The 57,671-nt window shown below is 40.2% G+C and carries 37 protein-coding genes, 1 other RNA gene and 1 pseudogene (2 of these 39 running past the window's edge); 12 read left to right on the top strand and 27 right to left on the bottom strand.

Annotation, left to right across the window (positions count from 1 at the left end; all coding sequences use genetic code 11):
- The 6 genes from C7972_RS07870 to C7972_RS07895 form a co-directional block, all read right to left on the bottom strand.
- Positions 1 to 1,240: the 5' portion of a discoidin domain-containing protein gene (locus C7972_RS07870; protein ID WP_110355668.1), read on the bottom strand. The gene continues 149 nt to the left of window position 1, outside the view; the window shows 1,240 of its 1,389 coding nt (coding positions 1-1,240); it begins with the start codon at positions 1,238 to 1,240; its stop codon lies off the left edge, out of view.
- Positions 1,241 to 1,252: 12 nt separating this feature from the next.
- Complete coding sequence (locus C7972_RS07875; RefSeq protein ID WP_110355669.1) at positions 1,253 to 2,209, bottom strand: hypothetical protein; 957 nt, start codon at positions 2,207 to 2,209, stop codon at positions 1,253 to 1,255.
- A 16-nt stretch (positions 2,210 to 2,225) separates the two neighbouring features.
- The gene (locus C7972_RS07880; protein ID WP_258364793.1) at positions 2,226 to 2,903 is read right to left on the bottom strand and encodes a basic secretory family protein; all 678 of its coding nucleotides are present in this window, start codon (positions 2,901 to 2,903) and stop codon (positions 2,226 to 2,228) included.
- A gap of 104 nt (positions 2,904 to 3,007) precedes the next feature.
- Positions 3,008 to 4,843 (bottom strand): RagB/SusD family nutrient uptake outer membrane protein, encoded by a 1,836-nt coding sequence (locus C7972_RS07885; RefSeq protein ID WP_110355670.1) that lies wholly within the window; start codon positions 4,841 to 4,843, stop codon positions 3,008 to 3,010.
- An 11-nt stretch (positions 4,844 to 4,854) separates the two neighbouring features.
- Positions 4,855 to 8,220 carry a TonB-dependent receptor gene (locus C7972_RS07890; RefSeq protein ID WP_258364794.1) on the bottom strand — a complete coding sequence of 1,122 codons (3,366 nt, stop codon included), beginning with the start codon at positions 8,218 to 8,220 and terminating at the stop codon, positions 4,855 to 4,857.
- Positions 8,221 to 8,415: 195 nt separating this feature from the next.
- Positions 8,416 to 9,588 carry a FecR family protein gene (locus C7972_RS07895; protein WP_110355671.1) on the bottom strand — a complete coding sequence of 391 codons (1,173 nt, stop codon included), beginning with the start codon at positions 9,586 to 9,588 and terminating at the stop codon, positions 8,416 to 8,418.
- Positions 9,589 to 9,776: 188 nt separating this feature from the next.
- Between C7972_RS07895 and C7972_RS07900 the strand changes: the two genes are divergently transcribed.
- Together C7972_RS07900 and C7972_RS07905 are read left to right on the top strand one after the other, a co-directional pair.
- A complete protein-coding gene (locus C7972_RS07900; RefSeq protein ID WP_110355672.1) occupies positions 9,777 to 10,328 on the top strand; it encodes an RNA polymerase sigma factor in 552 nt (183 codons plus the stop codon).
- A 57-nt stretch (positions 10,329 to 10,385) separates the two neighbouring features.
- Positions 10,386 to 11,423 (top strand): LacI family DNA-binding transcriptional regulator, encoded by a 1,038-nt coding sequence (locus C7972_RS07905; RefSeq protein ID WP_110355673.1) that lies wholly within the window; start codon positions 10,386 to 10,388, stop codon positions 11,421 to 11,423.
- Here C7972_RS07905 and C7972_RS24395 read toward each other — a convergent pair.
- The 12 genes and pseudogenes from C7972_RS24395 to ssrA form a co-directional block, all read right to left on the bottom strand.
- Positions 11,415 to 11,792: pseudogene (locus C7972_RS24395) on the bottom strand (glycoside hydrolase family 92 protein); the annotation flags it as partial. The gene C7972_RS07905 and the pseudogene C7972_RS24395 overlap by 9 nt on opposite strands.
- Positions 11,793 to 11,948: 156 nt before the next feature.
- Positions 11,949 to 14,243, bottom strand: coding sequence for a GH92 family glycosyl hydrolase (locus C7972_RS07915; RefSeq protein ID WP_110355674.1), 2,295 nt, complete (start codon positions 14,241 to 14,243; stop codon positions 11,949 to 11,951).
- A 632-nt stretch (positions 14,244 to 14,875) separates the two neighbouring features.
- Positions 14,876 to 15,532, bottom strand: a complete 657-nt coding sequence (locus tag C7972_RS07920) for a fibronectin type III domain-containing protein (RefSeq protein ID WP_110355675.1) — start codon at positions 15,530 to 15,532, stop codon at positions 14,876 to 14,878.
- A gap of 4 nt (positions 15,533 to 15,536) precedes the next feature.
- Positions 15,537 to 20,348, bottom strand: a complete 4,812-nt coding sequence (locus C7972_RS07925; protein ID WP_181422843.1) for a thrombospondin type 3 repeat-containing protein — start codon at positions 20,346 to 20,348, stop codon at positions 15,537 to 15,539.
- Positions 20,349 to 20,364: 16 nt separating this feature from the next.
- Positions 20,365 to 21,696 carry a DUF5723 family protein gene (locus C7972_RS07930; protein WP_146216283.1) on the bottom strand — a complete coding sequence of 444 codons (1,332 nt, stop codon included), beginning with the start codon at positions 21,694 to 21,696 and terminating at the stop codon, positions 20,365 to 20,367.
- A 536-nt stretch (positions 21,697 to 22,232) separates the two neighbouring features.
- Positions 22,233 to 24,425 carry a choice-of-anchor D domain-containing protein gene (locus C7972_RS07935; protein WP_110355678.1) on the bottom strand — a complete coding sequence of 731 codons (2,193 nt, stop codon included), beginning with the start codon at positions 24,423 to 24,425 and terminating at the stop codon, positions 22,233 to 22,235.
- Positions 24,426 to 24,523: 98 nt separating this feature from the next.
- The gene (locus C7972_RS07940) at positions 24,524 to 25,264 is read right to left on the bottom strand and encodes a LuxR C-terminal-related transcriptional regulator (RefSeq protein ID WP_110355679.1); all 741 of its coding nucleotides are present in this window, start codon (positions 25,262 to 25,264) and stop codon (positions 24,524 to 24,526) included.
- Complete coding sequence (locus tag C7972_RS07945; RefSeq protein WP_110355680.1) at positions 25,261 to 26,052, bottom strand: alpha/beta fold hydrolase; 792 nt, start codon at positions 26,050 to 26,052, stop codon at positions 25,261 to 25,263. Before C7972_RS07945 ends, C7972_RS07940 begins: the two co-directional genes overlap by 4 nt.
- 243 nt (positions 26,053 to 26,295) lie before the next feature.
- Entirely contained in the window at positions 26,296 to 27,183 is an 888-nt protein-coding gene (locus C7972_RS07950; protein WP_110355681.1) for a type IX secretion system membrane protein PorP/SprF, read from the bottom strand.
- A 35-nt stretch (positions 27,184 to 27,218) separates the two neighbouring features.
- The gene (locus C7972_RS07955; RefSeq protein WP_181422844.1) at positions 27,219 to 29,945 is read right to left on the bottom strand and encodes a gliding motility-associated C-terminal domain-containing protein; all 2,727 of its coding nucleotides are present in this window, start codon (positions 29,943 to 29,945) and stop codon (positions 27,219 to 27,221) included.
- A gap of 741 nt (positions 29,946 to 30,686) precedes the next feature.
- The gene (locus tag C7972_RS07960) at positions 30,687 to 31,277 is read right to left on the bottom strand and encodes a Crp/Fnr family transcriptional regulator (RefSeq protein ID WP_110355683.1); all 591 of its coding nucleotides are present in this window, start codon (positions 31,275 to 31,277) and stop codon (positions 30,687 to 30,689) included.
- Positions 31,278 to 31,650: 373 nt separating this feature from the next.
- Positions 31,651 to 32,049: a transfer-messenger RNA gene (ssrA, locus tag C7972_RS07965) on the bottom strand.
- 444 nt (positions 32,050 to 32,493) lie between these two features.
- On the opposite strand from ssrA, the gene C7972_RS07975 reads away from it, so the two are divergent.
- The 3 genes from C7972_RS07975 (at position 32,494) to C7972_RS07985 (ending at position 35,023) form a co-directional block, all read left to right on the top strand.
- Positions 32,494 to 33,699, top strand: a complete 1,206-nt coding sequence (locus tag C7972_RS07975) for an NAD(P)-dependent oxidoreductase (protein WP_110355685.1) — start codon at positions 32,494 to 32,496, stop codon at positions 33,697 to 33,699.
- A gap of 259 nt (positions 33,700 to 33,958) precedes the next feature.
- Entirely contained in the window at positions 33,959 to 34,549 is a 591-nt protein-coding gene (locus tag C7972_RS07980) for a hypothetical protein (protein ID WP_110355686.1), read from the top strand.
- Positions 34,550 to 34,663: 114 nt separating this feature from the next.
- Entirely contained in the window at positions 34,664 to 35,023 is a 360-nt protein-coding gene (locus C7972_RS07985; protein WP_110355687.1) for a DUF1801 domain-containing protein, read from the top strand.
- An 81-nt stretch (positions 35,024 to 35,104) separates the two neighbouring features.
- Here C7972_RS07985 and C7972_RS07990 read toward each other — a convergent pair whose 3' ends face one another.
- Positions 35,105 to 36,712, bottom strand: a complete 1,608-nt coding sequence (locus C7972_RS07990; protein ID WP_110355688.1) for a sulfatase — start codon at positions 36,710 to 36,712, stop codon at positions 35,105 to 35,107.
- A 296-nt stretch (positions 36,713 to 37,008) separates the two neighbouring features.
- Positions 37,009 to 37,827 carry a 3-deoxy-8-phosphooctulonate synthase gene (gene kdsA / locus C7972_RS07995; protein WP_110355689.1) on the bottom strand — a complete coding sequence of 273 codons (819 nt, stop codon included), beginning with the start codon at positions 37,825 to 37,827 and terminating at the stop codon, positions 37,009 to 37,011.
- Between the two features lie 169 nt (positions 37,828 to 37,996).
- Here kdsA and typA point away from each other — a divergent pair, with 169 nt between their 5' ends.
- From typA to C7972_RS08010, 3 genes are all read left to right on the top strand, one after another.
- Complete coding sequence (gene typA / locus C7972_RS08000) at positions 37,997 to 39,796, top strand: translational GTPase TypA (protein WP_110355690.1); 1,800 nt, start codon at positions 37,997 to 37,999, stop codon at positions 39,794 to 39,796.
- A gap of 305 nt (positions 39,797 to 40,101) precedes the next feature.
- Positions 40,102 to 40,890, top strand: coding sequence for an SDR family oxidoreductase (locus C7972_RS08005; protein ID WP_110355691.1), 789 nt, complete (start codon positions 40,102 to 40,104; stop codon positions 40,888 to 40,890).
- A 41-nt stretch (positions 40,891 to 40,931) separates the two neighbouring features.
- Positions 40,932 to 41,840 carry a hypothetical protein gene (locus C7972_RS08010; RefSeq protein WP_110355692.1) on the top strand — a complete coding sequence of 303 codons (909 nt, stop codon included), beginning with the start codon at positions 40,932 to 40,934 and terminating at the stop codon, positions 41,838 to 41,840.
- 121 nt (positions 41,841 to 41,961) lie between these two features.
- On the opposite strand, the gene ppgK is transcribed toward C7972_RS08010, so the two are convergent.
- From ppgK to C7972_RS08025, 3 genes are all read right to left on the bottom strand, one after another.
- Entirely contained in the window at positions 41,962 to 42,714 is a 753-nt protein-coding gene (ppgK, locus tag C7972_RS08015; RefSeq protein ID WP_110355693.1) for a polyphosphate--glucose phosphotransferase, read from the bottom strand.
- Between the two features lie 136 nt (positions 42,715 to 42,850).
- The gene (locus C7972_RS08020) at positions 42,851 to 44,338 is read right to left on the bottom strand and encodes a sulfatase (protein ID WP_110355694.1); all 1,488 of its coding nucleotides are present in this window, start codon (positions 44,336 to 44,338) and stop codon (positions 42,851 to 42,853) included.
- Between the two features lie 55 nt (positions 44,339 to 44,393).
- The gene (locus tag C7972_RS08025; RefSeq protein WP_110355695.1) at positions 44,394 to 45,209 is read right to left on the bottom strand and encodes an NUDIX domain-containing protein; all 816 of its coding nucleotides are present in this window, start codon (positions 45,207 to 45,209) and stop codon (positions 44,394 to 44,396) included.
- 284 nt (positions 45,210 to 45,493) lie between these two features.
- On the opposite strand from C7972_RS08025, the gene C7972_RS08030 reads away from it, so the two are divergent.
- Positions 45,494 to 48,532 carry a ThuA domain-containing protein gene (locus C7972_RS08030; protein ID WP_110355696.1) on the top strand — a complete coding sequence of 1,013 codons (3,039 nt, stop codon included), beginning with the start codon at positions 45,494 to 45,496 and terminating at the stop codon, positions 48,530 to 48,532.
- A 251-nt stretch (positions 48,533 to 48,783) separates the two neighbouring features.
- Here the strand turns inward: C7972_RS08030 and C7972_RS08035 are convergent, their stop codons facing one another.
- The 4 genes from C7972_RS08035 to C7972_RS08050 all read right to left on the bottom strand — a co-directional run bounded on the left by C7972_RS08035 (position 48,784) and on the right by C7972_RS08050 (position 52,169).
- Positions 48,784 to 49,545: a LytTR family DNA-binding domain-containing protein gene (locus C7972_RS08035; protein WP_110355697.1), complete on the bottom strand. Its 762-nt coding sequence runs from the start codon at positions 49,543 to 49,545 to the stop codon at positions 48,784 to 48,786.
- Positions 49,542 to 50,579: a sensor histidine kinase gene (locus C7972_RS08040; RefSeq protein WP_110355698.1), complete on the bottom strand. Its 1,038-nt coding sequence runs from the start codon at positions 50,577 to 50,579 to the stop codon at positions 49,542 to 49,544. Before C7972_RS08040 ends, C7972_RS08035 begins: the two co-directional genes overlap by 4 nt.
- Positions 50,580 to 50,723: 144 nt before the next feature.
- On the bottom strand, positions 50,724 to 51,206 hold the full coding sequence (locus tag C7972_RS08045) for a hypothetical protein (RefSeq protein WP_110355699.1): 483 nt from the start codon (positions 51,204 to 51,206) through the stop codon (positions 50,724 to 50,726).
- A 279-nt stretch (positions 51,207 to 51,485) separates the two neighbouring features.
- Positions 51,486 to 52,169, bottom strand: coding sequence for a cell division ATP-binding protein FtsE (locus C7972_RS08050; RefSeq protein ID WP_110355700.1), 684 nt, complete (start codon positions 52,167 to 52,169; stop codon positions 51,486 to 51,488).
- A gap of 147 nt (positions 52,170 to 52,316) precedes the next feature.
- On the opposite strand from C7972_RS08050, the gene C7972_RS08055 reads away from it, so the two are divergent.
- From C7972_RS08055 to C7972_RS08065, 3 genes are all read left to right on the top strand, one after another.
- Positions 52,317 to 55,340: a tetratricopeptide repeat protein gene (locus C7972_RS08055; RefSeq protein ID WP_110355701.1), complete on the top strand. Its 3,024-nt coding sequence runs from the start codon at positions 52,317 to 52,319 to the stop codon at positions 55,338 to 55,340.
- Positions 55,341 to 55,365: 25 nt separating this feature from the next.
- Complete coding sequence (locus tag C7972_RS08060) at positions 55,366 to 57,117, top strand: TonB-dependent receptor domain-containing protein (RefSeq protein WP_110355702.1); 1,752 nt, start codon at positions 55,366 to 55,368, stop codon at positions 57,115 to 57,117.
- 304 nt (positions 57,118 to 57,421) lie between these two features.
- Positions 57,422 to 57,671, top strand: the 5' portion of a protein-coding gene (locus C7972_RS08065; protein ID WP_110355703.1) for a hypothetical protein. The gene runs 176 nt beyond the window's last position; 250 of the gene's 426 nt are visible here — the first part of the coding sequence; it begins with the start codon at positions 57,422 to 57,424; the stop codon falls past the right edge of the window.

The raw sequence follows: 57,671 nt of genomic DNA on the forward strand, positions 1-57,671 counted from the left end.
AGGATTGATTGGTCCGGCTATCCAGAACGGTCCAGTCGCTACCGTTATTTGATCCTAATAATTGCCATGTTTTAGGGTCTCTTGAAGGGGCATCGTTTGCAGAGGTCAGTGTGTATCTATTGACTATCTGGGCTTCTCCACCAAAAATTTGCTGTAAGAACAAATCGGCCGCATAATTAAATGTTAGGTATTTGGAAGAAGTATCCATGTCTATTAGTTTCTTTGAGCCTTCACCAGCGTCCGGACCTCCCGGGTTTTCATAGTTTACGGTAATTAAGGCTGCGCCCTCCTCGGTAATGTCGACAATTTCCGTTACGGGGTCAAATTCATACGGCATGTCCGGATAGTCCATTTTCGCCTGGATAAGTTCCGTGGCCCATTCTTCTGTCCATCCAAAAGCACTTTCAGCTAAGGGTTGCAGATCAGAACCTACCGAGCCACTATAAAAATGTACAAATTCGCCCATGTTCATTTGGGAGGTATAGGAGCCGTCCAGCTTTGGAAATCGCTCACTGCTAGTTTTAAAAAAACGGCTTAATGCGGCGCTACCACCATGATCCTTGTATACTGGAAGGAACCAATCCTTAAACCAGTTGGAGCCGGGACTGGGGTAGTCCACTATGGTGGAAATGTTTTTTTCGTACACTCTTAGGCTGTCCTCGGTCATTCCTAGATTGGAGTATACATCATATAAATATGATTGGCTCCATTGGTCGCCCCAAAGGTTGGATGCCGGAGAGCCGTAAGTATTATTGGTGGCCGATTCCACAATTTGACTGGCTTCCAAAATGATGGTGTCCGTGTTGTCTGAGGTCATTTCACTGCCATTTAATGGAATGTCTATAATATTTCTACCGCCATGCTCCTCGTTAAAATAGGTAGTGTTGAAAGGTGTTCCCTCTGTATGGAACACTCCATATAAACGTTGGTTTCCTAGTTTTCCGTAGGTGTCATTGGTAAATTCCCAAAGGTTGTTCAGAAAACGGTAAGGCCATTCCAAGGGCCGCTCTACCTTATCGTCATAATATACGGCAACGTAATCGTCATAGTATTGTCTATATAGGGTATCATTACGATTATTCCAGGTCTGTGCCAAAATCCGATCTGGGGCACCGTCTGGGTCATCGTTTATAACGGACACAGGGAGTCCTTCAATATCGGAGAGAACGTCGTCTGTATTGCATGAATAAAGGCAAGCCATAAGGCTGGCCAGATATATGGTTAATAATTTATTTTTCATCTTAATTTCGTTTTAATAATTAATATTATAAAAAGTGGATTTTGCTTCTTTTAATTGGGTGTTCCATTCCTCCGGCCACCCAAAGGCATTTTCGGCCAGGGGTTGTAAATCCGCGGCGGCTGCACCGCTCCAGAAATGAACGAATTCTCCCATGTTCATTCGCCTTGTATAGCGATTTCCTTCGGCATTTTTGGGGAAGTGAAGAGCCAGAAGTTCGTAAAAGCGGTTTAACACCTTATTTCCTCCATATTCAGTGTATATTGGGTAAAACCAATCCTTGAACCATTGAGTACCAGGCCTTGGATAATCATCTACCTGTTCCATTAGATTATTGAAGGTATATTCGGCATATTCTTCCTGTCCTGTGTTCCTATAGACATCATAGATAAAGATTTCTGCCCACTTGCTATCTTTCCAAATGTCCCAAGCAGGATTTTCCTTAATACCGTTTGCCGCTCCTTCTACAATATGTCCAATTTCATGGATCATCATGCTAAGTCCCTCTTCCGGACTGGGTTCCAACCAGGTATAGGGGCCGCAATCTACCACATTTCTGAAATCATGGCTTGCATCCATATAGGGGGAAGGATGTCCTCCAGAATATTTTCCAGTATGTAATATGGCATAGAGCTTAGGGTCTTCCCCAAATTCCCCATATACACTTTTTATGTACTTCCAGACTTTTCCCAAATAGGCCTTGGGCCATTGGATTGACTGGTCAACATCCTTGTCAAAATAAAGTGCCAAATGTTCATCCGAATATACTAGATGGACCAACTGTTTGTGTTCAAACCAGTGTTCCTGCCATTTTTCCGGTGCGGCAAAGGGGTCCCCTTCGCTAGTATCCTCCTCTTCCTGATGGAATGCCTCTTTATCTTTTTTTGATTCACTGGAAGAACATCCTGATATAGGGAGTACAAAAATTGCCAATAAAACAATAAAAAGTATGTGCTGTTTTTTTACTATCATGATATCATTTTGTTATTTAAGACATGGAAGGGTTCACTTCGTACAATTTCCAAAGTTGATCCAGGGTTTTACCGGTATATTTTTTCCATAAACCTGGTGTATATGTCTTTTCCCGGAGGTGATAGTCTAATTTTTTAACAAGTTCTTTGTCAAAATTAGCCGTAGTCCATACCAAAAAGTTTGCGGTAATCCTGTAACTATTGGTATAGTGCTGCCCATCCTTGTATTGGGTTAGATACCAATTGGCACGCTGATTGTCAACGCCATACACATGGCGCACGTAATCTGCTATACCTTCTGTAAGCCATCCAGGTCCGGAACCATTAGGATATGCCTGGATAATGTGCATCCCTTCATGGGTTATCAAATCTATGTCCGTAGGATGTTGATGTATCCATTTGGAACTTATGGTTATAGCACCATTTTGTGCATAGGCCACTCCATTGTAAGAGGTGTCGATCTTTACTTTTAGATCAGTGCGCGCATTTTTATTAAAACGCTTCATCAACTTGGGATAGGTTTTAAAAATAGTCGAGACAAATTTTTTCACAATTGCCTTGTCAATGCTAGGGTCTTCATTGTGGAATTGAATTTCTACTCCATGTCTCTTAAAATTTTGAATCTCTTGTGCAGATACCCCTGTTACGAACATGGCCAAAATATAAAGCTGTATGGCAATGGTATTTATTTTCATTTTTTTTATTATTGGTGAAACTAATTTTGCAATGTTTTTGGTAAATCGGATTTCCCGAACAAACAGGAAACCCGATCAACTTAATAAAAGCAAAAACTAACTAACTACCATCCGGTATTTTGGATCAAATCGGTATTGGTATTGATCTCATCCTGTGGTATGGGCCACAGATAGTGTTTATTGGTAAAGACACGTGTTTCAAAAGGAACCACATTGTAAAACTCCGATTCATCGGTAGTATTAATGTCCAAACCATGAATTTCCCCATTGAGGATATCTTGGGCCACTTTCCATCTTCTGATATCAAAATACCTAACATTTTCAAAGGCAAGCTCAACCTTTCTTTCCTTGTGGATGGCCTCGCGCATGGATGCCTGATCAGCAGGGACATGTAAGCCCATAGTGCCGTATCCGGGGATTCCGGCCCTAGTTCTAATGGCATTCAGATAAATTAAAATGTCGGCATTTCCAGGGTCGTATTCGTTAAGGGCCTCAACGTAGTCTAGGTATATCTCGGCCAATCTGATCATGCTAAAACTTCTGTTGGAATTGGACCAGGTGTCAACCACCATATCCTTTCTCACTATATAGCCTGTGGTAGAATAATCGTTGCCACCAACTTCCTTGCCGGAGTTGCCCCCGTACCAGGTTTCTGTGATGGCATCCCCGTAATTACGTACCATCCATAAGCTATTGTTGTAAGTGATACCAGTATAAAATCGAGGTTCCCGATTGACCCATTGATTAAAGGTTTCCCGTTCTTGAAAGTCATATGGAGCTTTGTAATTGGAAAAACCTGTATCCTGATAACCGGAAGTAGGATCTTCAATAGATCTTCCATTGGCCATGAAATAGGAGTCTACCATTTCTTGGGTTGCACCCAAGGCACCACCTCCTTTTATTTCACTGGCATAACCGTTGTGGTAAGGGGTCATTTCATACTGTCTATAATTGCTCGCTCGGGTTCTAGCGTAAATTATTTCGCTGTTCCAATCTTTCAACATTACATTACGTGTGGATAGATAAGGATCAAAAACCCCATTTTCATTATTTTCGGTATAGAGACTAAATTCGGTTGGCACAAACTCCTCAATAAATGCTTTGGCTGCATCGGCAGCTAGCTTCCATTTATCATTATCTGTAGTTTGATTAATGAGATGAGTGCCTTCGGAGTTCATTAAATCGGCATAATCGGTGTTGCCATTAAACAAAGGGCTGGCCGCTAAAAGCAGCACCTTTTCCTTGATAGCAAGGGCAAACGGACGAGACATCCTTCCGGCATTGGCCCCTCTAAATTCCAGCCCGGACAATGTACTGGCAGCTTTATCAAGTTCGGCAACGATATAGGCAACACTTTCGTCCATGGTGGCTCTTTGAAGTCCGCTTAGATCCGCGTCAGGATCTATTGGTTCTTCGCCCATTAAAATAACGGGTCCCCATGTCCTTATCAGATTATAATAGAAGTAGGCGCGCAAAGTCCTTGCCTCTGCAGTGTATTGGAGAATACGTTGATCAGAACAGTCTTCGCATTGATCTATACTTTGTATAAAGGTAGAAGCTGCACGGATACCGCGGTAAAAGTTAGACCATAACGAACTTACCTCGGAGGTTGTGGCGTCCCATGTTCCTATATTCATATTGTTGCTCCAAACAAAGGACCAGGTGTATTCGGCCTCGTCAGAGGCAGCAGTCCAGGGTCCGGAATTACCATTTGTAACGAAACGCTGATTGGTTTCCTGTGGGATCCTGTTGTAAATATTGGCCAGATATTCCTCTACCGTATTTTCTTTGGAAAAGGTCTCATCAAATGTTAATCGGTCGTCGGGGACCTGGTCCAAAAAGTCATCGTTACATCCACCTAAAACAATTAGCACGCTAATTAAAAGAAAAAGGTTTGTTAACGGAATTCTATCTAAAATTCTTATGTTGTTTATATGCATGGCTATGTTGTTTAAAATTGAACGGACATTCCTAAAGAACCTACAGAAATATTGGGGTAGGCGCCACCATTGCTCGTTAATAGCTCTGGATCCCACAGGTCAAATTTGCTGATCGTAAAAAGATTGGTCCCCCTTAGGTAAAGGCGAATATTTTTCACCTTTACCTTATCGCTGATGGTTCCTGGCAAGGTATATCCAAGTTCAGCTGTTTTTAACCGTAGAAAATCTATATCACGAATCCACCATGAACTAGGTTGGGTATTGTTGTTTTGACCCACTCCCGAAGATCCATAGGATAGACGTGGATACATGGCATTGGTGTCATTATTTTCCACTGTCCATCTATCGGTAGCAACACTAAAAAGGTTTCCACGGCCCCCATCGCCATTAAACGGCATGATACCGGTTCCGGACAACATAATGTCGGCCTGACTCTGTCCTTGGAAGAACAAGCTTAAGTCGAAACCCTTATACTTACTGCTTATGCCAAAACCATAGGTAAAGAATGGTACATCGCCATCACCAATCCGTCTTTGGTCATAAGCGTCTATTTTACCATCGTTGTTGAGGTCTTTATAGCGGATATCCCCAGGCATGATCTGCCCGAATTGGGTTGGGTATTCCCCATCTTCCGGTGTAATGAACCCATCTTCATTGGTGTCATCTGTGAGTGAATATAGCCCTTCTGCCACATATCCCCATCGGGATAGGAGGCCGCTGGACCTACGATCCAACCAAGAATATGGTTGTTCTGGCTGGCCATTCTCTATAATTTTATTTTTGTTGTAAGAGAAGGTGCCCCTGAACCCTAGGTAGAGATCATTAAAAGTTTTATTGTATTCCAAAGTTCCATCAAAACCCTTATTGTCCACTATCCCTAGGTTTCCAGAAGGATCGGAAACCAAACCTATGTAATTGGGGACATCACTTCTAGATAGGAAGGCCCCTTCGGTATGTTCTTTAAATACATCAAAGATTAGTCGTAGGCTGTTGTCAAGAGCAGTGACTTCCAGACCTAGATCCTGTTTTCTGGATTCTGCCCAAGTAACATCCACTCCTTGATAGGTTTCAGCTATACCGCCTACATATCTAATACTTTCGCCAAAGTTATAGCCATCTTGGCCGTTTTCTACCCGGCTCAAATAAGCAAAGCGGCCAGCCCCTGAGTCCGAGCCTACCAAACCATCTGAATACCTTATTTTTAAATAATCGATAGTGTTGCTAAGAGGTTCAAAAAAGTCTTCATTGGAAATGACCCAACCAGCAGCTATTGAAGGGAAAAAACCATATCGATTATTGGGGGAAAAGTTTTCCGACCCATTGTAACCAGCATTGAACTCGGCAAAATACCTATTGTCATAGGAGTAGGTTGCCCGTCCTGCAAAGCCTTGGTTACGATATGGTATGGAGGAGGTAAAGTCGGTCGCAAAACCATCAGTATAATCCGTTCTGTTGAACAACAATAAACCGGTAACGGCATGTTCGTCAAAACTGCGGTTGTAATTCAATGCGGCTTCCAAATAAAACCTCCGTGTATTTCCATTGGTAGGCCTGTTGTCAATTATGGGTCTTTCAAAACCTAAATAATTGCCCGATCCGGTGTAGGTCTCAGTTAGTAAGAGTTCCCCATCCTGTGTATAGGGAAAGTTAGGATCTACATAATAGGTATTCTCTCTTTTGGATCTTTTAATATTGTTTCTGTTATAGGCGTCAAAGGAAAACATACCGGTTATGGACAATCCTTCCGTTAATACGTCCAAATTTTGAGTTAGCCTTAAATTGGAATACAGCTGGTTACGAGTATCGGTCCTAAGTCCCCTTAAAGCGACATCGGCATAGGGATTCCGTAGGTCGCCATTGGAACTACGCCCAGGAACAAAACCACCAGGGTAAAGTACAGGGTATTCCACAGGAGGCACTAACATTGCCTGGGTGAAGATGCTTGAAGCATCCTCGGCGGGATAATTTCCCTCGGAGAGATATCCTTGTAGGCCTAGGAGCATTTTGGTGGAAGGGGTAATGTCTACCGTAAGGTTTGAAGTGAAATTATATCGTTTATATCGGGTATCCGAATCGTAACTTTCCAAACCATCCGTAACAAATAGGCCAGTTTCATCATAATAGCCTATGGATACATAGTATTGGGAATTTTCTACCCCGCCACTAACATTGGAAGAGATTCTACGGTTTTTTCCGAAGTCGTTAAAAACAGTATCGAACCAATCAACATCGGGGTACAATAATGGATTGATGTTGGAGGCGGTCCGTTGTATTGTTTCATCTGAAAATCGGGCCACATTGCCCCTGGTTACCAAGGCTTCGTTGGCCAACTGCATATAGGTGACCCCATCTGCCAAGTTGGGCATTTTGGTAAATTGGGTTACACCTTCGTAGTAGTCTACCGAGACGGAAGGTTTGCCCTGTATGCCTTTTTTTGTTTCGATAAGGATAACCCCATTGGCACCTCTTACCCCATAGATGGCTGTAGCAGAGGCGTCTTTTAATACAGTAAAGGAATCTATGTCCCGTGGGTCGATATTGTCAAGACTCCTTTGTACCCCATCTACCAGTATAAGAGGGGAGGCATTGCCAAAAGTTGAGATTCCACGAATCCAAATATCGGCCCCATCGTATCCTGGCAATCCCGAGCGTTGAACCCCTGTTAAACCAGCTACTCTACCCGCCAGAGACGTACTTAGGTTGGCAACAGGTTGTTCAATTTCTTTGGGCTTAACAGTTGATTGGGCCCCTACTAAACTAATTTTTTTTTGTGTCCCGTACCCAACAACCACAACTCCGTCCAAACTACTGGCGGCTTCCGTTAGCTTCACATTGAGGGTTGTTTTTCCCTCTACAGGTATTTCTAAGGTCGAGTACCCTAGATAACTGAAGACCAAAACCGCATCGTTTGAAACTTCAATACTATAATTACCGTCAAAATCCGTAGCGACACCATTTAGAGTACCTTTTTCCACAATATTGACCCCTGGAATTGGGATACCTGTTTCGGCATCGGTTACAGATCCCGTTACTGTTGGGTTTTGTAGATAGGAAGAAGGGCTCAGTTGATTGGTCCTCGGACCTTTTTTTAAAATAATCTGATTTTTTAAAATGGTATATGCAATATCTGTATGATCAAATAAGAGCGATAACACTTCATGGATATTCTTGTCCTTAATATTTACGGTTATTCTCGGAAAGTTTTCTATAAGGTCATAATCGCCAAGAAACTTATATTCACTCATAGTTTCGATCTTTCCAAGTACCGTCATTATTTCGGCATCTTGGACCGTTAATGTAAAATTGGTTTCCGCACTGGGGTTTGCAGCTGGTATCTGCCAAACGTTGGTGAGTACCAAAAACAAAAATTTGATCATAAGAGGGATGTTTTTGGGTAAAAAGGAATCTGTACGATTCCAATTAATTAGGATTTTCATACTTTAGCTTAATAATTAGTTAATGATTTGAGCGATCATTACTTTCATAATCGGGGAATGTTTGCAGCATTTCCCGATTTTATTTTTGTAGTAATGAGTTGTTTAGTTTTTTAAAGGTTTTTTTCTATTACATTTTTATTTGGTTTTTAGAGGTTCATAAATGGTAATTTCCCTACCCTCCACCTTGTATTCAAACGCTTGACTTTCTTGAAAGGATCGGAATATTTCTTCAATGGTCTCGTTATCAAATTTGGCGAAGAATCGTTTGTCATTCAGTTGTTTATATTCATTGTTGATTTTTACATCGAAATGCCTTTCCAGCACCTTAAGTATATTTTCGAACGGCCTTACCTTGAAGACAAGTCTGTTGTCTATCCAGGCAACAAATTCCTCTACATCTACCTTTTGTACATCGATTTCCGAAGACTTATTGTTAAAAAGCCCCATTTCACCTGGTTTTATGATACGCATTTTCGTGTTTGAAGTTGAAGTTTTATCATTGGAAAGTCCTACGGAACCCTCAATGAGAACTGTATTCACCGTGCTATTTTCTGCATATCCGTTTACATTGAAACGGGTACCCAGCACCTCGACCTTCAAGCCTCTTTGATAAACCTGAAATGGTCTTTCGGAATCTTTTGTCACCTCAAAAAAGGCCTCTCCATCTAGAAAAACCTCTCTTGGGGCGTTAACGGCAAAGGCTATGGGGTAACGAATCTTACTTCCAGAGTTTATAGTTACAAAGGTCCCGTCTTCAAGAATGAGTTTAAACTTTTTCCCCAAGGGCACGGAGATCTCGTTATATATAACAGATTGTTCGTTGAGGTCGACAATCTTATCGTTAAATTTTCTATAGTTAATAACTCCATGGTCCTTTTTGGCAATTACTTGTCCTTTGTCATTGGTGATTACTTCGGATTCGGTTTCAGAAAGTATTTTTACAGTGCCATCTTCCAATTGAATAGTAATGGCATTTTCTGGAATTTCCAAGTTAGTGGAGGAGTTGCCATTGTAGAACACTTTTAATACACTGGATAAACCAATTAGCAGCAAAATGGCGGCAGCTGCTTTTAAGAATACATGGTATTTCCTATTTTTGGGTTTGGCCAGTTTTTCCTGAATGTTGGCAAAACCACCTTCCACATCAAAGGAGGGTAGCTCACGGTTTAGCAGATATTGGTCTTTGGCAAATTCTTCAAATTCCTTCCTGTTGGCATCATTTTTTATTAGCGATTCCAATTCCCTAAGCTCACTTTTAGTAATGCTCCCAGAAAAATATTTCCCAATGAGTTCCCTTAATTTTTCCATTTCTTAACCTTTCTTATTCATAAAACAACATAAATTTAAAAAACCCTTAACCATATAGTATATTTTTTTGCTAAATCGATTAACTTGTTCGCGATTTTATAAGTCAGCGATTATTCAAATATTTAATTAACAATCGATTATAATGATATTTGCCATTATTATTTTTTTTGATATAATCCCATTTATTGATGGCTAAGGTGGAATTGGTGGATAAATTACGGGATGGAGACCATGATGCCTTTAAACAGGTTTTTCAAGAGCATTATGAGGCCCTTTGTTCCTTTTTGCTGACTATGGGACTTTTTGATAGGGCCATTGTGGAGGATATTGCCCAAGGTTGCTTTATTACACTTTGGGAAAAGCGCTCTTCATTACGTGGAGGTTCCAGTCTTAGGGCATTTTTATTTACCATGGGTTATCGCAGATTTCTAAATCGGATAAAAAAGGAAAAACGTCATGTTTCGGCCTTGGAGGAACTGAAGTATGTAAGTATGATTAAAAATATTGCTGAAGATGACGAGTTTCGGTCCAAAAGACATTTCCAACTTTGGAAGTTGATCGATGAACTTCCAGAAAGATGTAAACAAGTTTTATTGCTTCATAAGGTTCAGGGATTATCTTACGTGGAAATTGCAAATGAACTGGGTATTTCAATAAAGACAGTAGAATCCCAGATGCGCATCGCCTATATAAAGATTCGGGCGGGTTTTCAGGGAGATGGTATGGAATCCAAAGAATAGGAAATAACTAGTAACCATTATCCAGTATCACCTAAAAGTGGGCCAAGAATCAACAATATGAAGAAAAAACGTTATTCCATAAAAGATATCGCACAAGAATTAAAGGTATCCAGAACAACCATATCTTTTATTCTTAATGGAAAAGCCAAGGAAAAACGGATTAGTGAGGCACTAACCAAAAGGGTATTGGAATATGTGGAAAAGGTAGGGTACCAACCACATTCCATCGCAAGAAGTTTAAGGACGGGAAAAAGTAGGGTATTGGTTGTCATGGTCGAGGATATCTATTCCAAGCTGGCAAGGATAATTGAAGATGTTGCCTATAAAAAGGGGTATAGGGTGTTGTTCTGTAGTAATGACAACGATGACAAAAAATCCAGAGCTCTTTTAAAGCTATTCAGGGACAGGCAGGTGGATGGATATATTATTGTTCCGTCTCCGGGTGTTGAAAAGGAGATCAGGGCAATGGACCAAGAAGGGGTACCAGTTGTTTTGTTTGATCGATATTTTCCTGCCCTTAAGGTAAGTGCTGTTCTTGCGGCAAATAAACAGGCAACCTATGCGGCAACAAAACATCTAATTACAAATGGGTTTACCAAAATTATCTTCTTAACCATAGATTCTTTGCAGACACAAATGATGGCCCGCAAGAAAGGCTATTGCCTGGCATTGGAGGAACATGGGTTGGAACCGATAATCGTGGAAATTCCGACCAATGTGAAAAATAGTCTTGCGCAAAAGGACATATTAATGCAACTAATGAAAAAAACCAATGATTTTGATGCTATGTTTTTTGGCACCAACTATTTGGCCGTAAGTGCTTTGGAACTTATGAAGGAAGAATTTCCGTCCTATTTAAATTCCAAAGGCTTTTTTACTTTTGATGACAGTATTCTTTTTAAATTGTTTTCTCCTTCAATTTCTGCCATTTCACAACCTTTAAAGAAATTTGGGGAGCTTTTGATGGAGATGATCGTAGATAAAATTGAGTCGCCACAAGTGGATGATGAAACGGATTTTAAGATACATACCTTGGATTGTGATATAGAATACAGGGAAAGTTCAATGCCTTTAAAGGACCGTAGCGGAATTTAGGAAGGTGTAATGGTGAATTCCCACCCGGTTGCCATTAGTTCGGCTTGGATCTGGTAATCGTCCTGCACAACGCTGTAATAAACGGCTTCGGCTATTTCACTGTGAAGTGGGAACCGTGAACGGTATCCGCTTTCAGAGTCGGCAGCGGTCCCAGGATTTAATTTTAGGGGTCCAGTTGTGGGCATGATCAATAAATTACCAGGTCCGAATGCCCAGTTCCGCTAAAATGGGTATTACTAAAACCAACAATTGTCCTGTCCCCGTATTGACAACCGGCACAGTATTTATATACATCCGGACTTTATTGTACACTGCCATAAGGCACGGTGGCCCAGGGTAGGTATGGCCCATTTTGGCCATACCTATCATAGGGTCTACATATTGTACGTAATTGGTTTCAAAAGGAACTGTAACGGTCGTGTTCTTTTAGGAAAATGAACTTAATGTAACTGCGCATATCCCTAAAATTGCATAAGGCCTATTTTTTATGGACTTGATCATTTGACTACAGTTTGTAGAAATTTTTTATTCGTTCGATAAGGAGTAGGGGTAGGCATCTTTGGTAGTTCCGCGCTGTTTATTGGGGGTGCTGTCCATCTCGATATCCAAAATGGCACCTTCCATAACCATGGAATGAAGGAGGTAATTTTTGTTGTATTCCTTGTTATTGAGCTTTATATGTTTGATGTATTTATTGTCCTTACTGTTTTTTGGTGCGTGAATAATAAATTCCTTTCCATTCTGAAGGTAAATGGTGGTCTTTTTAAACAGTGGAGCACCCAATACATATTGGTCGGTGGCAGGTGTTACCGGGTAAAAACCCAATGCCGAGAAAACATACCAGGCCGAGGTTTGTCCGTTATCTTCATCACCGCAATAACCATCCGGGGATGGAAGGTACATCTTGTCCATAGTCTCCCTAACCCATTTTTGCGCTTTCCAGGGTTGGCCGGCATAGTTATAAAGGTATATCATATGTTGAATGGGCTGGTTCCCGTGGGCATATTGGCCCATGTTGGCTATTTGCATTTCGCGAATCTCGTGGATTACTCCACCGTAATAGCTATCATCGAATATTGGGGGAAGGGAGAAAACTTTATCCAGTTGGCCAATAAAGTCGCTTTCGCCGCCCATAAGGTTTATTAAGCCTTGGATGTCATGGAACACGGACCAACTATAATGCCAACTGTTTCCTTCGGTAAAGGCATCGCCCCATTTGAATGGATTAAAGGGTTTCATAAATTCTCCATCTTGGTTCTTCCCCCTCATCAATTTGGTTTCGGGGTCAAATAATTTTTTATAGTTTAAACTACGCTCTTTATAGGTTTTAATTTCCTTTTTAGGTTTTTTTAGGGCTTTAGCCAATTGATATATGGCAAAATCGTCGTAGGCATACTCTAGTGTACGTGCCGCGTTTTCGTTAATTCCCACGTCATAGGGTACGTACCCCAGTTTTTTGTAGTAAGGTGCTCCTGCACGGCCAACTGCCGTCATTGGGCCTTCGTTATTGGCACCATTAATCAAGGCGTCATAAAGGTTTTGGATATTGTAATCGAATTTTCCATCAGATTTAATGTAGGCATCGGCAACCACGGAAGCTGAATTGTTTCCTACCATAATATTCCTTAATCCTGGACTGGCCCATTCCGGTAACCAACCACTTTCATCATATGCATTGGAAAGACCGGCCTGTATTTTGGCGTTCAGTTCGGGATACATTAGGTTCAAGAAAGGAAATAATGCTCTAAAAGTATCCCAGAAGCCTGTATCGGTAAACATATATCCGCTTCTTACCTCTCCATTATATGGGCTATAATGTACAACGTTGCCATGCTTGTCGTATTCATAAAATTTTCGCGGAAACAATAAGGATCTATAGAGACAGGAATAAAAGGTTTTGAATTGTGCGGGTGTACCTCCCTCAACCTTTATACGGCCAAGTTCGTCATTCCAGACCTTCTTGCCTTTTTCCTTCAGTGAGTCAAAATTATGATCGCCAATTTCGTTCAGGTTAAGTGCTGCTTGCTCAAAGCTGATGAAGGAAGAGGCTACCTTTGCATTGATCTGTTCGCCCTTTTGTGTTTTAAAACCAATAATTGCTCCGGTATGATTGGATTTTACTTCCAATGTATTGCTAAGAGTGCCATCGCTGAAAGTTTTTTTCAGTTCAAAAGGTTTGTCGAATTGAATAATAAAGTAATTTTTAAAATTATCAGGAACCCCTCCGCTATTACGGGTGGTGTAGCCAATAACCTTATTTTCTTCCGGAATAATTTTTACAAAAGACCCACGGTCTAGGGCATCGATTACTATTGAAGCCTGATCAGTTTCAGGAAAGGTAAAACGGAACCGGGCCGCCCTTTCGGTTGGGGTTATTTCGGTTGTTACGTCATGGTCTGCCAGATAAACACTATAATAGTATGGCTTGGCAGTTTCCGTCTTGTGTGAAAACCAACTTTGACGCTCCTCTTCCGGGAACCTAATTTTGCCGGTAACCGGCATTATTGAAAACTGTCCATAATCGTTCATCCACGGTGAGGGTTGGTGGGTTTGTTTAAAGCCACGGATCTGGGTAGCATCATAGGTGTAGGCCCAACCGTTGCCCATTTCACCGGTCTGAGGGGTCCAGAAGTTCATGCCCCATGGCATTGCGATTGCAGGATAGACATTTCCATTGGATAAACGGTAATCGGAATCTGTTCCAATTAAGGGATCTGCCCACTCAGCTGGCTCGTCTATATGGTCGATCACCACTTCCTGAGCAATGGATGTGGTAAGGAGTACCGGGATAAGTAATAGGAGAGAGATTGGTTTTTTCATACTTTTTGTAGGGTAATTTGAGTTTAACTTAGTTTATAGGCAGGATGAAATCACCCACCTGGCAGTTGTATGGGTTCAACAATACTATTGCCGACCGATGTGAAAATTCATTTGCAACATTATATGTCTCTGAACGTCTGTAAGCAAAGCTTTTATGAGCACCGTTTTAATTCTGTAGGTGCTATTTAGGTCGTTTTGGGAATACAATAATACAAAATACTAAATCGATTTAGCAAATTTTTTTGAAACAATTGTTTCAATTGGTTGGTGTTGCACCTTACAGTAGGTTGTGGGAAAAGCGCATGAAAAAAAATGGTTATAGGCCAATATTGAAATTGAAAACGGCTTCAATCTGTTTCGGATCTTGGATTGATTCCATTGATACTTTTACCTTGAATGAATAAATTTACAGCGAAATTCCGATGATAAAATTTATGTGGAGTTGTTGAGGACCTTAGGTTGGATCGATCCCGAAAGTTGTTTACCTAATATAAAAAGTTAGAGTTTATTATTTCAAGTGCGTGTACCGTTTATTTCGTGCATAGCCCAAATGCATAGCATTCATGAATATTGGAATAATTAATTAAAATATATATCGCAACCTCTCCAACAAGAAGGACAATACTGGGGCATCAAAACGTTACAGTAACCTTGGAGTCTGAATAATTTCCATTTTCATCAAATGTAACAATATTCAAATAATAGGTTGCACCCGTTTCTACACTGGCATTGAAAGATTGTTCAATGGTATTGTCCAGGAACAGGGCAGGAGGGTTTTCTTGGGAAAAATATACTTGATAATAGTCGATATCATTATCTAGATCAACTCCTTCCCATGAAACATTTACAGTATTATTTTCATTTTCTGGTAACCTAATATCTGCAGGAAAAGGCACATGGTTTGAATCTGCCAGACCTTCCGTGTAAAAACTGAAATCTTCACTTTTTTCGGAATGTCCAAAATCATCCGTAACGGTTACGTTCCATGTATAAAGGGTACCCGGTTCCAATTCAATGGAAATAAAGGAATCAGTAGTGGTAAGTAAATTAGATTCCCCAGTTACTCCATCCGTATAGTTAATGTTGTAGCTTGTAATTTGGTCAACATCATTCCAATCAAATTCTACGGCAATCTTATTGGATTCCAACTTTGTTCCAAAACATTGTTTATTGTTTTCGGGGAGCAGTAAGCTAACCTTGCCTATACTGTTACTTGGTTCAAACTTGCCCTCACAAGCAAGAAATACCGATGTAAGGGCCATAAGATAAAATATATTCGACTTCTTCATAGCGCTACTCTTTGATAATTTTAAACTCTATAATTTCTATTCCCGAAACAACTTTAAAAAGATAGATTCCTTTGGGTAAATCTGGCAGCTGTACCGTAATATCTCCGTTTTCGATTTCTTCATGTATTGTCTTGACCAAACTACCTGATAGGGTGAAAACATTTATTTGGGCCTTGCCATCCCTTTCAAAACCACTAAAATTAAGAATGTCCTTTACAGGATTGGGAAATATCGATACGTTTCCAATAATAATAACGTCTTCAAAAATACCCTGACAATCAGATCCACCTGTAATGGAAACTAGGTTTTGACCTTTATTAATGGGTATTTCCAGAATTTTATTTGAAGTATTTTCAAATTGAAAACGATAAATATTGTCATTTACCAGGGCTTCATAATTCTTGCTTCCCTGAACAATAAAGCTTGCTTTTAAATTGGTGGCATCTATGGCATTCGCATCTACGCTAAGTCTTTCATAAGTGGAGACTACAATACCAAAACATTGCTCATAATCTGGAAGTTCAGGAACAGTCAGGCAAACTTGATAACTTCCCCTCGCTAGATTATTTTGCTCAAAGGCATTATCATAATTAGCGGATCCAACAACATTTCCATTCAAGCTCACTGTAAATGTGTAATCCTCATTATCAATAGTGACTACAAAACTCCCGTTTTCTTCACCCTCACAAGTTTCACTTTGGACAATTACTTGAAGGGCTTCCTGATCAAAGGAAGTAATTTCATAAAGGCAGCCATTTTCTGCTGGGGTTCCCGATACGTACGGGCAGTCATCATCAATATCCGGAACCCCATCATTATCATCGTCACTATCTGCATTGTCGCCAATTCCGTCATTATCATTATCTGAAGATTCACTGCTATCCCTAGGGAATACATCTTGGTCGTTATCAATGCCATCGCCGTCTATGTCAGGGTCGCACACATCCCCGAGACTATCATTATCCAAATTTGCCTGATCCGAATTGGAAGTGTTGGGGCAGTTGTCCACATCATTGGGAATACCATCGTTGTCGTAATCGTTGTTCCCTTCACAGGCATCTCCAATTCCGTTGGCATCAGCATCTTCCTGATTTGGGTTTGCTACAGTAACACAGTTATCCGAGTTGTCACCTACACCATCTTGATCCGTGTCTGACCATTCCGAGGCATCCATAGGGAATGCATCATTTGTATTCGGGTAGCCATCACCATCAATATCCTCATCGCAAACATCGCCAAAAGCATCTCCATCCAAATTTGCCTGATCCGAATTGGAAGTGTTGGGGCAGTTGTCCACATCATTGGGAATACCATCGTTGTCGTAATCGTTGTTCCCTTCACAGACATCGCCAATTCCGTTGGCGTCAGCATCCTCTTGATTTGGGTTTGCCACAGTAACACAGTTGTCCGAGTTGTCACCTACACCATCTTGGTCCGTGTCTGACCATTCTGCGTGATCCATTGGGAATGCATCATTTGTATTCAGGTATCCATCACCATCAATATCCTCATCGCAAACATCGCCGAAAGCATCTCCATCTAAATTTGCCTGGTCCGTATTGGAAGTGTTGGGACAATTGTCTATAGAATCTATTACGCCATCGTTGTCGATATCCGTTCCATCATCATCTATTATATTAACTCTAATGCGGACAACACCATTGATATCTGAATCTTTTAGGAAAACACCAGTTTCATTTTCCGAAATATCCACGTAATAATACTCTGCGTCTTCAATGGTATTGTCATTATTTATTCCAAGGGTAAGTAAAGGAAAACCACTAAAATCATAGGTAAGGTTTACAACCTCATTTACTGCGTAATAATCAGATCCATCAGTAGGTGGGTCACCCCCAATTGCAGTGCCGTTTCCTGAAACAATTTGAAAGTCGTATCCTTCAAAATTTTGGTCCGTAGCACTTGGATCGCTAATATCAAAGAGAACCGTTAATTCTTGCGAACTGTTCTCTTGAAAATTGTATTCGGTAGGGGTAATCATTTGGCCCCCTTCCAAAAGAGGTGTTATTTCAAAGGGAGGGGGTGGTTGGTTGTCATCATTGTCATTTATAAAACCTGTGGCTTGATCATTGTCTATTACTAATCCCAATCCCTGATTGGTAGTAGTGATCGCGGTGATAAAGTTTTCTTGATTTTCAGGATCGGTATCATTTATCACTTCAACCTCAAAGGTTATGGATTCCTGGGCTGGTTGGATATAAAGGGTTTTGTCGACATTATTTTTGATGCCGTCAATAAAATCAGTCCCAAGCACGGCTGCATCTGTACCTATACCAGGCAAAAAATCTACTTCAAATTCAATATCGAAAGGCGTATCGTTCACAGCAGGATTCCCATTCCCGTCACTTAATAAAATGGAAAAACCGATATCCGCGCCTCCCTCCAATCCAATTTGGGTAGAGGATAAGGAAATGTGGTTGTCATTATCCAATATGGAAATTCCTGCAAATGGTGCTCCTGTGTTGGGGTCTAAATTATACCCTTCACCTTCGGTAATTTCTAGGTCTATAAACTCTCCGTCCTCAAATAAATTATCGTCTATCGGTTCCACTGTCATTATAGAAGAGCCCTGACCATTAGCTATGAAGAAGGAATCTATTGAAGATCCATCAATTGTAAAATCCACACCTTCAATAGCATCCCCATTGTTCAGAAGTGAAATTGCCATATCCCGTCCACTTTCGTTAATTACACCGTTACCATTGTCATCAAAAATGGATATGGTAAAATTACCGTTGGATCCATTTTCGGCAATATTTGGTCCGGCAGTAATATTTATCCTATAATCGTCTTCCAGAATGGTATAGGAGTAGATAAGGGAACCTTGGTCAAGGGAAGCGCCATCCGAGGCATTCACCAATTCTCTAGAATTGGAAAATGCTTCCAAAAAAACCACTTCATTACCCTCAAATTCACTATCACTTGAGATGTTGAGGCCAGGTACAAGAATTGAAGAAAAGGTGTCATAGATCCCGGCCGGTATTTGTACTTCCAAACTTGCACCACCGTCAAGATCATAGTCCGTTGCCGGATCTGCTATATTGTTACCTGCAAAGGAGCTGGTAAATAAAATTATACTGGTGGGCGTTGTTACTGTTCCTTCCAGTAACAGACGTGGAGTAGGGGTACCCGAGTCTTCCCAGTTAACCTCGTTGGGCAATATAAACGAAACAAGAACAGGGGGGTAAGTTGAACAATCTTCACTATATACAGTTTGGGAATCCTTGGACCAACCCGATGGTGATGTTCCTACTGTTGCTGCATCAACTTGTATACATGATAGTGTTGGGTAGTGCCCAGCAGTATTCAATTCTGTAATGGCAGCGTTATTTCCATTTTTTAAATTCAGTTCGTTTAAAGGAACTCCACCTAAACCTGAATTATAGGCCAGCCGAATTATTTCGATATTGGGGGAAGTAGAAAAATCCAAGGTTTCAATTCCAGTATTTTCCCCTTCGAATGTAATGAGACTATTGGGTAAACCATTATTTATTGTGGTTAAATCCAAGGAGGAAAGGTTTGGATTGTTGCGAACACTAAGTGTTTCTATGTTCGAAAATTTGCTAATGTTCAACTCGGTTAGGGCATTGTCAACAACTGAGAGCCGTTCCACAGTACTTAATCCGTTACCAGAAGTAGTAATTTCCGTTAAGGATGGGTTGTTTTCAATTTCAATATTTAGTAATTCCGCATTATTGTTGCCCAAATTAAATTCAGTGATAGCCGTATTTGTTAGTACAAGATTTTGTAATTCGGTCATCCCAGCTATGTGCTCACCCACGATCAGATCGTTTAAAGCTGAACAATTTTCTATAGTTAAATTTGTAATACCCGACTGCCATATTTCTAATTTCTCAAGACTAGGTCTATTGCTTAGGTTATAATTGAACTGTGTTGCAGGGTCGTTATCGTTGAAAATACTGGCATATATGGTCAAATCCCTTAAATTGGAATTTGCGGGAGGTAGCACCAGGTTTGTCAGGTCTAAACAATTCCTAATATCCAATATTTCCAAACTGTTGACCGTAGAAAAATCAAGGCTGGTCAATACTGTGTTGTCAATCCTTAGGTTTGCCATATTGCTATTGGTAAAAGTAGCAAACGTAGTGAGCGAGGGGGCGTTTTCGATTGTTAAATCAGAAATTATCGAATTACTGAAATCTACATAGCTTAAAAGGGGTTTGTTTATTAGGTCAAGTGCCTCTAAGTTCGAATTTAGGACCACTACAGTTGTGAGGTTATCGTTACTGCTTAATTCGATATCCGAAGTAAGGGTGTTAGTATCACCAAGTACAAAACTACTCAGCTTTGAATTTGCAGAAACATCTATTGAGGTCAATAGAGAACCGTATATGCTCAAAGACGATAATTCCAGATTTTGTGAAACATCAAGAGAGGTCAATTGTGTGGGGCCTACCCTTATCCTTTCCAAAGCATCCGCACCATTCACTACCAGAGAGGAAAGATTTGGAATATTGGTGTCAATTTCTTTCAGTAGTTTGTTTTGACTAAAATCCAGTTGCACGAGGTTTAAACTTCCCCCATTAATATGTACTTCCTCCAAAAAAATGAAATTTTCAATACCCGATAAGGTTTGTATATCCAAATTATTTAAATTAAATACCGTATTGGTGACCTTGGAAGCATCATCGAAACTAATGGCATTGTCTGGAAATGGGTTACTGTCAATGCCCTCTGCTATCAAATACGACTCAAAGGATGGATCTATTGGAAATGTCTGTGAAATAACAAATAAACTGTTAAGGCCTATAAGTAAAGTAAGTAGTTTTCTTTTCATAATCATTCTTTTTTTATCACCTCCTATGACTAATTGGTATCTTAAATCCAACATAAACATTGACCATTTGTGGACTATCCGAAATTAGGTTTGATAATAAACTTCCCGAGCCCACAATAAGAGGGCCCAGTTTTAATCCTGCACCAATGGCCGTTTTACCCAATGGGCTATAACTTATGGGCAGATATGCACTAATTATTCTGGTCTCGAATCGCGGGGTAAACGTAATTAAGTTAAGTCGATTGTTATTGTAGGGTGCATTCTTCTTTACCACCGTTTGTGTTATATCCAAATTGGCGTAAACCAGGGGTAAGAGCTTATAATCTATATTGAGTCTTAAGGAGGTTGGTAAAGCAATTCTAACATCTCCCAAGGTACTTGTACTGGAGAAATTGTTGTCTAACGCATCAACAAAGTCATCCTCTACCTCATCCGCATCTACCGTTCCATTGATGTCGTATTTGGTAAACTCAACATCTTTATAGGTGATAGCTCCCAAATCCTGTAATGACATACCTATTTTAACCCTATACTTATTTATGGCCCTTTGATTATCACGTGTATTTGAGGCCATGGATGAAGGTGTTCTATATTCATACACCACGCCTAGATCCATTCCATAACCGGGCGAATAATTTTTAATATAGTCTTTCGGATCTTGATCTTCGTCATAACTCATGAGATATGAAAAGTCCCCATTAAAATTTATTTGATTGTCCGCTGCGGTATAACTTCCGGATAAATTATTGGACGATCCTTGGGCTATCCCACCGCCCAATAGATACTTTAAGGTTATTCCTCCTTTTAAATAGTGATTGTAAAAGTCGTCAAATATAACCCTGCCATATGCAAGACCTATTTCTCCCCAACCATGGGTAGTGCCATCCAGGTTATCCTGGTCAACGCTATAATCCTCAGTAGGGAAACCATCCAAAATACTTTCCAGGAATTCACCGTTAATGTTGTTGTAATTGTTTACCAATCTAGCCCTGGTCAGTATACCTACACTGTGTTTTTCGCTAAGGTTAAACATAAAGGAAGGCCCCATAACCTCTAAATTGGCAAGAACCTCGTTGTGGGAACTGGCAAAGGTGTTCAAATCCGTAAAATCTGCCCCATCTGCCAATTGGGTTACATTATCAAATGAAAAACCTACATAGTCATTGGCCACGACTGTACTAAACGAGATGAAATTAACATCAATTTGCACCCTGGAATCAGCGATGTTGGCGGGATTGGAGGTAACTCCATGGATTCCATTAAAGTTGTCCGTAATATACCCGGTGTAAGATTGACAAACTAAAGAGGAAGAAAAAAGAATGGAAAACAGGAAGTAAATATTCTTCATTTGGTATGGTTTAGTAACAGCTGTTTTTGGTTTGGTTTTTTGTTCCATAAACAAGAATGACTAAATCCAGATGAACCGAATGTACAATCCTTGGGCTATCGGAAGGATGTAAATTCCACATTGGTAATTGGGTAAAAATTTTGGGGGGAGAATAAATTATAGGAAAGTTAAAGTTTATCAGTAGACCTTAGCATTCCCTTGACAAATATAATGTCTTAAAAAGTATTGGGAAATACCTACTAGTGGGTATTTTTACGCCAATACTGGATAAAGGGAGAATAGGATTGTACAGTTTATTTATTAACCGTATTTCTTACTCGGTAATCCCGATTTGAATGCTCCGACACTTGCCTGCCTTTGTCGTTTGGGCAGGGCTGTGACGGGGAGGTTTGCCCACACACTTTCTATTAATTGAAAAGGAACTGGGAAGCCGTTAATCGAAATAAAGATGTTATTTTGACCAATCATTGGAATATAAAAAAAATAATTATTACATAAAGCGCTCCTATGCTGAGTTGTAATAAACCTTGAGAAAATTATTGACGAACCAAGGATACACTACCTACTGTATTAGGGTAATCCGATATACAGGGAACACTCGGTGTCATTTTTATAATCATGGAATACTCTCCTGAACGTACATAAGGGAAGAATTGGATCCTTGCGGTATGAATGTTTAATGAGATCTGTTGGGTCGATTGAAGGGGAGGTGAGTCAACATCGTCCGCACAGGCGTCTGAAATGTTACTTTCAACAATTAAATTAATATTCAATCCATTTTTAAAATGATAACTGTTTTCAATATAAGTGCTCCCACCTTCCAATTCCAAATTAATTTTATTCTCTTCCGTATTGAAAGTAATTAGTTCGTTCATAATAATTTGATCATTAGAGCTATTTATAAGCTGTAATTTCCAAACCCCCGAAAGATAGTTTTCAGCATTGCCTTTTAGGGATATTCTATTATTTTCTTGGTCTACATCATTTACCACAATAAATGAAGAAGTATATTCTTTTTCTTCCTTAGGAGTGAAGGTTACGTTGACCGTCTTTTTACTAAAGGGAGGAATACTGCCAGCTTTCCAGTCTACAGAGAAGCCCTCCAACATTTCAATATCGGTAACCGTTATCGGATCATTTAGGTTAGGGTTCTCAATTTCCACAGGGAGGGTCTCGCTTTCACCAACAGCTACGTGCCCAAAATCCAAATCCCCGGATAAACGGATTTCCAATTTTTTTCCTTTCCCAAAAACTGGCCATTTATTGTTAGTGTCGTCAAGTGTGTTATCTACTACAACAAACCCATTGTATTCCTTATCATCGGTAGGTTCAAATACTACCTCTACTTCCTGTTTTTTTCCGGGAGCAATGGTTCCTTTGCTCCAACCATTGATACTGAACTTATCCGTAGGGAGACCTTCAAAACTTATGGCGTTAACTACCAGGTTATCATTTAGATTGGGGTTCTCAATATCAAAAAATTCGGAGTGCGGTTGGTTCATTGCAACCCCATTATAATTTAAAGAGCCGCTAAATTTTATCTTTGCACCATCTTCATTGGTGGCAATGGCGGTAATGGCCTTGGCATCAAAAGGGTCGTATTTGTCATTGCTGATTTTCAAGAAGGTATTGAAGGATCCGGCAGCATTTTTTGGAGCAAATGCAACTTTAATTTCCTTGCTAAACGTTTCGCTCCCAGCGGCCCCCAGGGTGAAGGGCAAGGGAGTGTTTATTTGAAAATATTGCGCATTGCTATTTACGGATATAGCGGTAATGGTTATTGGGTCGGTACCCCTATTGAAAATATTTAATACTTCGGTTTTGGTGTCATTGATGTCTACTTCGCCAAAATTCAAGTTTCCAAGAATGGTTACTTCGGCTGAACGGCTTTGTAATTCTTCCAAGTCCTTTTGTAATTCTGCAGATATACGTTGCAGTTCCTCCAGTTTTGCCTGAATGCCTGCCGCCTCGGCCACCACGAAGGCAGTACAGCCAATAATACCGGTAGGGCAGGTTAATGCATCGATAAACCCATTTACTTTTTCCAAATCCAGGGCCATTGCTTGGCCTATTTCTGTATCAGTTGCCTCAAGTAGGCTCTGGGATAGTTCAAAGACCATTGGAGAGCATTTGAAGGCAGCAAGCAATCCCAAAGGAATGGCCCCTGTGCCTACTGAACCTACCGAGCCTACAGCGAACATAGCTAAACCTTCGGCACAACCAACAACGTCCACCACCAGTTCAATATTGGAGGCAATATCGCGAATTTCCTCTGTTGTAGTCTTTTTTATTACCTCTCTCTTATTTGTAATAAAATCATCAGTGGAAGAAACTATAAGGTTGGTAACAAAAGATGTCGCACCATTTAGCTCTAGGGCCATGTCTACAACTTCGTTGTTCTCTTTAAAATTATAGAGGACCGTGAGTCCCTCATTGTTCCTTTTGGATTTAGGTAATCCAGTTTGTTCATCAAGCACAATATACTCTTCATAAGCACCGTCTTTGTAGAAAAAACCATCATAATCACCATCTTCGTCCAAATCGCGGACATATAGACGTGCATTATTCTTATGTACAAAAGCAAAGGGGAATTGGGAGTTTCCCGTTTCAAAGATTAGTATGTTTTTTAAGGAGTTTTCTTGATCATCAAGCCTATCATCAATTCCCGTATCAGGAATACAAGAAAAGATAATGCCAAAAATAACAAGAATGGCGCACAGCTTTTTCATAATACAGAGAAGGTAACTTGGCCAGCAAGATAGACCATGTACGTACACAAAAAAATACCCACTCCAGGGTATATTTAGTGGGTCAATGGGAGTTTGCCCTATTCCAGAATACCATTTTTCTTACAAAACAGGAGTACATCATCAATAGAATGTGATTTAGCCTTTTTTAAGATGTTTTTCCGATGTGTTTGAACCGTATGTTTACTTATATGCAGATTTTGAGCAATTTGTTCTGAAGTGAAATCCTTATCCAACATCCTAATGACTTCTTTTTCCCTCTTGGTATAAAAGTCCTTATATAATTGGTAAACTACTTTTTTGAACTTCTTTAGGTCAAGTTCATTGGCTTGAAAATTCCATTCTACCCTGTCGCTGGTTTCCAAAAATGAGATGTCGGTCAACAATGAAAAATTACTTACCATTCTTCCTTTCACATCACGTTCAAAAGCTGAGGATTGCCTTAATATTTTACAATAGTTTCCATCCTTCTTTAGGAACCGAAAAGACAGAAATAGATGAGCCTCTTCGTTCGAAGTTGGAATCTTTGTTACATGTTCCACAACGCCTTTTGTGATTTTTTTAACGATATCCCTATCGTCAGGATGGGTGTAGGCCACTAAATCTTCAGCATTGAATTCGGCCAACGTATAGCCAGTTAAACTTTCCAAATTTTTTTCGTAGATCATTCCTTTATCGGCCCAATGTGCCACATACAAACACTGTTTGTTGTTTAAGGGGAATTTTTTAAAAATTGAATAATCTTTAGGTATATATTTATAATTTTTGACAATATCTCGAATACCCTCTCTGAAGGCCTGCATCTCTATACGATCTTTCATGATTGTTGAAGACTATTTGCGAATTCAAAAAGAATTTTGTTAAATGCAGCTGGATTTTCAAAATGGGGAGAATGGCCTGATTTTGACACACTGTGTATCCTGATGTTTTTGTCAATATCCATTACTATATTTTCCATGTATGATTTGTTTATAAGACCATCTAGCTCACCTAGTACAAAAGCAATTGGAAGTTTTGTCATGGTTAAGATGTCCACTTCATCCAAAAGCTCTCCTTTACCCACGGCTATACCCAAATCATTTCTGAATTTGCCATCGGATTGTCTTATCAAGGACTTGATAAGGGTGTTGTCTTCAGCAGAACTTATGAAATTTGCCAAATCGTCAAGTTCCCCATTGTTCAAATTAGCTTGGAACAATAAAGCCATACGTTCGTCATTGTTAAAGGCCTCATCTATATTCAATGGTTTTTTTAACGGCGGGGTGCCACACAACAAAAGGCCAAGGCAGTTATTTAGTTTTGGTAAAGCTTCAATGCAGAAATGCCCTCCCAAGGAATGCCCTACTAAAATATAGTCTTGTTCCTTATTGATTTTTTCCACCAACATCCCTGTAATTTTTGTGATGGAATAGTTCTTCATTCTTGGAGATTGACCATGCCCTGGTAAAACTATGGTAACCAGGTTAAAATGCCGCAGTTCGGTTGCATTGAGCTGGTGTTGCCAAATCGCTGGGCTTTGTGAATTGCCGTGGACAAAAATGAGCGTTAATTTAGAGTTATCTCTTGCCTTTTTGGTAAAGGTGCTTAACTTCATATTGGGGGAATTCATTATGGCATGTGCGTTTAAAGATAGCGGAAATTTAACCTAAATAAACTGAAAGGGATCGGTTTACTCCTTGATCGTTCCTTAATATTCGATTAATTACGACATTGCAGTAATCGGCGGGCTGTGATCTGTTTATATCTTAGGGTTCTTATTACTAATATAAAAGGCTAAAATATAAAAGGTGGGATACCTAATTTATGGTACCCCACCCTATAATACTTTTAAAAAAAAATGTGCTTTATTTATCTATAATTTTAGTTTTAAGAGTAATTCATGGGTGCCATTGCTCAAATTGGCAATGGTATTCTCTGTAGCGGTTTCATATGCATATCCCAATTGTAGACTATTGCTGGCTTTAAAAATAAAGAAACCGCCAAACCCTTCATCCATACGATATGCCACTCCTGGCTCTATTTTTTCCCCGAGCATAAAGGCTGCGGTGAAGTCCATTGAAAGGGGGGAAGCATTTACATACCGCGCTAATATGGAAGGCTTGAAGGTAATGTTATTGTTTAAAGGTATGTCGTAACCTGCCGTAGCATATACATGTATCTTATCTTCTCCTTGTTTTGCAATTCCATTGTCATTGTCCAAACGGTTTGGAGTGAGTATTCTGGGAACTGAAAGAGAGGCAAAAAATGATTTTCCTTTTAAATAGGCACCACTGCCTATATTGGGGGTAAAACTACCGCTGATATTCGTTAAGCTTGGGTCTGATTGAATGCTATAGGTTATAAGTCCATCCGTATTGACCTTATAGGAGTTTAACCCCGCTTTTATTCCCAAAAATAGATGTGTATTTTCATTCAGTTGCAAATGATAGGAGAAATCCAACGCTACCGAAGTTTGGTTTTCAATGAAGGTTCTATCATTGATGATAGAGATTCCCACTCCTAGATTCTTCCCAATTGGAGTTCCAAAGAAAACGGTCTGGGTTTCCGGGCTGCCTTCTACACTTGCCCACTGGCTTCTGATGCCCACTCCAATATCGGTTACCCCATTAGATCCCGCAAAAGCAGGATTAATGAGGTTCATATTATATCGGTAGAAGGTAAAATTGGGGTCTTGCTGGGCCGTTAATGCACCAAAGGCAAGTAAGGTGGATAAGACGAAATATATAGTTTTAAGTTTCATTTCAGTATTGAATTTTAATTGGTTAACGATTGGGTTTAATAATTAATGAACAACCAGCCCTGTATAGGTGCAGTACCATTGCCCAGATCAATTGTATACATATATGATCCCGACGGTAGTTTGTTGCTGTTGGACCTATATGTGGCGTTCCAATCGTTCTTATAGCCCTTGCTGGCAAATACTTCATGTCCCCATCGGTTATAAACCTTAATAAGTGCATTGGCGTAATTCTCAATTCCCGGTATTATCCAGTAATCATTGATCCCATCACCATTTGGTGTAAAGGCCTGGGCTGGTATTAGTGTGGGCTTGGCGTTGATTGGAAAGTAATCCTCCGCATCCGGTATCCCATCGTCATCATCATCGGTATCACAAGAATCGGCTATTGAATCTCCATCAGTATCCGTTCCTGTCAGGGTTAGTTGAGCAGTTTCAATAGTAGTGTTGCCACTGCTGTCCGTAGCCGTTAAAGTAAGGGTGTATTGTCCTATGTTGGCACAGTCAAAATTTGTACGGTCCATAACTAGGCTGGAGATACTACAATTATCATAACTTTCATCTATGAATTCTTCTGCAGCGATACTGATTAAACCGGTTTCATCCAAATTAATGGTCAAGTCTTTAACAACGACTATTGGTGCAATGTTATCCTCAACGATGACTACGGCTGTTGCGTGTGCTTCATTTCCGTTGGCATCGGTTGTTGTTAAGGTAACCGTATTTTCTCCAATATTTTCACAAGTAAAGTTTGTAGTATCTAAACTTATACTCGTAATTCCGCAGTTATCCGTTGAATTATTATTTATTTGAGTAGGGGTAATTGCAGCCACCCCATTGGCATCTAATTGTACATTAATGTCTTGCGCAATTGCCGTTGGGGGGGTCACATCCATCAAGGTGATATTAAAGGTGGTCGTATTTGTATTTCCATTTCCATCCTCAGCAGCAAGTGTAATGGTCTGTGTTGTTGCGTGACCGCTAAGTACAGTGCCGGATATCGGGGACTGGGTAATTGTTACTGTTCCACAATTGTCCGCGGCCGTTGTTAAGCCCGTGTAATCTGGAACGGTAAAATTACAAGAGGCATCCAAATCTTCAAAGGTATCCTCCACGGCAGTTAACGATGGGGGAGTTACGTCCGCTAATGTTACCTCAAAGGTGGTCGTATTGGTATTCCCGTTTCCATCCTCAGCAGTAAGTGTAATGGTCTGTGCCGTTCCGTGATCGCTAATTACAGTACCGGATATCGGGGATTGGGTAACCGTTACTGCTCCACAATTTTCTGCGGCCGTTGTTAAGCCCGTGTAATCTGGAACGGTAAAATTACAAGAGGCATCCAAATCTTCAAAAGTATCCTCTACGGCGGTCAACGATGGGGGAGTTACGTCCGCTAATGTTACCTCAAAGGTGGTCGTATTGGTATTCCCGTTTCCATCCTCAGCAGTAAGTGTAATGGTCTGTGCCGTTCCGTGATCGCTAATTACAGTACCCGATATCGGGGATTGGGTAACTGTAACTGTTCCACAATTATCTGCGGCCGTTGTTAAGCCCGTATAATCTGGAATAGTAAAATTACACTCGGCATCCAAATCTTGGTCTATATCCGCAACAGTGGTCAATGATGGGGCAATAAGATCATTAAAGGAGACATCAAAAGTTTGTGTCCCTATTTCACCTAAACTGTCCTCTATTGAGACCGTAATAGTACTTGTTCCCGCTGCATCCAAAAGGGGCGTAATTGTCAAAGAGCGGGTATTACCTGTACCTGTAATTACAATATCTGTATTATCTACCACACTTGTGTTTGATGAGGCTGCGGTAACTATAAACGTATTATCTCCAGGTAAGTTATCCGTAATAGTTAAAACTAATCCAGAGGCGGAACCATTAATACACTCAAATTGGTTTGCTATGGTGGAGCCTGAGGGTGTATCATTGGAGGTGGTTGTAAAGGAAACTTCATCACCGTAACCTGTTCCTATGGAGTTTGTGGCATATGCACGTACATAATAGGTGGAGCCACTGTTTAATCCGGTTAAATTGCTGCTAAAAGATCCCGTTCCTGTACCATTGGAAGTTTTTGAATCGGTTATTGTTGGTGATCCTGAAGTGTTCCAACAAATTCCCCTTTCAATAATAGCCTGTCCTCCATCATCAGTTATATTTCCGCCACTTACAGCTGTGGTAGAAGTAATGCCAGACATTGCTGTAGTTGTTACTGTTGGTCCCAATGATGCAAATACAGCATCAAAACACATTGTCATTAATAATCCTCCTCCACCTCCATTGTGTGAGAATGTAATAGTGGAGAAATTATTGGTTGAATGTACCTTTAATCGAGCCCCTTGAAGACCATCAACTGAAATTACATTACCATTGATAATAGTAGCTTCGGGGCAATCTCCGTTTTCATGTGTTATAGTTAATGATCCACCGGTATCAGTAGTAATAGTAACAATTTCACCAGTGTTTCCAGCAACCATATTATAAACCATATTGTTTACAGGAGATGAAAAGGTATTGGTGAATGTGCTTGCGCTTGAACCAATATAGACACTGTTTGGTTTAGTTGTGACCCCACAGATTTCCAAACTACTGGCGTAATTTTGGTATCCGCCGGTTCCTGAAGCGGTTATTGTCAATTCATTTTCAGTAAAAGGAAAATCATTATAGCCTTTTTCAGTTGTACAGGTTATTTGGCTTAATGCGCTTTGATAGCCTAAGCAGAATATCATTAACACTAGTAGAGTTATTTTTTTCATACGTTTATATTTATTGTTTTTCCAATTGAATTTCACACCTTCTAATATCTTCATATTGAAAATTAAAGTAGACAGGCACTACCTTTTGTGGTTTGAAGGCAGCGTCCTAAATCTTGAAAAGGCACTATGAACATGATATTGTTGAGGAATCCTTTATCAAGATTAAATTATCATCCTGTACCAACAATATTGGTTGCTCCAATCATGAAAAAAGGAGCCCTGTGATGGACTTAATTTGGGGTTTTTTAATTTTAAAAAATGGTTTTGTAGGGTTGTAATTTGGCAAGTTTTTGTTTGTAGTATTTTTCTTCATATAGGTTTTTGTTTACAGCTTAACGGGGCGAGAATGTTTCTAGTATTTCCAATCTTCAATCGTCTTGATATATGTCAATTTTCCTACAGTTTTAAGTAAATGAGCTGATAAAAATGCATTTTGTCGGTTTTTTTTGATTTTTTTCCTACACCGGAGGGCAAGATGGTTTTTGGCAAAAAAGTCTATGTAGATAAAGTTGTATCGTCTTTATAGGGGTGTTTTTTTGTTATTAAAAATATAAGCAACAAGAAAAATATTACATTTTAAGGCTGGTCATCCAATGGCCCTAAGGTGGGGCGCCTTCATAAAGGATAAATTATTTTAGGGGGAACAGTGGCGGGAATAAGGTCCATTAAGATGAAACGGAAGGGAACTTGGACAATACGTATTGGTTTCAAAAGTAAATGGGTACTATTGTAGTTTTCGGCCTATTCGTTGAATAGCCTGGAAAGTGTTTCTGGACGCATTGCCAGAAAGGAAGCCAAATATTTTTTGGGAATCCTTTGGGCCATTTTTGGGTCAGTATTTTTAAAGAAATAGGCTAGCCGTTTCTGAGCGCTGGGAATCCTGGTCATAAAAGCTCTGTTCTCGGCATGAATATAGTATTCCACCAGCATGATCCGGTTAATTTCCCGCATTTCCGGAAAGTTCTTCAAACAGTATTGATAATCCTGGTATTCCAAATATTCGCAATGTGTGACTTCTAGACATTGGATATTTTCCCTGGCGGGTTCATTTTTAAAAAATCCTGTTATTGAAGTGAATATTTCACTATCAAAACTAATCCAGGTTGTAACATCAATAGTATCGCTAACGCAATATCCCCTGACCAATCCTTTTTTTATAACATACAGTTTATTGCAAATTTCCCCTTCTTTATTAATGATTTCATTTTTAGCGTAAACCGTTCTCTTTATTTTGTTGGTCAAAAATGATTTTAGTTCAGCAGAAAGGGGAACTATTTCATTGAGATAAATTAGAATAAATAGATTTATATGAAGTCTGTTAGGTGAGGACATTTTGACGAATACAGTTTACTTGGCAAAAATACCTAAAAAGTAAGTATTGGCCAATCTATTTAGGACGGTTCCAGTACCTACCGCGGGAATACTTAATAAATGCGTTTTTAAGAGTCGGTTTTACATGCCCCCCCGAATAGGTGACTTTTTATTTGATATTATTTGGTTTTGAATGATATGGAATAAAATAAAAACCCTGTAAATCATACGATTACAGGGTTTTTGGTGTGAAATGATATCATTTCAGTGGAGCCGGAGACGTCCAAGTGTTAAGAAAATGTCCAGTGGACATTTTTAGCGCAGGAGCGAGCTGGCGTGTTGGCTTTCGAATCCCGTAGGCATAACGCAAAAAACCACCCGTAGGTGGTTTTTGAAGTGGAGCCGGAGGGATTCGAACCCTCGTCCAAACAAGCAATTACAATGCCTTCTACATGCTTAGTCCCTAATTAATTTTCGATGTGTACCTGACCAGGAACAGCCTAATACACACTTATCTTCTTAAGTTTTGGTGATAGTGCCGAAGCTTCACTACCCTTATGTTGACTTTGATGGTGCTTCTGAAAGGGACGCCGTCAACAAGGGCTTCCCAGAAACATCTCGCTTTCCCGCCTTGCGGGAACGAGGCTAAATCCTACTATGATTCGGATTAAGCGGCAAGAGCGTAATTATTTTCGCCAATTAAAAAGTGTGGAAAATGAGATTAACGAGCTGTAGCCCAGCGCTCGGCATGCTTACATTCCAATTGGTCTCGCTGTCAAAACCAGTCGGCCCCTTCAATGAGATAGGCATGCTGTGCATGCCGTTATCGAACCTGCCTGCCGGCAGGCAGGTTGAATCCCGCCACCGGCGGGATCTTTTATCCAACCTGCCTAATCCTAGGATAAAGCCAGGCTTGATTCCGCTATCCGCAGAAATGTTCTCTCATCTTTTTTTTCAATGAACTTTATTACCGTTACTTGGGCGTTCCCTTTTTTTTGATACCTACAAGGTTTTGAAAACCTTGCAGGAAGAAAAAAAGGTCGGGCTTTCGGCTATATTTTTTTGATTTTTTCCCCGGACCCCTGTCCAGAGAAAATCAAAAAAGATGCCGCCTCTATCCCTAACGCGGTCGCCAAAGGTACTCCAAAAACTATTCCAAAAAAAGTTTTGCTTGTCAACTTGTCATTTGTTACATTTACAACTATTGAGTTTGTTTATGTTATAAATATAAATTTTTATGAGATTTGGGATTATTAGGGAACGAAAAAATCCACCCGACCGCCGGGTGGTCCTAACACCGGACACCTGTGTAAAGATCCTTAACGGATTCACGGGAGCAGAAATAATAGTAGAGCCTTCCCCTATAAGGGTCTTTAGTGATGAGGAGTATAGGTCAAAGGGACTTCAAGTGGCATCGGAAATGGAAAAATGCGATGTGCTTATCGGTGTCAAAGAAGTGCCTATAGATCATTTGATTCCCCATAAACAATACTTCTTTTTTTCCCATACCATAAAAAAACAACCTTATAACAGACAATTGCTCAGGGCAGTTTTGGAAAAGAATATCCAACTGTATGACCATGAAGTAATTACCAATTCCAAAGGACAGCGTTTAGTGGCATTTGGCAGATATGCCGGTATAGTTGGTGCTTACAATGGTATTAGGGCATATGGACTTAAATTTGACCTGTATCGACTGCCAAAAGCGGAAACATTGGCAGACCAACAGGTTTTAATAAATGAACTGCGAAAACTGAAACTTCCCAACATTAAAATTCTCCTAACTGGTAGGGGAAGGGTCGGTAATGGTGCCAAGGAAATGCTCGATGCCATGAATATTAGGAAAGTCAGGGTTTCCGATTACCTCGGCAAAAACTTTGGTGAACCGGTATATTGTCAAATAGATGCTTCGGAATACAATAAGCGCAAGGATGGAGTTAGAGGGAACAAGAGCGATTTCTTTGCGAACCCGGAAGAGTATAAATCCGATTTCTTTCGATTTGCCATGGTAACCGATTTTTATATCGCCGGACATTTTTACGGAGACGGTGCGCCATATCTTTTTACCCGGGAAGATGCCAGGCATCCCGATTTTGGAATAAAGGTCGTTGCTGATGTCAGCTGTGATATCAATGGCCCCGTGGCCACGACCATAAGGCCCAGTACCATAGCGGATCCAATTTATGGATACGATCCCGTTACAGGGTCTGAGATCGACTTTAGGGATCCGAAGGCTATAGCAGTAATGGCGGTTGACAATTTGCCCTGTGAGTTGCCAAGGGATGCCAGTGTTGGATTTGGCCAGGCCTTTGTTAAAAATGTGATCCCTGCTTTTTTTAATGGGGACAAAGACGGAGTGTTGCAAAGGGCCAGAATGACAAAAAACGGGAAACTTACCAAACGCTATGCCTATTTACAGGACTACATTGATGAAAAGGAATAGGCAACCCAATCTTTTTATATTATTCTTTTTGCTGAAATACTACGGATCAATTCCGTCGCCTTTGGTCTTGCGGGATTGAAACATAACGTTTGGAGATCTTCTTTTAATAAACAATATTCGGGGATTGAATGTCCATTCAACCAGGCAATGGCCATGGCTGTTTTGTAAGGATATAGTATGGACCATATCTTAAAATTTACATAAAGTCAGTGTACGGCTATCGTTTCTTTTTTAGATTTAGAATACTTGAAATGTAATTATGATTCGAAATCTGTTTGTTGCCATCGTATTGTTATCACTTTTTAGTGCCAATGCCCAATATGGAAGGGTGACTGAAAAAGGACCCACTTTTGGGTTGATAAATTTGGAAAGACACCAATTTAAGTTCGACCTTTTTGCTCCAGGTTTTAGTTATGAATTGGGTTTGTTCAGAAATCAAAGTGTCTCAACAAGTTTGGGATTGGGAATTGCGACCTATCAAGAGGGTTATAATATTGGTTTGGCAATGAACAATCGGTATAGATATTACCATAATTTTGATAGACGAAATTCTTTGGGCAAGGATGTTAGTGGCAATTCGGGAAATTATATAGCTGTGGCACAGGCCATCTTTTTTTCACAATTGCGGGTAGCAACCGATATTTCCGGCCCAACTGATTTTAATTTAGGTTTTTACGGATTTGTCTACGGAATTCAAAGAACCTACCCGAAGGGTTTTAACTTTACCGTGGAATTGGGAGGCGGTTATTATAAAGGTGATGGTGTGCCTTCTGGTTATGGTCCTTTACTAGGGTTCAATTTTGGATGGGTGGCGACCAAGCGAAAGTCCAAAAAACCAACTTTTGATTAAAACCTTGATATTCCTGGTAATTAGAGCATTATTAATGGCAAATTAAGGAAGGCTATGGGGTGAAAATAAATAATAATATATTCAATTGGTCAACAAAAGTAAATCGAGTTTATTGTGAATCCCGCAGAAGAACATATCCTTAATCAGTCAGAGCCTTACAGGGGTCTTCTACTGTACATTCAATCGTTTATTGAAAGTGCCATTCCGGAAGTGGAACTGAAATATAAATATAAAATCCCTTTTTACTACATCAATGGTAGGCCTTATTGTTATTTAAACCAAAGCAAGGATTATGTGGATCTTGGGTTTTGGAACGCCGCCCATTTAACGATGCACTTGGATCAATTGAACACAGAAGGACGAAAAATGATGAAATCACTACGTTACAGATCCCTCGAAGATATTGATATCACCATTTTAAGGGAAGTCTTGGAGGATGCCTATAGCGTTAAGGATAGAAAGTTTTGGAAATAAAATCAACCAAAAAAACAACAATTGGTCGTGAGATATTTACACGAATTCCTCCTCATTTTGTCAAATTTAACTGACTACAGACTATTCCTCTATCAATCCCTTGTCCTTGTATAGTTGAATGTACTGGTTGCCCAGTGAATCGGAATCCTTGTATTTTTTCCTTAGCTCAATTAGTTTCTCCTTCAATTCGGATACCACTTGGGCATAATCCGGGTCGTTAAATACATTGTGCAGTTCCTGGGGGTCTTTTTCGCGATCATAGAGTTCCCATACATCTACATCGTAATAAAAGTGTATTAATTTATACTCCTTGGTGGCAATACCATAGTGGCGTTTTACGGCATGTTCCGCTGGATATTCGTAATAGTGGTAGTATATGGCATCCCTATCCCATTTTTCCTTTTCCCCTTTCAGTAAAGGTACTAGGCTTTTTCCTTGCATGTCTTTGGGCGCTGTTACCCCGGCCACTTCCAAAAAGGTCTGTGCGAAATCCAAGTTTTGGACCATTTCATCCTCTGTAGTACCTGGAGTGATTACATTTGGCCATTTAATAAGTAGCGGGGTTTTAAAGGATTCATTGTACATAAATCTTTTGTCGAACCAGCCGTGTTCCCCTAGGTAAAAGCCCTGATCGGAGGTGTACACCACCAAAGTGTTTTCGGTAAGTCCCTCATTGTCCAAATAGTCCAATACCCTACCCACATTTTCATCAACTGCGGCAATGGTCCCCAAATAATCCTGCATATATCGCTGGTATTTCCAAACCATTAGGATAGAATCGTTCATATTGCCGTATTCCTTTTTAAACGCCTCATTTATGGGCCCGTATACTTTGTCCCATTCCGCTCTCTGTTCTGGGGTAAATCTATTTAGACCCCCAATGCCCAAATGTTCCTCAATATTTAATTCGTCCAGTACGGTATCCGTTATCTTTAGGTCATAACGCAATGTCATATGCTTTAGGATGTTCATTTCCGCAGGTCCTGCCGTAGTTTCACGTGTAGTGTAATTGTCGAACAAAGTAGCTGGTAAAGGATAGGTTTTTTTTGTAAATTCTTTGTAATGTCTTGGTGCCGGTATCCAGGACCTGTGCGGAGCCTTGTGCAAGTACATCAACATAAAGGGTTTTTGGGTATCCCTGCGATTTTCTAACCAATCCAAGGTGAGGTCGGTGGTAATATCGGTAACATAACCCGTAATGGTGGTATCTCCAGTCGCTGTAATAAATTTTGGGTTATAATAACTTCCCTGTCCTGGTAGAATCTTAAATTCATCGAAGCCTTTAGGGTTATTTCCAAAATGAAGCTTCCCGAACATAGCGGTCTGGTATCCTGCTTTTTGTAATAATTGGGGAAAGGTAACATTGGTGGTGTCAAATGGGGTAATATTGTCAATCTTGCCATTGATGTGGCTATGTTTTCCGGTCAGGATTACGGCACGCGATGGTGCACAAATGGAATTGGTAACGCTGGCATTGGTAAAGAGCATGCCTTCCTTGGCAATTCTGTCTATATTGGGAGTATTGATGAGCCTGTTGTCATAGGCGCTAATGGCCTGATAAGCATGGTCATCGGACATGATGAAAACTATGTTCGGTTTTTTTGAGATTTGTTCATTTGTTTCCTGCTTGCAGGAGGTAAGCAATAAAAAGAATATTCCAAAAATGAGATTAAAAAGTATGCGATTCATTGGTGATGATTAAGGTGAAATTAAAAAATTTCTGTCAACGTTTAATTGGACCTTCAAGGTGGATCCTTGGCAAATTTATGTTTTTCTCCCACAAACGCCAACAATATTCTTGAATAGAGAGTTAAAAAAATCATGACCGTTAGGAGTTGTGGTCTACTATGGATTGGGTAAATTTGGGTCGGCCTAAATGGAGTTTTTATTTTAATTTTGAATCATATGTTCAATGAAAATGCCGCATTGGTATGTACGGCATTCAAAAATAGGAGGTTTGTGGTTTTTACGTTTTTAATCCTAGTTTAGAAAGCATTTACCGTTTTGCGCAGTGCAACCAAATTGGACAATAATTTTTCCAGATGATCCAAATGCAGCATATTGGCCCCATCGCTTTTGGCGTTTGCTGGATCAAAATGCGTCTCTATAAATATGCCATCCGCACCAGTGACTATTCCTGCCCTGGCAATTGTCTCTATCATATCCGGTCTACCTCCGGTAACCCCTGACGACTGATTGGGCTGTTGTAGTGAATGGGTAACGTCCAATACTACGGGTGCATACTGCTTCATCGTTGGGATACCGCGGAAATCCACAATCATATCCTGGTAGCCAAACATGGTTCCCCTGTCCGTAACCATAACCTGTTCGTTATTGGAATCCAGGACTTTCTGTACCGCATGCTTCATACTCTCCGGACTCATAAACTGTCCCTTTTTTAAGTTCACTACTTTACCGGTTTCGGCCGCTGCCACTACCAAATCTGTCTGGCGTACCAAAAAGGCCGGTATTTGTAGGACATCCACATATTCAGCGGCCATATGGGCATCGGAAATTTCATGAATGTCCGTAATGGTAGGCACCTTAAAGCTTTCGGATACTTTTCTAAGGATTTTTAGGGCCTTTTCATCCCCGATCCCTGTAAAGGAGTCTACACGGCTGCGATTGGCCTTTTTAAAACTTCCCTTAAAAACGTAGGGGATATTAAGTTTATCGGTAATGGAAACCACTTTTTCCGCAATGCGCATTGCCATTTCCTCGCCTTCAATGGCGCAGGGGCCACAGAGCAGAAAAAAGTTGTTGCTTTTGGTGTATTTAAGTTGAGGTATATGTTCTAGATTCATTGCTCTTAATTTTAGTGCAAAGATAGTGGAATTTGAATGTTATTGGTATTCTATAAAACTACTTCAATATCAATAAGATAAGAAAAATTAGGCTTTTGTAGTTGGCGTAAAAAAAATGAGTATCTTTGCGCCCGCATTTAGGGTGCTTAGATGCGGTTAAAATCATATTATGGGAGTTACAAAAAACATAGCTATTATAGCCCACGTTGACCACGGTAAAACCACCTTGGTAGACAAAATAATGTATCATTGTCAATTGTTTAGGGAGAATCAAAATACTGGTGACCTAATTCTAGATAATAATGACTTGGAACGAGAAAGGGGTATTACCATTACCTCCAAGAACGTTTCCGTGGTTTACAAGGATACCAAGATCAATATTATAGATACCCCTGGTCACGCCGATTTTGGAGGTGAAGTAGAGCGTGTTCTAAACATGGCAGATGGTGTACTTTTGTTGGTGGATGCCTTCGAAGGTCCTATGCCCCAAACCCGATTTGTACTTCAAAAGGCTATAGATTTGGGTCTAAAGCCATGTGTTGTAATCAATAAGGTGGACAAGGAAAACTGTACTCCAGAGGAAGTGCATGAAAAGGTTTTTGATCTGATGTTTGAACTTGGTGCGGAAGAGTGGCAGTTGGATTTTCCTACGGTCTATGGTTCTGCAAAGAACAATTGGATGAGCGATGATTGGAAAAACCAAACAGAGAACATTGAGCCGCTATTGGATATGGTTATTGAGCATATTCCTACATTTGAGGCCAAAGAAGGTAATACCCAAATGTTGATTACTTCATTGGACTATTCTTCATTTACAGGAAGGATCGCCATTGGAAGATTGCAAAGGGGTACCTTAAAGGAGAACCAACAGGTGTCCTTAATAAAAAGAGACGGATCTATTGTAAAATCCAAAATCAAGGAATTGTATACCTTCGAAGGAATGGGCCGACTAAAGGTTCCAGAGGTGGCTACCGGAGACATTTGTGCTTTGGTAGGTATTGAAGGTTTCGAAATTGGAGATACAGTTGCCGATATTGAAAATCCCGAACAACTGAAAACGATTGCTATTGATGAGCCTACCATGAGTATGCTGTTTACCATCAACGATAGTCCATTTTTTGGAAAGGATGGTAAGTTTGTAACTTCCAGGCACATTAATGACCGTCTAAAAAGGGAATTGGAAAAGAATTTGGCCTTAAGGGTAAATGATACGGACAGTGCTGATAAGTTTTTGGTTTTTGGCCGTGGAGTATTGCATCTTTCTGTTTTGATAGAAACTATGAGAAGGGAAGGCTATGAATTGCAGATTGGTCAGCCACAGGTAATCATCAAGGAGATTGATGGTGTTAAATGTGAGCCAATTGAGCAATTGACCATAGATTTGCCGGAAGAAGTTTCTGGTAGGGCAGTGGAAATGGTATCAATCCGTAAAGGGGAAATGACCAGTATGGAAGCCAAAGGTAATCGAATGGTCTGTGAATTCTTAATTCCTTCAAGAGGTATTATAGGTCTAAGAAACCAATTGTTAACGGCTACCGCGGGTGAGGCCATCATGGCGCACCGCTTTTTGGAATACCAACCTATGAAGGGGGATATTCCTCAAAGACAGAACGGTTCTTTGGTATCTATGGAAACAGGAAAATCCATTCCTTACTCTATAGATAAATTACAGGACAGAGGTAAGTTTTTTGTTGATCCGGGCGAGGATATCTACGAGGGTCAGGTAATTGGAGAAAACTCCAGAGGTGATGACATGACGGTGAACATTACCAAAACCAAAAAATTGTCGAACGTTCGTTCCTCAGGCGCAGATGACAAAGCTAAAATTGTTCCAGCGATTAAGTTTTCTTTGGAAGAAGCTTTGGAATATATCCAAAAAGACGAATATGTGGAGGTTACTCCAAAACATTTACGCCTTAGAAAGATTCATTTAACAGAAAATGATCGTAAGCGAAATAAAATAGCATAAATGGAAAAGGCCCTTTTTTAAGGCTTTTTTCGCTATATCATTTATACTATGAGCCACCTTTTTAGGTGGCTTTTTGGTTGCCGCAGTTTTTCCATCTCAATTTAATCTATCCAGGCTTGATCAAAAGGGTTGGGGAAATGGCCATTAAAAACTTTTTGATTATCAAATCTCTAAAATTTTGGGCCTCATTTTTCTACTTTCTCAATTATTTTAACTAAGCCTATTTTTCTGCGCTTGGGTTGTGAATTTTAGCTAATTTAAAGTTGAATTACAACTCATTTCGGTCTAAATCAAATTAATAGAATATGCAACTAGAAGGAAAAAATGTACTCATCACAGGTGGTACTAGAGGTATTGGAAAATGTATGGTAAAGGAATTGGTGAAAGGTGGTGTTCGTCAAATTGCCGTCATAGCCCGGGACAAGCAAAATTTAAAACAGTTGTCGCAAGAATTTGAGGACGTTAAGTTTATACGCATTGCTGGTGATGTGGCGGAAATTGAAGTTTTGAGGGAGGCTGTGGCACTTATAGAAGACAAATGGGGGCATCTGGATATCTTGATCAACAATGCCGGTATTGTTTCTGCCGGTCCTTTGGAGGATATACAGGATGAAGACCTTTATGATCAAGTAGCGGTGAATATTACTGCTGTGTTTTTGCTTACTAAATATTGTATTCCGCTTTTAAAAGCGTCCAAAGAGGCTGCTATTCTAAATATATCTTCTGGTTTGGGGCTGATAGGTATGCCCTTTTATGCGGCCTACGGGAGTACTAAGGCAGCCGTACGCCAATTTTCGGACGCTATGAGAAGGGAGCTTGCTCCTTTTAATATAAGTGTTACCTGCTCTTTTCCAACTGCAACGGATACGGATATGATGGAGAAATTTAAAGGGAGGGTGATGGATTCCCCGGAATTTGTGGCCCAACGCTCCATAGAAGGATTACTGAATAAAGAATTACATGTAATTTTTGGTGGCCAGGAACGACTAAATGAAAATATCATGAATTTTGAGGCACCAGATGAATTTGATAAAAGGGTAGCGCAAAATTATGAGGATAGAAAAAAGGCCAGTTTGGGTCATAAAGCCGTTTAATTCATACGGAAATATTAAAGAGTAAAATCCAATTATTCACTATGAAGAATATCTTTGTTTACACAGTAATACTATTTGGTGTTATGTTCTCCTGTAAGGAGACTTCCCAACCTAAAAAGGAAGTTACCGGGGCCGAAGTGGGTAAGGAAACCAATCTTGGCTCCATACCAATGTCATGGGTGAATAACAGGGTTGACAAGGCAAAAAAGAGACTTGATCGGTCCGAGGCGGGAAAGGTGGTTTGGGAGGCCATGGAAGCCATGGGAGGGCTAAAAAAATGGTATTCCAATGGCTATTTGTCCTTTAGATTCAATTATCAGCCTTTGGATGGTTCTGTGCCTCGCGATACCTACCAGACCATTGATACCTGGAACAACAGAGCAAGGCATACCAGTACAACCGATAGTACGGCAATTTTTGGGTGGGATGGAAAAAATGCTTGGGTAAAGGCTAAGGACAGTACAGCTTTTAACTATAATTTGCGGTTTTGGGCATTAACTCCCCTCTACCTAGCGGCACAACCCCTAGTCCTGGATGGGGAAGGTGTTAATTTGGAATTGTTGCCAAAAACCAATTTCAAGGATGCACCACAGGATGTGGTTAAAGTTACCTTCGCTTCGGGAACAGGTGATGCTCCGGACGATTATTATATTTTGTATTTGGATGCCGAAACTCATTTGTTAACGGCACTTCGATACATAGTGTCTTACCCAGGATACTTTCCCAATGGTGGAAATAACCCGGAAAAAATTATGGATTTGGTAAGCAGAAAAACTGTTAATGGGATCAATTTGCCCCTAAAATTTGATACGTATTGGTCAACCGGGGACGGGCAACCTAAAGGAGAACCTATAACAACCATTGAATTGAGCCATATCGAATTCCAAAATACCTTGGAGGAAGGTTTTTTTGAACGTCCCGAAGGGGGAAAGCTCTTGGAAGGTTTATGATAGATATAAGGGGATATCTCCAAAATGGACAATACCCTTTTTTCTTGCCCATGCACTGAAATAACAATGTATTTTTAGGGGATCTATTTAGGTGGAAAATAGGCAGTTAAAACAGCTGCTTTTATTTTAGCACGCCCTTTTTGTTATAAGCCGCGGCCGCCGCGCCAATAATCCCGGCATGATTTTGCAGTTCTGCGGGTATTACAGGGGTTTCAATATTGATATAGTCCTTAAAATCGTTCCAGTCCTTGGAGGTGCCTCCCCCGAGGATTATTAGATCTGGAGATACGATCAATTCTACGAACTCCAAGAAAACATTGAACCGCTTGCCCCATTTTTTGTAACTGAGTGATTCCCTTTCCTTGGCTGAAGCTGCGGCCCATAATTCAATTTTTTCATACTTTTTATAAGGAATCTGGCCCAATTCAAAATTTGGTATCAATTCCCCGTTGTAAAAGGCACCGCTACCTAATCCGGTTCCTATAGTGATCATCAGCACAAGGCCTTCCTTTCCCTGGCCTACACCAAAATTCATGGATGCGTATCCTGCGGCATCAGCATCGTTTACCACGGTCACTGGTAATCCCGTTACCTCACTGAACAGTTCATTTACATTTACACCGGCCCACCTTTTATGAAGATTTCCAGGTGTTTTACAGATGCCTTTTTTAATGACGGTTGGAAATCCACAGCCTATAGGTCCGCTATAATCAAAATGTTTTACAATTTTGGCAACTACTTCGGCCATAGGTTTTGGTTTTCTCGATTTCGGAGTGGGTATTCTAAACCGCTCCGATATCATTTCACCAGTTTCCATATTTACTAAGGCTCCTTTTATGCCCGAGCCACCGACATCAATTCCGAGGATTTCCATGTATAATATTAATATATTTGTGAACAAAGTAACAAAAAACTTTCGGGAGTTGTGGTATGCACACTTCTTGGTCGGATTTTCGTGCTTTTAATAGGTCTATTTATGGGCGATAACCATTTGGGTTTATACTAATTCTTTAGTTTCCTATATACAGGCCGGTATTTCCCTTTTCCAAAACAGGCATAAGCTCCATAACAAGGTCTGGATTTAGGTCGGCAATATTTTTGGTTTCATAAGGGTCTGTGCTATGGTCGTAAAGTTCAATGGTAGGTTCGTCCTGTCTATAATATTTGGTTAATCTGTACCTGTCTGTCCGCAGGGAAATACCATTTCTAAAATAGCTGTATGCCACTCCATCTTCTTTGGATGATGCCTCATTTAAACTATCGATAAAGCTTTCGCCGTCTATTTCATGGGTCATACCAATATTGCACAGTTCCATTATCGTTGGGTAGATGTCTACCGTCTCTACAATGGTTTTTACTTTGTTGGTTTGATGCCCTTTAAAAGGGGATTTGATGATCAAGGCACTTTTTAAGGCATTTTCGAAAAGGGTATGTTTTCCCCAAACCCGTTGATCTCCCAAATGCCAACCATGGTCTCCCCATATCACGATAATCGTATTCTTGTCCAAGCCCATCACTTTTAGCTCCTCCCAAATAAGGCCTATTTGGGCATCGATATAACTTATTGAGGCCAAGTAGGCATGCCTTAATTTTTTGGCGTATTCCTGGGAAACCGGTTGGGCTAGACTTGCCTTTTCCTCCCCTAGGGCATATTGGTTAAATTCGCCGCTTTCATGTAGGCTCTTTAAGCTTATGTTCTCCGGAACCCGAGGGTTGGGCGAAAGGGGTATTTGTTCCCTATCGTATAGGTCCCAATACTTTTTTGGGGCATTAAATGGTAAATGGGGTTTAAAAAAACCTACTCCCATAAAGAAAGGTTGCTTCTTATCTTTAAGCTCCCTAAGTTTTGAAATGGCCAACTTGGTGGTCAATCCATCCGGATATCCCTCATCATCTACTTCCCCCGCCTCATATGGTCTTACCTGTTTCTTTAGGCTTTGTCTATTTTCTCCGTCCGAATACCCGAAAAATGCATTCCAACCCGTTCCCCATTTTCCAGCATCAAATAATAGCTCGTTCCAGCTATGCGGCAATTCTTTTTTGGTGGAAACCGGTTCTTCATAACCGTAGACCAAACCATCTGCGGAGTGACTTATCTTCCCTATGCCAACGGTATGGTATCCATTCCTTTTAAGATGGTGGATAAAAGATTCTGGCACTTTATTTTCGGTTGCATTGGATATTTCCTTTTCAATGGCATTATTGCCCAAATGTAAAGGCTTACGGGGGCGCATACCGGTTAAAAGTGCATATCTCGATGCACCACAGGTTGGGACTTGGACAAAGTGGTTCGTAAAAATAGTTCCTTCAGAGGCCAGTGCATCCATATTGGGAGAATGGACAATGGGGTTGCCATATGCTCCTAATTCTGTTCGCAGGTCATCCACGGCAATAAACAACACATTGGGCGGTCTTTGCCCTTGCTTGCATTGTAGATTACTTCCCAGAAAAATTAGAAGAGGGAGTAGGATAAATAATCTTTTAAAACTGGTTGGCATAGGTAGTTTACATTAATGGTGTTAAAATGACTTTAAATACTATGGCAATATATAATTAAATCAATTGGCCGGTGTCTTTAAGCAAATCAAAGATAATTTTATCAACTTCGGATACCTTTTTCCTGTCCCTGTAGTTCAGCCAACATATTTCGCCTGCTTCGGGCTTAATGGCGATGGTTCCCGTATACTCGGCCGAATAATAGGTAGATCTCGCTAAAATAAAGGGTTTGCTGTCATCGGCCCTTGCTTCAAAAATCCCCAAATGATCAAAGGAAGGGATTTCTAGAATTATTCCCAGCACATTTTTTATTACCCGGGTCAGTGTCATTGCATCGGACTCTTTCGGTATTCTTTCTCCTCCTGGAAGTGAATAGGTAGTCTTTCCTGTAGGTCTAATAGCCAGTAACTTCTGGTCTACAATATGGATCCATGTTAATTGGTCTATGATTTCGTCCGAAGGTTCAATATAGTAATCAATGGAATTAAGGGAGTGGCCCTTATCTATAAGGTCCAATAGTCTATCTATGGCCGTTCCAAATTTAGTGAGGGTTCCCAATTTGTTGTTACGGCCAAGGGCGCTGGAAATAGTTTCGTCCCGATTGCCAAATTTGTAACCACCCTTTTTGACCCAGACGAGGTTTAAAAGATGCTGCATCCCAACATTGCCCAATTGGTCTATGGAAATGGCAATTTTAAGAAGGTATTCTCCCAGTCCTACAATACCCTTTTTTAATAGTCCATGGAAAAGGCCATAAACAAAGCCAAGGGGGAAGGTGAGTACAAATAAAAATATGGAGATAAGGAATAGTAGTATCCCTATCAAGGGATTCATTTTTTTGTCCGCCCTATAGACTTGTTTTTTTAAAATCATCGGTTGTAGTTGGTTGCTTAAAGGTATAAAATAATTTTAGCGGAGGGGAAGGGTTTTAAGACCGATAATGTAAATGTGTAAAATGAAATTGTGTCAATAATTAATAGTGTAGCTGCAATACTATCAAATAAATACTATATTTGAGAAATTCAAAATTTGGGGCATGGCCAATTATTTGTTAATTAAAAAATGAGCAATACCCTTTTGATATTACTACCTCTAATTCCGTTATGTAAAATTTAAGCTTCTCCGTTAATCCAAATAATCTTTTTAAAATTTTATTGATGAAAAATTACATTGCCCTTATCCTTGGTGTTTTTACATTGTTCCTTACTTCTTGTGATAGCAAGAAAAGGGAAGGCGAACCACGAATTTTGGTCTTTTCCAAGACCATGGGTTATAAGCATGCTTCCATACCCAGTGGATTGGAGGCAATTCAAAAGTTGGGAATGGACAACAAAATTGGTGTGGATACAACTAAAAATGCCGATATCTTTAATGATGACGACTTAAAAAAGTATTCGGCAATAGTATTTTTAAGTACCACGGGCAACATATTGGATGCTAAACAAGAAGCCGCCTTTGAAAGGTATATTCAGGCTGGTGGAGGTTTTGTGGGTGTACATGCCGCCACGGACACCGAATATGATTGGAATTGGTATGGAAGATTGGTGGGTGCTTATTTTGCCAGTCATCCTGCAGGTACCCCTGAGGCCGATTTTATTATTAAGGACAATACTTTTGGGGCTACCAATATGTTTGCCGACTCCATCTGGCATCGAACCGATGAACTCTATAATTTTAAGAAAATAAATCCGGAGGTGAATGTTTTGATGACGGTAGATGAAAAGAGTTATGAAGGAGGTATTAATGGAGATCATCACCCCATGAGCTGGTATCATGAATATGACGGAGGCCGTGCCTTTTATACGGCCTTGGGCCATACCGAGGAAAGTTTTTCCGAGGAATTGTACTTAAAACATTTATTAGGGGGTATCCAATATGCCATAGGAAAGAATGAAATTTTGGATTATACCAAGGTAACCACCCAAATTCCACCTGATTCCGATCGCTTTACCAAAGTTCCTCTGAAATATGGTGACTTTTTTGAGCCTACCGAAATGGCTATTTTGCCCAATAATGACATTTTGGTTTCCCAGAGACGGGGTGAAATAATGCTGTATAAAGCAGCTACCAAAGAATTGTCCCAAGTGGGGTTTTTGGATGTATATCATAAAACCCAAAATACACCAAATGTAAATGCAGAGGAAGGGTTAATGGGGTTGCAAAAGGACCCCGATTTTGAGACCAATCATTGGATATATTTGTACTACAGCCCAACAGGGGATAAGTGGGTGAACCGTTTGTCAAGATTTAAATTTGAGAACGATATTTTGGACACAACCACGGAGCAGATAATACTTGAAGTGGATAGTCAGCGTGAGATATGTTGCCATACAGGGGGGTCAATTGCATTTGGACCGGATAATATGTTGTATTTATCTACAGGGGATAATTCCACACCTTTTAGTGAAAAAGGGGTGAAATACGTGAACAGTGGCTTTGCACCCTTAAACGATATCCCAGGAAAGGAACAGTACGATGCCCGTAGATCTTCAGGAAACACCAATGACCTGAGAGGGAAAATATTGCGAATTAAGGTAAATGAGGATGGTAGTTATAGTATCCCCGAAGGAAATTTATTTCCGGAAGGAACTGCCAAGACCAGGCCTGAAATATTTACCATGGGCCACAGAAATCCGTATAGAATATCTGTAGATCCCAAAAAGGGATATGTATATTGGGGAGATGTAGGGCCAGACGCCCGGGCAGATAGTTTGGACACCAGGGGGCCAAGGGGGTATGATGAAATGAATCAGGCTAGGGAGGCCGGAAATTTTGGTTGGCCATTCTTTATTGCGGATAATAAACCCTATCGTCAATATGATTATGCTACGGGGGAGAGTGGAGATACTTTTGATCCCGAAAAACCCATAAACGACTCTAGAAACAATACGGGCCTTAGGGAACTTCCAAAAGCTATGCCTGCCTATGGTTTTTATCCATATGTAGCATCCCAAGAATTTCCCCAAACCGGTACCGGAGGTAGGAACGCTATGGCGGGTCCCGTGTATTATTCGGATCTCTACAATGGGCCCAATGCACTGCCGGAATATTATGATGGAAAAGTATTGGTCTATGATTGGATACGTGGCTGGATGATGGCCGTTAGCCTGTTCCCTGATGGGGAATTCAATAAAATGGAGCCATTTGCAGACCAAATCAAAGTAAACAATCTTATAGATATGGAGGTTGGTCCTGATGGTAGGGTGTATCTATTGGAATATGGTAGTGGTTGGTTTTCCAAAAATGATGATTCTGCATTGTCTTATATAGAATACAACGGGGGCAATAGACCACCGTTGATAGAGAATATTTCTGTGGATAAAACATCTGGAAAACTTCCTTTGACTATTACTGCAAAAGTAGAGGCAAGGGATAGGGAGCAGGATGAAATGACCTATGTGTGGCATTTCGGGAATGGTGAAACCAAGGAAACTACCACTCCCCATATTACCTATACCTATGATAATGTGGGGGACTATATTTTGTCCGCTACTGTTTTGGATAACAAGGAAGCTTCGGCCAAAAGTCAAGTTATTAATGTGGTGGCTGGAAATTCAAGGCCGGAAGTATCCATAGATATCAATGGGGGCAATTCATTATTTTTCGAGCCAGGGAGGCCTATGAACTATAAGGTCACCGTTACCGATCCAGATGGTTCCGCAATAGATGAGGACAATATTTTTGTTTCCATAGATTATCTGGAAGGCATGGATGAAGCCTCACTGTCATTGGGGCATCAAGAAGTCTCGGCGGTTGTTACCGGCAAGGCGTTAACAATGGCATTGGATTGTAAAACCTGCCACAAGGAAAAGGAAAAATCTGTTGGGCCTATGTACCGGGATATCGCTGAAAAGTACAAGAACGATAAAAAGGGATTAAGCTATCTGCAGTCTAAGATAATTTCGGGAGGTAGTGGCGTTTGGGGAGAAGTAACCATGCCTGCACATCCCAACCTTACCAAGGATGAATCTAGGCAGATAGGGCTCTATATCCAATCCCTTGCAAGTACGGCCGATAAAAAGAAATCCTTACCAGCTACGGGAAGCATAGTTCCAAACCCTACCAAGGGTGCAACTGTTATGGTAATTACGGCCAGTTATACAGATAATGGGGAAAACAATGTTAAACCCTTGACGGGTTCTAAATCAGTGGTATTGCAATTGGATGCCAATGCCGACAACGCAGGGGCCAAGTAAAAATGGTTATAGACCTGTGGAACTTCCGGCTATTGTTGTAAAAAGAACCATTCCTATGGCTAAAGTTGGTTGATGGATGCTTTATAAGGAGGTGGTGTGTTTTGGGATCCGGTACAGGAAATTTAGGGACGCCTTATGCTTATTTTTACGGTTCCAGCCAAAGATTGTTCCCGGGTCCATAATAGGGGTAGCTACATTTTCTGGGTGGAACAGGAGTAGCTAATCTAAGATATTTGGTTTTCAGGGAATTTTTATTGGTTCATCCAGTTTTTAAATTCGGAGGCTTTTGCCTTGCTTACGATTACTTGTTCCGTATGGGGTGGGATAACACCAATGATCAGCTTCCCGTTAAAATATTGTTTTATTCCGGCAATGGCATCCCTTTGCGCTATGAACTGTCTATTTAGTCGGTAAAAGTTAGACGGGTCGAGGTCGTTTTCAATATCCTCCAATTTCTGGTCAATAGTATGGGTCCGCCTGTCTTTTGTGACAGCCTTAACTATTCCGTTTTCAATGAATAGATAGGCAATTTTATCAGTTTTCAAAGGAATTAGTTCATCGCGATAATGCACTAAATACATGGATTTATAGGTCTTTTTTTGATCCTTCAATAGGCTTAGGAGTCCTTCCACTTGATTGGTGATAAGCCCCTTGCCCTTTAATTGCCCTTTGAACTGTTCCAAGCTAACTTCCAATTCATCCTCGTCTATTGGTTTTAACAAATAATCAATGCTATTGAGTTTAAATGCCTGTAAGGCATATTGGTCATAGGCCGTGGTAAAGATAATTGGAGCATCAATTTTAACGGCATCAAAAATTTCAAAAGATAGTCCATCGGCTAGATGGATGTCCATAAAAACTAGGTCGGCTTCCTGGTTTTTGGTAAAATAATCAATAGCCGTTTTTACTGAATCCAAAACGGCCAATATCTCAAGCTTATCTTGGAGGTTTTTAAGCATGTAGGCAAGATTTTCACTTGCAGCCAATTCATCTTCTACAATTACTATTTTCATGTCATTCTGTTCAAGGGTAGTTTTACTCTAAAAATATCACTCTGCTTGTCTATGATAATTTGTTGTTTACGTATCATATAATAGCGTTTGTACAGGTTTAGAAGCCCATTTCCCGTGCCTTCTGCCAGGGTGGAGCGAGGCCGTACCTTGTTTTCCACATAAATGCATTCATCTTGCGAATAGATGTTCACTTTTAGCGGGTGCGTTTCCGAAATTTCATTGTGCTTCACGGCGTTTTCTGCCAATAATTGTAAGGCCAATGGGGGAATTTTTCTGTCGAGATAGCTTTCGTCAATGGCAATATCAATTTGAAAACGGTTCCTGTATCTTGTTTTTATTAAGTAGGTATAGCTTTCCAAAAATTTAAGCTCCTCTTTTAAAGAGACCAGATCCCTATCCCCGCTTTGTAATATATAGCGGTACATAAAGGAAAGTTTTTTAACAAACATAGTAGCCTCCTTATTGTCCCGAATAAGGGAATTGAGTGTATTAAGGGAATTGAAAAGAAAATGCGGGTTGATTTGATTCTTTAATGCAGAAAGTTCATTTTGAAGGTTCTGTTGTTTCAAATATTCATTTTCCAGAATATTTTGCCGCTGAATAATTTGAAGTCTTAAAATTCTGGATATAAATATTATGATAATGAGGACTACTATAAATATAAAAACCTGAAAATCCTCCTCCCTATTGGAAATGTCTTTGTCAACTAAAAACGGATAAATAAAATCTAACAATAGAATTGTTGATACAAGGATTCCAATATTGCCCGAGAGCCTCAGTACCCATACAATTAAACGGTTCCTTTTGGGGATACGATAAATAAAATTGGTATTGAATTGCAGTGCAGACCATGAAAAAAGGAAGAAAAACCAGAATTTAAGATCAAGATCCACAAACAGTTCACTGGAGAAAATCTCTTTATTAAAGCCGGTCGATCTGAAGAGGGATATGGTAAGCGGAAGGGTCACTAAAACAGCAATCAGGATGGCAATTTTTATTATTTCAAGCTGTTTTACCCGTTTTATAGTGTCCATATTAGCTAAGTTGTTTTAAATATACTTCATTACGTCTCCTTATCATAGTCCTCGAGATGGATTTTCTTATTCCCCCAATTTAGTGTAAAAAAAAGCCCCTGAATAAAGTCAAGGGCTTGTTGGTGATAAACTCATGTATCTTTGTTATTTGGCATAAGCGTCAAATCCCTTGGGTAGATAGTTCATTACTTCAAAGCCAAGATCAATTTCTTCTTCAATCTCTTCTATGATAATATTGTTTAGGTTCAGCTCCATGCCTTGGTACGCATTGAAACCAATTGGCAGGTATTGTGCAGGATCAAAGCCGAGAACAATTTCTTCTTCCATCTCCATAACAACAATTTTGGTAAGGTCAAATCCCATGCCCCTATATGCGTTGAAGTCTAATGGTAAGTAGGGAGTAGGGTCAAAATTGAGTACAATTTCTTCCTCTTCTTCAATAAGGTCAATATCCTCCAAGCTTAAATTTCTTACTTCTTCATCCATAAGCAATCCTTCGGCAAAGGGGTTATGGGATTCAATATAACAATTAATGTCATCTGAATTTAAACATTTGTCCTTCCCTGAAAATGAGAACAATGAGAGGGATACTAACATGGTACTTAATAATAAAGCTATGTTTTTCATGATATGTAATTTTATGAATATTTGGATATGCATCTTATTTCAGGTGCAAAGATAATGGGCGTATCCACTTTTTTTAGGTAGATACTAAGTGAAGTGGACTAAATGGGGGGTGAAACGGCTATGGGGTAAACTGAACCGAACCTGATTTGGTAAACAAAGTGATAATAATGGTGCCGTATGGCCCTTTCACAACAAGATCTGCCGGTAAACGGCCAGCTGTTTATGGTTGGTTTAACGTAGGAAATGGTGGGTCTGGACTAGGGTGTCTACCCATGATCGTTAAACGGCCCTTTGTATTACTTCAAAAACCTTGTTGCCATCACACTTCAAAGTTTTGGATGGATATTTAAGAATAAGGGCGTAGTCATGGGTGGCCATTAGGATGGTCCTTCCGGTCTTGTTGATATCCTGAAGAACCTTCATTACTTCCACACTGGTCTGTGGGTCAAGATTCCCTGTAGGCTCGTCTGCCAGAATTAGGTCTGGATCATTCAGTAAAGCTCGGGCTATTGCGATACGTTGTTGTTCCCCGCCGGAAAGTTCATGGGGAAATTTAAAACCTTTCGTTTTCATTCCCACCTTATCCAGGACATCTTCAATCTTGGCGTTCATTTCGCTCCGGTCTTTCCAGCCGGTAGCCTTTAGAACAAAAAGAAGATTGTTATTTACATTGCGATCCGGTAATAATTTAAAATCCTGAAAAACTACCCCTAATTTTCTTCTCAGATAAGGAATCTCCTTTTCCTTTAAGGTGGTTAGATCGAAATCTACAATATGGCCACTTCCTTGTTTTAATGGAAGATCGCCATATAAAGTTTTCATAAAGCTGCTCTTTCCGCTGCCTGTTTTTCCAATAAGGTACACGAATTCCCCTTTTTTGATTTCAAGGCTGATATCGTTCAATACCAAATTTTCTCCCTGAAATACCGCTACATCCTTCAGCTGCAATATGCTTTCGCCCATAGTTTTTAATGTTGATATAAAAGTAATAAGTTCCTTTGGAATTAAGTCAAATCTTCTTGAAAAATCTTTTTCTTTATCATATACTTAGGGACAATATTTATCGTTATATAATTTAATTACGGTAATTCTTAACTTCTAGAGAACACTATGCTAAGAAAAAAAACCGCTGTTATACTGTGTTTTGTTGGGTCTTTGTTTTACGTAAGTGCCCAAGAATCCGAAATCTATACTTTTGACCAAAAGGACTACCAGGAAGCTTTGGCCTTGTATAACAATAAACAGTATCAGGCAGCCCAGACTATCTTTGAAAAGGTAAAAAATAATACCAGGGATGAAGAGACCCAGGCCAATAGTGCGTATTATGCCGCTACTGCGGCAATTCGCCTGAATCAGTTGGGGGCCGATAGGTTGATGGAGGACTTTGTGGAAAAGTATCCAACTTCAACCAAACGCAATTCTGCCTACCTCGATGTGGCCGATTATTATTTTGCAACCGGAAAGTATCCGTATGCCTTAAAATGGTATACCAAGGTAGATCAGAGTTCCATGTCCAGGAAGGATAAGGAGCGTTTCAATTTTAACAATGGATATGCCTTGTTCTCCTCCAACAAGCCAAAAGAGGCGGAACGATACTTAAATCAGGTGACCACCTCTCCAACCTATGGTTCCCAAGCCAAGTATTACTTGGGGTATATTGCTTATCAGCAGGACGATTATGCCCAGGCCAATCAGCGTTTTGATCAGATTACCGACCAAGAATTGTTGGAAGAAAAGCTGTCCTATTATCAGGCGGATATGAACTTTAAATTGGGCAAGTTTGAAGAGGCTATTGCCTTGGCTAAAAAACAATTGCCCAAATCTGACCGAAATGAAGTTTCGGAGCTCAATAAAATTATTGGTGAGAGTTATTTCAACCTAAAACAATATGCCAATGCCATACCCTATTTGGCCGAATACAAAGGGAAAAGAGGCAAGTGGAGCAATACCGATTATTATCTATTGGGCTACTCCTATTACATGCAGGGAGATTATGCCAATGGAATACAGCAATTCAACAAAATAATTGACGGTAACAATGAAGTTTCCCAAAATGCCTATTATCATTTGGCGGAATGTTATCTAAAGCTGGACAAAAAACAAGAGGCCTTGAATGCCTTTAGAAATGCCTCCCAAATGGATTTCAATACAGAAATTCAAAAGGATGCCTATCTCAATTATGCGCGACTGAGCTATGAAATAGGGAATGCGTACGAACCTGTACCCCAAGTTTTGACAACATATTTGGAAAAATATCCCAATGATTCCCATAAAGCGGAGATGCAGGAACTTTTGGTGGACTCCTATATTACTTCCAAAAATTTTGCCGGTGCTATGGAGTTATTGGAGAAAAACAAAAATTTTGCCAGTAAGGCTACTTATCAAAAGGTGGCGTTTTACAGGGGAGTGGAATTGTTCTTGGAGTTGAATTATGAGGAAGCATCGGCAGTGTTCAAGAAATCCCTGGACAATGCGGAAGATCAATACTTCAAGGCCAGGTCTAGCTACTGGAAAGCGGAATCGGATTACAATATGAACCGCTTTGACGATGCCTTGGCCGGATATCTTCAATTCAAATCGATTCCCAGCGCCAAATCAACCCCTGAATTCAAGGATTTAAATTATAATTTGGCATACACCTATTTTAAACTGAGAAACTATACCAATGCCATTGCCGCGTTTTCCAGTTATGTGGAGACCAATAATGGCGATAGCGAAAAACTCAACGATGCATACCTACGCTTGGGGGATAGTTATTTTGTAAGCAGTAAGTATTGGCCAGCTATAGAAACCTATAACAAGGCAATTGCGCGAAATAGTCCTTCCAGCGATTATGCTGCCTACCAAAAAGCATTGAGCTACGGGTTTGTGGACAGGAGTGCTACCAAAATAGAAGAGCTTTCCAATTTTGTGTCCAGGTATCCCAATTCGACCCTAAAGGACGATGCCTTGTTTGAACTGGCCAATTCCTATGTGAGGGCCAATAATACGGAAAGAGGCTTGCAGTTATACGATCAGCTTACCATGGATTATAAAGGTAGCTCTTTGGTGCCACAGGCCATGCTGCGTCAGGGATTGGTACATTATAATGCCAATCGCAATGAACAGGCTTTGGCCAAATTTAAAACGGTAGTTAGGGACCACCCCAACACTCAGGAAGCGTTACAGGCCGTAACAACGGCCAAGCTGATATATGTAGACCTAGGTAGGGTGAATGAATATGCCCAATGGGTTAAAGGTCTCGATTTTGTTGAGGTTACCGATACAGAACTGGATAATGCTACATTTGAATCTGCGGACAAGCAATATATTGAAGGTAATCAAGATGCAGCCATAAGAGGGTATGAGGCCTATGTTAAACAATTTCCAAACGGATTGAATGCCTTAAAAGCCAATTTTAATTTGGCGCAATTATATTTTGGTAAAGGTCAGAAGGATAAAGCACTGCCCTATTTTAAAAATGTGGCAGGCAAAGGGGCCAATGAATACGCTGAACAGGCACTTACAAGGGTATGTGAGATCTATGTGGGCAAAAATGATTATACGACAGCCATTCCTTTCTTGGAAGAACTGGAATCCAAGGCGGAAATTCAACAGAATATCACCTTTGCCCAGTCCAATTTGATGAAGGGTTATTATGAGCGGTCAGACTACGCCAAGACAATTCAATATGCTACCAAGGTGTTGTCTAACACCAAGATCGATAACCGTATAAAAAGTGATGCGCAAATAATGATCGCAAGATCGGCTATTCAGACCAAGGATGAGAACAGGGCAGAAAAGGCGTATTCGGAAGTGCTTAAGATTGCAACGGGAGATTTAGCTGCCGAGGCACTTTATTATGATGCTTATTTTAAGAATAAGGCCCAAGATTACGAGGCTTCCAATGCTTCGGTACAAAAATTGGCCAAGGACTACGCAGGATATAAAGAGTGGAGTGCCAAAGGTTTGATCATTATGGCCAAAAATTTCTATGCTTTGGGTGATGCCTTCCAAGCAACCTATATTTTGGATAGTGTTATTGCCAATTTCGGGGATTATCCGGAAATAGTGGCCCAAGCCAAACAGGAGTCATCCATTATTAAGGCAAAAGAAGCACAAAGTAATTCCTCTATCAATCCAGAGGGCAATTAAAATTTCCTTGCAAAAAGAACACAATATGCACAAGCACATTAAATTATCCATATTTGCTATTCTAGGTTTTCTACAGATCGGTTTGGCACAGGACGATAAAAAGGATTTAGGTACGGAAACGGTGACCGTGGTAAAGGCATATTCCCCTACCATTTCGGACGCGTTTAAGGTGAAGTCGGTTCCTACTTTGAACGATTCCATTGTTTTACAAAAAAAACCTATCAACTACAGTATATTTTCCGTACCTGTTGCCTCTACCTTTACTCCTTCCAAGGGCAAGGCTTCCGGGGTTGAAAAGCTCCCTCCGGAAAAAATATATAATTCCTATGCCTCCATAGGTTTGGGCAATTATAATAACGCCCTTGCGGATTTTTATACCAGTAGCGCCCTCAACAGGGATGAAAGATTGGATATAAGCCTAAACCACCACTCCTCTAGGGGGGAAATAGACGGAACCGCTTTGGATAACGTATTTTATAATACCAAATTGGACGCCAATTATACTAAAAGGGACAGGGATATAAGTTGGGGCGGCAATATAGGGGCACAACATCAACTATATAATTGGTACGGAATCCCCAATGGATATTATACAGAGGAACTAGTGAACGGTATAGAGGAAAAGCAGAACTATTTTAATGCATTTGCAGGTGGTTTTGTGGAATTGGAAGATTCCTTTTTTAAGAGTGCCAGTTTATTGTATAGACGTTTTTGGGATGCTACGAAATCAGGTGAAAATAGGGCCGTACTAAAGCCTGCCTTTGAATTTCCATTGGGGGACGAGTTATTGACACTGAAGGCCAAGGTGGATTATGTAGGGGGTAAGTTTAAAAATGGCCAAGTGCGGAATGAATCCAATCTTCCCGGAATAGATTATTCGCACTTGCAAGTTGGTATAAATCCCAATATTAACATTTTGGGAGACGATCTTTCGCTTAACCTGGGCGTTAATTTAGTGTATGGGATGGATTTGGAGAACAGTGAAGGCAATTTTTATATCTATCCCACAATAACGGCTTCCTATCGTTTGTTGGATGAGGTAGCCATAGCTTATGGAGGGGTGGAAGGAGAATTGAAACAAAACTCGTTCTATGGATTTGTAGAAGAGAATCCATATGTTTCCCCCACTTTGGACATGCAGCCTACGGACCAACAATATGATGCCTACATAGGCTTAAAAGGGCAGCTGTTACCCAATCTAAGTTATAATCTTAAAGGGTCTTATATGGCGGAAAATAGAAAACCTCTATTTTTGTTAAATCCTGAAAATACCTCTAGGACAGATGAAAAGGGGTATTATTATGGAAATAGTTTCCAAGTATTTTATGATGACGTAAAGACCTTAGGCATTTTTGGGGAGTTGAATGTAGATGTAAACCGGAATTTTAGCCTAGGGGTGAATGCCCAAGTGTATGATTATGATACGGAAACCGATAACCCTGCCTGGAATCTACCGGGTTTAACCGCCTCTATGTTTATGGATTATCAGATAGGGGAGAAGTGGTTCATGGGTGCCAATCTTTTTTATGTAGGGGAACGCGACGATCTTTATACCGTTGCCTCTCCCGGAACCTTGCCGGAAGACTTTGCAATGACTTCGGTTACCTTGGATAGCTATTTTGATGCCAATGCGCATATTGGCTATCGCATAAATGGGCAATTGTCGGTTTTTGCAAAGGCAAATAATATAGCGAACCAGAACTATATGCGCTGGAACAATTATCGGGTACAGGGATTCCAAGTGTTGGCCGGAGCCACGTACAAATTTGATCTTTAGGGCAAAAATGAATATCTAGCACAATAGGTTGGTCATAATCTTCCAAAAACCCCGTGGAATTTTATGGTCGCCAAATAGGTACCTTCTGCCTTTGGCTTTCTATTTGGAAGGCAAAAAGGCAGTAAGGTATTTTTGTTTGTAGTGGTGCCTGCCCCTTGTATTTTGTAAATTATAATTTATAAAGGTGTCCCGTTCGTAACGCTTACGGCACATTTAGTCACAGAATAGAAAAAAAGACTAGTTTTTGATGTTCGATAACTTTCTTTTGTTGTCTTGTTAAATATTAATTATAAAACTTTATAAGATGAAAAAAAATGTAAAACTGTTTTGTGCATGTATTTTATTTGTTTCCTGCAGCATGTCCCTTTTGGCAGTAAATCCAAGCAATAGTACCTTTTGTACCAGTAATGGTAACGAAGAATTTGAAATAGTGTATAAGTCCCCCATTGGTACATGGGATTATACCGTAGCTGATGTTCCTTATGAATATAGTGCCGGAGTGATGGTTATTACCAAGGACAAGGAGGGGTATAAGGTAGTTGTAAAAGTTAACT

The sequence above is a fragment of the Arenibacter sp. ARW7G5Y1 genome (genome assembly GCF_003201775.1).
GTDB lineage: Bacteria > Bacteroidota > Bacteroidia > Flavobacteriales > Flavobacteriaceae > Arenibacter.

Excerpts from the sequence above, each read along its gene's own strand:
- C7972_RS08050 (WP_110355700.1), bottom strand. The coding sequence starts at position 52,169 with ATGGGCGAAAGCATATTGCAGCTGAAGGATGTAGCGGTATTTCAGGGA.
- C7972_RS07990 (WP_110355688.1), bottom strand. The coding sequence starts at position 36,712 with ATGAATCGCATACTTTTTAATCTCATTTTTGGAATATTCTTTTTATTG.
- C7972_RS07890 (WP_258364794.1), bottom strand. The coding sequence starts at position 8,220 with ATGATCAAATTTTTGTTTTTGGTACTCACCAACGTTTGGCAGATACCA.
- C7972_RS07885 (WP_110355670.1), bottom strand. The coding sequence starts at position 4,843 with ATGCATATAAACAACATAAGAATTTTAGATAGAATTCCGTTAACAAAC.
- C7972_RS07935 (WP_110355678.1), bottom strand. The coding sequence starts at position 24,425 with ATGAAAAAGCTGTGCGCCATTCTTGTTATTTTTGGCATTATCTTTTCT.
- C7972_RS07950 (WP_110355681.1), bottom strand. The coding sequence starts at position 27,183 with ATGAAACTTAAAACTATATATTTCGTCTTATCCACCTTACTTGCCTTT.
- C7972_RS07900 (WP_110355672.1), top strand. The coding sequence starts at position 9,777 with ATGGCTAAGGTGGAATTGGTGGATAAATTACGGGATGGAGACCATGAT.
- C7972_RS07905 (WP_110355673.1), top strand. The coding sequence starts at position 10,386 with ATGAAGAAAAAACGTTATTCCATAAAAGATATCGCACAAGAATTAAAG.
- C7972_RS07945 (WP_110355680.1), bottom strand. The coding sequence starts at position 26,052 with ATGAATTCCCCCAATATGAAGTTAAGCACCTTTACCAAAAAGGCAAGA.
- C7972_RS08040 (WP_110355698.1), bottom strand. The coding sequence starts at position 50,579 with ATGGACACTATAAAACGGGTAAAACAGCTTGAAATAATAAAAATTGCC.
- C7972_RS08030 (WP_110355696.1), top strand. The coding sequence starts at position 45,494 with ATGAAAAATTACATTGCCCTTATCCTTGGTGTTTTTACATTGTTCCTT.
- C7972_RS08060 (WP_110355702.1), top strand. The coding sequence starts at position 55,366 with ATGCACAAGCACATTAAATTATCCATATTTGCTATTCTAGGTTTTCTA.
- C7972_RS08055 (WP_110355701.1), top strand. The coding sequence starts at position 52,317 with ATGCTAAGAAAAAAAACCGCTGTTATACTGTGTTTTGTTGGGTCTTTG.
- C7972_RS08005 (WP_110355691.1), top strand. The coding sequence starts at position 40,102 with ATGCAACTAGAAGGAAAAAATGTACTCATCACAGGTGGTACTAGAGGT.
- C7972_RS07875 (WP_110355669.1), bottom strand. The coding sequence starts at position 2,209 with ATGATAGTAAAAAAACAGCACATACTTTTTATTGTTTTATTGGCAATT.
- C7972_RS07940 (WP_110355679.1), bottom strand. The coding sequence starts at position 25,264 with ATGAAAGATCGTATAGAGATGCAGGCCTTCAGAGAGGGTATTCGAGAT.
- C7972_RS08020 (WP_110355694.1), bottom strand. The coding sequence starts at position 44,338 with ATGCCAACCAGTTTTAAAAGATTATTTATCCTACTCCCTCTTCTAATT.
- kdsA (WP_110355689.1), bottom strand. The coding sequence starts at position 37,827 with ATGAATCTAGAACATATACCTCAACTTAAATACACCAAAAGCAACAAC.
- C7972_RS08010 (WP_110355692.1), top strand. The coding sequence starts at position 40,932 with ATGAAGAATATCTTTGTTTACACAGTAATACTATTTGGTGTTATGTTC.
- C7972_RS08045 (WP_110355699.1), bottom strand. The coding sequence starts at position 51,206 with ATGAAAAACATAGCTTTATTATTAAGTACCATGTTAGTATCCCTCTCA.
- C7972_RS07920 (WP_110355675.1), bottom strand. The coding sequence starts at position 15,532 with ATGAAGAAGTCGAATATATTTTATCTTATGGCCCTTACATCGGTATTT.
- C7972_RS07915 (WP_110355674.1), bottom strand. The coding sequence starts at position 14,243 with ATGAAAAAACCAATCTCTCTCCTATTACTTATCCCGGTACTCCTTACC.
- C7972_RS07975 (WP_110355685.1), top strand. The coding sequence starts at position 32,494 with ATGAGATTTGGGATTATTAGGGAACGAAAAAATCCACCCGACCGCCGG.
- C7972_RS08025 (WP_110355695.1), bottom strand. The coding sequence starts at position 45,209 with ATGATTTTAAAAAAACAAGTCTATAGGGCGGACAAAAAAATGAATCCC.
- C7972_RS08035 (WP_110355697.1), bottom strand. The coding sequence starts at position 49,545 with ATGAAAATAGTAATTGTAGAAGATGAATTGGCTGCAAGTGAAAATCTT.
- C7972_RS07930 (WP_146216283.1), bottom strand. The coding sequence starts at position 21,696 with ATGAAGAATATTTACTTCCTGTTTTCCATTCTTTTTTCTTCCTCTTTA.
- ppgK (WP_110355693.1), bottom strand. The coding sequence starts at position 42,714 with ATGGAAATCCTCGGAATTGATGTCGGTGGCTCGGGCATAAAAGGAGCC.
- C7972_RS07980 (WP_110355686.1), top strand. The coding sequence starts at position 33,959 with ATGATTCGAAATCTGTTTGTTGCCATCGTATTGTTATCACTTTTTAGT.
- C7972_RS07880 (WP_258364793.1), bottom strand. The coding sequence starts at position 2,903 with ATGAAAATAAATACCATTGCCATACAGCTTTATATTTTGGCCATGTTC.
- C7972_RS07960 (WP_110355683.1), bottom strand. The coding sequence starts at position 31,277 with ATGTCCTCACCTAACAGACTTCATATAAATCTATTTATTCTAATTTAT.
- typA (WP_110355690.1), top strand. The coding sequence starts at position 37,997 with ATGGGAGTTACAAAAAACATAGCTATTATAGCCCACGTTGACCACGGT.
- C7972_RS07895 (WP_110355671.1), bottom strand. The coding sequence starts at position 9,588 with ATGGAAAAATTAAGGGAACTCATTGGGAAATATTTTTCTGGGAGCATT.
- C7972_RS07925 (WP_181422843.1), bottom strand. The coding sequence starts at position 20,348 with ATGAAAAGAAAACTACTTACTTTACTTATAGGCCTTAACAGTTTATTT.
- C7972_RS07955 (WP_181422844.1), bottom strand. The coding sequence starts at position 29,945 with ATGAAAAAAATAACTCTACTAGTGTTAATGATATTCTGCTTAGGCTAT.